We start from the raw sequence: 41,763 nt of genomic DNA, 5'->3' as shown, positions 1-41,763 counted from the left end.
GGATGGCGGCGCGCCGCCGCAGCCCCGCGTTGCGGCAGGACTCTTTGGGACCCGGCCCCGGAGAAGTACGTCTTTTCGGGTAAAATCAGGGGTTGCAGCGGGGTTGTCCCCGTCCCAGGTAGCAACGACCAATACTGTCACACCGAGTACACAACCCATGGCGATCGTTGTCAACAAACCCATCCCAGAATTCGAAGCGAACGCCACCGGCGGCATCAAGGTCACCAACACCTCGCACAACGGCGCGGTGCTGGTCCTGTACTTCTATCCGAAGGACAACACGCCCGGCTGCACCACCGAAGCCATGCAGTTTCGCGACAAGTACAAGGATTTCGTCAAGGCCGGCGCGCAGGTGTTCGGTGTGTCGCGCGACAACATGAAGTCCCATGACGAATTCAAGACGAAGCTCGAGCTGCCGTTCGAGCTGATCGCCGACACCGAAGAAAAGATGTGCCACATGTTCGGCGTGGTGAAGAACAAGATCATGTACGGCAAGAAGGTCAAGGGCATCGAGCGCAGCACCTTCCTGGTGGGCGCCGACGGCATCCTCAAGCAGGAATGGCGCGGCCTGAAGGTCCCGGGCCACGTCGACGACGTGCTCAAGGCCGTCAAGCTGCTCAAGAAGGCCGCCTAGGCCAGCGCAGCCGGGCTTGAGGTAACACAACAACAGCGCTGCGTCTGACATTGCCGGCCAGTTGGGCATGTGCATAATGAATCCATGTCGTTGACCCCGACGCAGTGCGTCATCACCGCCAGATCTCAAGAAGCCGCCCGGCCTGCCTGGCGGCTTTTTTGTTTTGCGACTATCTCATCCGGAGTCCCCACCCCCCATGCCCTTGCCCCCCGCCCCCACCAAGCGCGCCGCCCTGCTCCCGCCGGAAGCCTTTGACGCCCCGGCCCGGTCCTCGCACAAGGCGGCGCGAAAAACGGAGGCCACCCCCGCTGAAGCGGTGCTGATCGAACACCCGCAGGCGCAGGACGATTTCGAGGAACGCGCGGGCGGCGGCGACGTGATGGCCGGCGCCTACGACGCCGACATCGAGACCTACCTGGACGAGCCGCAACCGGCCAGGAAGAAGAAGGACGTAACCGTCCCGGTGCCGGTTCCCAAGAAGAAGAAGGCAAACGGCCCCTCCAAGATGTTCGTGCTGGACACCAATGTCCTGATGCACGACCCGATGAGCCTGTTCCGCTTCGACGAGCACGACATCTTCCTGCCCATGGTGGTGCTGGAGGAACTCGACGGCCACAAGAAGGGGACGACCGAAGTCGCCCGCAATGCGCGCCAGGCGAGCCGCTCGCTCGACCAGCTGGCGGGCGGCACGGGTGCGGATATCACCAGCGGGCTGCGGCTGGACGCCACCGGCCACAAGGAAGCCGGCGGCTGTCTGTTCTTCCAGACCATGCCGCTGTCGCCCTCGGGGCTGCCGATGGGGCTGCCGCCCGGCAAGGCCGACAACCAGATCCTGAGCGTGGTGCAGGCCCTGCAGGAAAAGCATGCGCCGCGGCAGGTGGTGCTGGTGTCCAAGGACATCAACATGCGCGTCAAGGCGCGCGCGCTGGGCCTGGTCACCGAGGACTACAAGAACGACAAGACGCTGGACGACCTGGACCTGATGTATTCGGGTTCGCTGGCCCTGCCCCCGGACTTCTGGACGCGGCACGGCAAGACGGTGGAGAGCTGGCAGTCGGGGCAGCACACCTTCTACCGGGTCAGCGGGCCGGTGGTGCCCAGCCTGTTCATCAACCAGTTCGTGTACTTCGAGGCGCCGGGCGAGCCCAGCCTGTATGCCCGCGTCATCGAGATCCGCGGCAAGACGGCGGTGCTGAAGACGCTCAAGGACTACGGCCACCTGAAGAACTGCATCTGGGGCGTGACCACGCGCAACCGCGAGCAGAACTTTGCGATGAACCTGCTGATGGATCCGGAGGTGGACTTCGTCACCCTCACCGGCACGGCCGGCACCGGCAAGACGCTGATGGCACTGGCTGCCGGGCTTACGCAGGTGCTGGACGATCGCCGCTACACCGAGATCATCATGACCCGCGCAACGGTGAGCATGGGCGAGGATATCGGTTTCCTGCCGGGCACCGAGGAAGAGAAGATGGGCCCGTGGATGGGGGCGCTGGACGATAACCTCGAGGTGCTCGGCAAGACCGACAACGCCGCTGGCGAATGGGGGCGCGCAGCCACCAACGAGTTGATCCGCAGCAAGATCAAGATCAAGAGCATGAACTTCATGCGCGGCCGCACCTTCCTGCAGAAGTACGTGATCATCGACGAGGCGCAGAACCTCACGCCCAAGCAGATGAAGTCGCTGATCACGCGCGCGGGCCCGGGCAGCAAGATCATCTGCATGGGCAACCTGGCGCAGATCGATACGCCTTACCTCACCGAGGGCTCGTCGGGCCTGACCTTCGCGGTCGACAAGTTCAAGGGCTGGCCGCACAGCGGGCACATCACGCTGGCGCGGGGCGAGCGTTCGCGGCTGGCGGACTTTGCCAGCGAAGTGCTTTGATCCGGGCCTCTGGTCCCCAACTGAAAGCGGCGCCTGGGCGCCGCTTTTTTCTTGCGGATGTCATTGCGGGCTTGACCCGCAATCCACAACGGCGCTGGCACAACCGCAGAGTGGATCCCGGGTCAAGCCCGGGATGATATCCCTGTGCCCCGGGATGACATGCCTGTGGAATGCGCGGAATCAGTGCCTTGCGCGCACCTGCCCCTGCGCACACGGCGGGCAATTGCTGATCCCCTTGCCCAGCGGTGTGAAGCGCAGCACCTTCGACAGCCCTGCGCGACCGCTCGCCGCGCGCGCGACCAGCGAGGTCGCACCGAAGGCGCCGGCGGTGCGCACGATCCAGTTCGGGTGCTTGCGGGTGAATTGCCACAGGGCGACGCCCAAGGCCAGCACCACCCAGTGCTCGCCCGGAAAGCCTTCGCGTGCTTCGTCGGCGGCCTTGACCTTTTCCAGCGGGGAGGGTTCGTCGAGTTCCGGCGGGATCTGGTCCGCCACCATGGGGACTTGCGCCTCGGCGAGGGTGGGCATCAGGTTCATGTCTTCCATGGTCTCGTCTCCGGATGGTTGGAACGAGGATCGCGCCGCCCCCCATGGCGGCGCGTAGGAAAGCGGCGTCAAAGCGGCACGTTAAAAATCGTCGCTGTTGTAGCCGGTCGCCAGGTTCTCGAACTTGGTGAGTTGCTTGACGAAGGCCAGCTTGCAGGTGCCGGTGGGGCCGTTGCGCTGCTTGCTGATGATGATCTCCGAGACGCCGGGCTCCTTGGAGTCCTTGTTGTAGTAGTCGTCGCGGTAGATGAACATGATGACGTCGGCGTCCTGCTCGATGGCGCCCGACTCGCGCAGGTCGGACATCATGGGTCGCTTGTCGGTGCGCTGCTCCACGCCGCGCGAGAGCTGCGACAGCGCGATCAACGGGCAACCGAGCTCCTTGGCCAGCATCTTCAGGCCGCGCGAGATTTCGCCCACGGCGGTGGCGCGGTTCTCGTCGCTCATGCTGGTCGACGTGCTCATGAGCTGCAGGTAGTCGACCACGATCAGGCCCAGCTTGCCGCCGCACTGGCGCGCCAGGCGCCGCGCATTGGCCCGCAGTTCGCTGACGGTGAGGCCCGGGGTCTCGTCGATGTGCAGCTGGATGTTGCGCAGCTTCTCGATGGCCTCGGTCAGACGCGGCCACTCGTCATCGGTGAGCTTGCCGGTGCGCAGGTGCCCCTGGTCGATGCGGCCGATGGAGCCGACGATCCGCACCGCCAGCTGCGACGCGCCCATTTCCATCGAGAACACCGCCACCGGCAGGCCCTCGTTCAGCGCCACGTGCTCGGCGATGTTGATGGCCAGCGAGGTCTTGCCCATCGACGGGCGCGCTGCCAGGATGATCAGGTCGCCGGCCTGCATCCCGGAGGTCATGCGGTCGAAGTCGTAGAAGCCGGTGGGCACGCCCGTGATGTCGTTCGGGTTGTCCGCCATCTCCTGGACGCGGTCCATCAGCTGGACGACCAGGCTCTTCATGTCCTGGAAGCCCTGCTTGTTGCGGGATCCCTCTTCGCCGATGTTGAAGATCTTCTGCTCGGCCTCGTCCAGGATCTTCTCGACCGCCTTGCCCTGCGTGTTGAAGGCCTGCGTGGCGATCTCGTCGCTGGCGGAGATCAGCTTGCGCAGGATGGCCCGCTCGCGCACGATCTCCGCGTAGCGGCGGATGTTGGCGGCGCTGGGCACGTACTGCGCCAGCGAATTCAGGTAGGGCAGCCCGCCCATCTCTGCGGCCTTGCCCTGCGACTGCAGGACCTCGAAGACCGTGATCACGTCGGCCGGCTTGCTGCCGTTGATGAGCGTGCCGATCGCGCCGTAGATCAGCTTGTGCTCGTAGCGGTAGAAGTCGCCATCGGTCAGCAGGTCGGCGACGCGATCCCAGGCGTTGTTGTCCAGCAGCAGGCCGCCCAGCACGCTGGACTCCGCCTCGATCGAATGCGGCGGAACGCGCAGCTGCGCCACTTGCCGATCACGGGGGAAGTCGCCGTCGACGGCGCTCAGGACTGCGGACATGAATCAAACTCTCCTCAAGCCCTCGATTGTCCCGCGCGGGCTGTAAGCATGTCCAGTAACAACACTGGGGGTTCTCTGTGGACAAGCCGCCGGAAGTTGTGGGGAACGCAATTCGGACAGCCGGACGCAGAACTCGCGGAAGTTCCGCAGAGGACGCAAAAGAACATCCTTTTGAATGTCTTCTTCTGCGTCTTCTGCGGAACTTTTGCGTCTTCTGCGGAACTTTTGCGTCTTCTGCGTCCGGCTGTCCGCATTGAAAAAGCCGCCCGAAGGCGGCTTTCGAGGCAGCACGAAAAGAGGCTTACGCCGTCTCGCCGTACACCGTCACCTTGACGTCGACCACCACGTCCGTGTGCAGTGCCACGGACACGGTGCTGTCGCCGACGGTCTTGATCGGGCCGTTGGGCATGCGCACCTGCGCCTTCACGATCGCGAAGCCCATCTTGGTCAGTTCTTCGGCGATGTCGCCGTTGGTGACCGAGCCGAACAGGCGGCCGTCGACGCCGGCCTTCTGGGTCAGCTTGACGGTCTGGCCGGCGAGCTTCTCGCCCTGGCCTTGCGCGCCCGTCAGCTTGCTGGCGGCCTGCTTTTCCAGTTCGACGCGCTTGGCTTCGAATTCGGCCTTGTTGGCGTCGGTGGCGCGGCGGGCATGGCCCTTCGGGATCAGGAAGTTGCGGGCGTAGCCGTCACGCACCTTCACGATCTCACCCAGGTTGCCCAGGTTGATGACTTTCTCGAGCAGGATGACTTGCATGGCTACTTCCTCAGATGCGGTGCTGGTCGGAGTACGGAATCATCGCGAGGAAGCGGGCACGCTTGATGGCGGTGTTCAGCTGGCGCTGGTAGATCGCGCGGGTGCCGGTCAGGCGGGCCGGGATGATCTTGCCGTTCTCGGAGATGAAATCGCGCAGGGTGTCGACGTCCTTGTAGTCGATCTCTTCGACGCCGGCGACCGTGAAGCGGCAGAAACGCTTGCGCTTGAACAGCAGCGACTGGGTGTTGCGCTTCGGACGCTTGTCCTTGTTGAACTTCTTGAACGTGGCCATGTGGGACCTTTCGGAAATGTTGGGGACAGAGCTGAAGGTCTGTCCCGCAAAATCAATGAACTAACTGTCTTGCTGAAATGACTGGACGTGCAGGACCGGGTGCTTGCCGTGGCGGAACGCCGCGAGAAAGCCCGTGAACCGCAGACTGCTGCCGATCGCCTGCCGGGCAAGCGTTTCGGCATCGGTCCCGAAGGCGACCGCGCGAATCTCCACCTTGATCTGCCTGCGCTGCCCTGCTTCCAGGGCTTCCGACTCGTGTTCGAGCGTCAGGTCGAGGGCGGGTATTCCCGCCGGGGTGTAGCGCAGGGGTTTGGCCTGCGCGATGCGCGCGCTCAGGATCGTCTGGTTCACACCCGGCGCATGCCGGCGATCAGGACTGGAACTCGGCCTGCTGCGCCTTGCGGGCTTCCTCGCGCTCCACGGTCTTCATCATGGAGGACGGGCCCGTGTCGGCCTTCTTCTTGACCACGGTCAGGTGGCGCAGCACGGCATCGTTGAAGCGGAACGCGTGTTCCAGTTCGCTCATCACGGCCTGGTCGGCCTCGATGTTGATGCACAGGAAGTGGGCCTTGGCGAGCTTGCTGATCTGGTAGGCCAGCTGGCGGCGGCCCCAGTCCTCGACCCGGTGCACCTTGCCGTTGCCGGCGGTGATCATGCCCTTGTAGCGCTCCAGCATGGCCGGAACCTGCTCGCTCTGATCCGGGTGGATCAGCAAGACGATTTCATAGTGACGCATTGAGACTCCTTGTGGGTCGAAAGCCGCCCCCGGGCGTCTGCGACCAGGAAAGGTCGCCAAATGGGGTGCGGCAAGGGAAGCCCACGATTATACCGTGCGCGACAACAGGCTGCCTGGCGCGGGCCAGGCAGCCTGTTCGGGGACGGTCACTCGGCCAGTTTCTGCCAGGTGGCGATCACGCTGTCGGGGTTGAGCGAGATCGAGGTGATGCCCTGCTCCACCAGCCACACCGCGAAGTCCGGGTGGTCGCTGGGGCCCTGGCCGCAGATGCCCACGTACTTGCCTTGCTTCACGCAGGCCTGGATGGCGCGCGAGAGCATGGCCTTGACGGCCGGATCGCGCTCGTCGAAGTCGGCTGCCAGCAGTTCCAGCCCGGAGTCGCGATCGAGGCCGAGCGTGAGCTGCGTGAGGTCGTTGGAACCGATCGAGAAGCCGTCGAAGTATTCGAGGAACTCGTCGGCCAGGATGGCGTTGCTCGGGATCTCGCACATCATGATGACCTTGAGATCGTTCTGGCCGCGCTTGAGGCCCTGTTCGGCCAGCAGCCCGGTCACGCGCTCGGCCTGCTTGAGCGTGCGCACGAAAGGCACCATCACCTGCACGTTGGTCAGGCCCATCTCGCTGCGCACGCGCACCAGCGCCTCGCACTCCATCACGAAGGCTTCCTTGAAGTCCGCGCTGATGTAGCGCGCCGCGCCCCGGAAGCCCAGCATCGGGTTCTCTTCCTCCGGTTCGTAGCGGCTGCCGCCAATGAGCTTGCGGTACTCGTTGGACTTGAAGTCCGACAGGCGCACGATCACCGGCTTGGGCCAGAAGGCCGCCGCGATGGTCGCCACGCCCTCGGCCACCTTGTCGACGTAGAACGCGCGCGGCGAGGCATGGCCGCGGGCCACCGACTCCACCGCCTTCTTCAGGTCGGCATCGATGTTCGGGTACTCGAGAATCGCCTTCGGGTGCACGCCGATGTTGTTGTTGATGATGAATTCGAGCCGCGCGAGGCCGACGCCTTCATTGGGCAGTTGCGCGAAGTCGAAGGCCAGCTGCGGGTTGCCCACGTTCATCGAGATCTTGGTCTTGATGGGAGGCATGGCGCCCCGCTGCACCTCGGTGACTTCGGTCTCCAGCAGGCCGTCGTAGATGTAGCCCGTGTCGCCCTCGGCACAGCTCACGGTGACCAGCGTGCCGTCCTTCAGGATCTCGGTCGCGTCGCCGCAGCCGACCACCGCCGGGATGCCCAGCTCGCGCGCGATGATCGCCGCGTGGCAGGTGCGTCCGCCGCGGTTGGTGACGATGGCGCTGGCGCGCTTCATCACCGGTTCCCAGTTGGGGTCGGTCATGTCGGTGACCAGCACGTCGCCGGCCTGCACGCGGTCCATTTCGGCGGTGCTGTACACGAGGCGAACCGGGCCCGTTCCAACCTTCTGGCCGATGGCCCGGCCTTCGGCCAGCACGGCGCCCTTGCCCTTCAACTTGTAGCGCAGCTCGGACTTGCCCTCGCTCTGGCTCTTCACCGTCTCGGGCCGCGCCTGCAGGATGTACAGCAGGCCGTCGGTGCCGTCCTTGCCCCACTCGATGTCCATCGGCCGGCCGTAGTGCTGCTCGATGACCAGGGCATAGCGCGCCAGGGCCTGCACCTCGTCGTCGGTGAGCGAATAGCGGTTGCGCTGCTCGAGCGGCACGTCGACGGTCTTGACCAGCTTGGCGCCCTGCTTGCGGTCTTCCTCGCCGGCGAACACCATCTGGATCAGCTTGGAACCGAGGTTGCGCCGGATCACCGCCTTGTGGCCCGCGTTGAGCATCGGCTTGTGCACGTAGAACTCGTCGGGGTTGACGGCGCCCTGCACCACCGTCTCGCCCAGGCCGTAGCTCGAGGTGATGAACACCACGTCCTTGAAGCCCGACTCGGTGTCGATGGTGAACATGACGCCCGCCGCGCCGAGGTCGGAGCGCACCATCCGCTGCACGCCGGCCGAGAGCGCCACGTGCTCGTGCGCAAAGCCCTTGTGCACGCGATAGCTGATGGCACGGTCGTTGTACAGGGAGGCGAACACCTCCTTCATCTTGTGCAGCACCGTCTCGATGCCCACGACGTTGAGGAAGGTCTCCTGCTGGCCGGCGAAGGACGCGTCGGGCAGGTCTTCCGCGGTGGCGGAGGAGCGCACCGCGAAGCTGGCGTTGCGGTTGGCACCGGCCAGCTTCTCGTAGTGGACGCGGATCTCGTGTTCCAGCGCCGGCGGGAAGGGCTGCGCCTCGATCCAGCCGCGGATCTCCGCCCCGGCCGCGGCCAGAGCCCGCACGTCTTCGGTGTCTAGGGTGTCCAGGCGCTGGCGGATCCGCTCGGCCAGGCCGTCGTGCTTGAGGAATTCACGGAAGGCATGGGCCGTGGTGGCGAAGCCCCCAGGAACCCGCACGCCATCGGGCAACTGCGAGATCATTTCGCCGAGGCTGGCGTTCTTGCCGCCGACCACCTCGACGTCGGACATTCTCAGGTTTTCAAACGGAACGACCAGGGAGGTCGCTTCGAAGCGTGCAGACATGGAAAGACTCCGGAAGTTGAAACTGGGTCTGCGCGCATGGCGCTGCACCCCTGCCCCGCCGCTGGGCTTTGCTGTTGTTCGAATGGGCGACGGCGGGTCATGGGCGCGGGAATTCGGATAATGCCGGGATTGTAGGCGGGCTGTCCCCGCTGCCGACCCTGCCGCGCGCACCAGGAAAGTTTCATGGCGACCCTGCACACACGTACCGTGTTCTTTGTCTCGGACGGCACCGGCATCACCGCCGAGACCTTCGGCAATGCCATCCTGGCGCAGTTCGAATTCAAGCCGCGCCACGTGCGGCTACCCTTCGTGGACACCGTCGACAAGGCCCACCAGGTGGTGCGGCAGGTGAACCACACGGCCGAACTCGAAGGTCGCCGGCCAGTGGTGTTCACCACGCTCGTCAACGTCGAAGTGCTGCAGGTGATCGAGGAAGGCTGCAAGGCGATGGTGCTGGACATGTTCGGCACCTTCGTGCGGCCGCTGGAAATCGAGCTCGGCATGAAATCGAGCCACCGGGTCGGCCGCTTCTCGGATGTGAGCAAGAGCCAGGCCTACCACGACCGCATCGAAGCCATCAACTTCAGCCTGGCCCACGACGACGGCCAGTCGAACGCCGACCTGGAGCACGCCGACGTGATCCTGATCGGCGTCAGTCGCAGCGGCAAGACGCCGACCTCCCTGTATCTCGCGATGCAGTACGGCCTGAAGGCGGCCAACTATCCGCTGATCCCGGAAGACTTCGATCGGCGCCAACTGCCACCGGCCCTGCGCGCCTACCGCAAGAAGATCTTCGGCCTGACCATCCAGCCCGAACGCCTGAGCGAGATCCGCAACGAGCGGCGGCCCAACTCGCGCTATGCGTCGCTGGAGAGCTGCCGGCACGAGGTGGCGGAGGCCGAGGCGATGATGCGCCGCGAGGGAATCCGGTGGCTTTCGACGACCACCAAGTCGATCGAGGAAATCGCCACGACCATCCTGCAGGAGGTCCGGCCCGAACGGCTGGAGTACTAGCAGCCCGGGCTCCCAGGGCTCGTCTTCACGGCGGCCGGCGGGCACAGGGCGCCATAGCCGACAGCTAAGAAGCCGATGGCTGCTTTCAATGGGACAGGCGGGCGGGCGGCCTTATCATTCATAGGCGCGATTCATCAAAGTGCGCTCAGCTATAGAGGAAAACAATGTCCCTGATCAACACCGAAATCCCCGCCTTCTCCGCCACCGCGTATCACAACGGCAAGTTCGTGCCGGTGACCGAGCAGAACTTCAAGGGCAAGTGGTCCGTCGTGGTTTTCTATCCGGCCGACTTCACCTTCGTCTGCCCCACCGAACTGGGCGACCTGGCCGACAACTACGCCCAGTTCCAGAAGCTTGGCGCCGAGGTGTATGGCGTGTCCACCGACACCCACTTCACCCACAAGGCCTGGCACGACACCTCCGACACGATCAAGAAGGTCACCTACCCGCTCGTGGGCGATCCGAGCCACCAGCTGGCGCGCTTCTTCCAGGTGTTGATCACCGAGGGGGACGACACCGGCCTCGCGCTGCGCGGCACCTTCATCATCGATCCGGAAGGCCGCATCAAGACCATCGAGGTCCACGACAACGGCATCGGCCGCGACGCCAGCGAAACGGTGCGCCGCCTGAAGGCTGCCCAGTACGTCGCCAGCCACCCGGGCGAAGTGTGCCCCGCCAAGTGGGAAGAAGGCGCCGAGACGCTGAAGCCGTCGCTGGACCTGGTCGGGAAAATCTAAAGCCCGCCATGGCGACTGCCGGCCGCTGCCGGCAAGGCCTGCCACAAGGCCCGGGCGCGTATTGCCCCGGGCCTTTGTTTTTCCAGAATTCGAATCGGAAGGAAGCCCCATGCTCGACGCCAACATGAAAGCCCAGCTTGCCGCCTACCTGGAGCGCATGACGCAGCCGGTGGAGATCGTCGCCTCGGTCGACGACACCAAGGCTTCGGCGGACATGCAGGCGCTGCTGAAGGACATCACGGACAGCTCCCCGCGCGTGACCGTCACGCAGACGCGCGACGGGCCCTACCGCACCCCCTCGTTCCAGATCATCCGCCCCGGCGAGAACCACGGCCCGCGTTTTGCCGGCCTGCCCATGGGCCATGAGTTCACCTCGCTGGTACTCGCCCTGCTGCAGGTGGGCGGCTATCCGCCCAAGGTGGAACAGTCGCTGCTGGAGCAGATCCGCGGACTCGATGGCGACTTCGAATTCGAGGTGTACGTTTCGCTCACCTGCCACAACTGCCCGGACGTGGTGCAGGCCGTCAACCTGATGGCGGTGCAGAACCCGCGCATCAAGGCGACGATGATCGAAGGCGGCTTGTTCAAGGAAGAAATCGAGGAGCGCCAGATCATGGGGGTGCCGACGGTCTTCCTGAATGGCACCTTCTTCGGCTCGGGCCGCATGAGCCTGGAGGAGATCGTCTCCAAGATCGACACGGCGGCCGTGGATCGCGAGGCGAAGAAGATCTCCGCGAAGGAGCCGTTCGATGTGCTGATCGTCGGCGGCGGTCCGGCGGGCGCAGCAGCTGCGGTGTACGCGGCGCGCAAGGGCATCCGCACCGGCGTGGCGAGCGAGCGCTTCGGCGGCCAGGTGCTGGACACGCTGGGCATCGAGAACTTCGTGTCGATCAAGGAGACCGAGGGACCCAAGTTCGCGCTGGCACTGGAAGAACACGTGCGCCACTACGACGTGGACATCATGAACCTGCAGCGCGCCAAGGCGCTGAAGGGCGGGGACCTGATCGAACTGCAGCTCGAAAGCGGCGCGACGCTGAAGGCCAAGACCGTGGTGCTCACCACCGGCGCGCGCTGGCGCAACATCAACGTGCCGGGCGAGCACGAGCTGAAGAACAAGGGCGTGGCGTATTGCCCCCACTGCGACGGCCCGCTGTACAAGGGCAAGCGTGTTGCGGTGATCGGCGGCGGCAACTCCGGCGTGGAGGCGGCGATCGACCTGGCCGGCATCGTGGCGCACGTGACGCTGATCGAATACGACAGCAAGCTGCGCGCCGACGAAGTGCTGCAGAAGAAGCTGCGTTCGCTCACCAACGTCGCCGTGATCCTCAATGCGCAGACCACCGCCATCACCGGCAGCGACAAGGTGGACGGACTGACCTGGAAGGACCGCGCGAGCGGCGCGGAAAAGCGCGTGGACCTCGAAGGCGTGTTCGTGCAGATCGGCCTGGTGCCCAATACCGAATGGCTCAAGGGCACGATCGAGCTGTCGCGGCACGGCGAGATCGTGGTCGATGCGCGCGGCCAGACCTCGCTGCCCGGTGTGTTCGCGGCCGGCGATTGCACCACGGTGCCCTTCAAGCAGATCATCATCGCCGCGGGCGATGGCGCGAAGGCGGCGCTGGGTGCTTTCGACCACCTGATCCGCCACTGAGAACCTTCTGAACAAAAGGGGCGCCAGCCCCTTTTTCTTGCGCCACAATCCTGCGGCACAAACCGAACGCGAGTACATCATGCAAGGCGATCCGCAAGTCATCCAGCATCTGCAGGCGCAACTGAAGAACGAGCTGACGGCGACCAACCAGTACTTCCTGCACTACCGCATCCTGAAGCACTGGGGCTTCACGAAGCTGGCGAAGAAGGAGTACGAGGAGTCGATCGGCGAGATGAAGCACGCCGACCGCCTGATGGAACGCATCCTGTTCCTCGACGCCTTGCCGAACCTGCAGGACCTCGGCAAGCTGCTGATCGGCGAAGACGTGCCGGAGATCCTGAACTGCGACCTGCAAAGCGAGCGCGGCGCGCAGGCCACCATCAAGGATGGCATCGCGCAGTGCGAGTCCGTGCGCGATTACGCCTCGCGTGAAATCCTGGCGGACATCCTGGTCGACACCGAGGAGCACATCGACTACCTCGAGACCCAGCTGGACCTGCTGAACAAGGTCGGACTGCAGAACTACCTGCAGTCCGCGATGGGCGAGGCTTCCTAACCCCAGCCGAGCGCCACCGCGATGCGGTAGGTCGCGAACGATGACAGATAGGCCAGCGCGAACAGGTAGCCGGCCATCACCAGCACCCAGGTCCAGCCGCCCGTCTCGCGCTTCACCGTGGCCAGCGTGGCCATGCACTGCGGCGCGAACACGTACCAGGCGAGCAGCGACAAGGCCGTGGCCAGGCTCCACGCGTGCGCGATGATGGGCGCGAGGGCCTGCGCCGTCCCGTCGCCCGTCGCCGACAAGGCATAGACCGTTCCGAGCGCGCTCACCGCCACCTCGCGCGCGGCCAGCCCCGGCACCAGCGCAATGCTGATCTGCCAGTTGAAACCGATCGGCGCCAGCAACAGCGACAAGCCATGTCCCAGCATGCCGGCGACGCTGTACTCGATCGCGGGCCGGGTGGCCCCCGGGGGCGGCGCCGGGAAGCTGGCCAGGAACCACAGGGCGACCGTCAGCGCCAGGATGATCGTGCCCACGCGCCGCAGGAAAATCTCGGCCCGTTGCCACAGGCCGAGCGCCACGCTGCGCAGGTGCGGCCAGTGGTAGGTGGGCAGTTCCATCATCAGCGGCCGCACGATGCCGCGTGCCGTCGTGCGCTTGAGGATCCAGGCCACCAACAGCGATCCGACGATGCCCGCCACATAAAGCGAGAACAGCACGAGCCCTTGCAGTTCGAAGCCGGCACCAATCCTGCGGTGCGGAATGAAGGCGCCGATCAGCAGCGCATACACCGGCAGGCGCGCGGAGCAGGTCATCATCGGCGCGATCATGATCGTCACCAAGCGATCGCGCGGATTGGCGATGGTGCGCGTAGCCATGATGCCGGGGATGGCGCAGGCAAAGCTGGAAAGCAGCGGGATGAACGATCGCCCCGAGAGGCCGACGCCGCCCATGATGCGATCGAGCAGGAAGGCCGCGCGTGGCAGGTAGCCAGACTCCTCCAGGACCAGGATGAAGAAGAACAGGATCAGCACCTGCGGCAGGAACACGATCACCCCACCGGCACCGGCGATCAGTCCGTCGGTGATGAAGCTGCGCAGGTAACCCGGCGGCAGCCAGTTGCCCACCTGTCCCGCGAGCCACGTGGTGGCGCCTTCGATCAAGGCCTTCGGCGCCTCGGCCCAGTCGAACACCGCCTGGAAGATGAGGAACAGCAGCACCGCCAGCAGGATCGGTCCGAGCACCGGATGCAGCACCACGCGATCGATGCGGTCGCTGAGCAAATGCGGGGCGACGTCGTCGAGGCCGAGGCGTTCGAGGATGCTGCGGACGCGATCGTGGTCGGGGATCTCGTCGCCGGACAGCGTGGGCACCGGCATCAGCGTGGTGGTCGGCTGCCAGATTTCAGGGCGCTCCAGCAATTCGCGCAGGGCCGCGTCGCCGTCGCCCTGCACGGCCACCGTGCTCACCACCGGCACGCCGAGTTCGGAGGCGAGCGCATCCGGATCCAGTTCGATGCCGCGGCTGGCCGCGAGGTCCGCCATGTTCAGGGCGACGACGCAGGGCAGGCCCATGCGCCGCACGCCCAGCACCAGGCGCAGGCTGCGTCGCAGGTTGGTGGCATCGACGACGCAGACCACGAGGTCGGGGCGCTTCTCGCCGATGGCGGTGCCGAGCAGCACGTCGCAGGTGATGCGTTCGTCGGGGGAGCGTGGATGCAGGCTGTAGGTGCCGGGCAGGTCCAGCACGCGCACCGTCTTGCCGGACGAAAGACGCAGCCGGCCTTCCTTGCGCTCGATGGTGACGCCGGCGTAGTTGGCAACCTTCTGGTTGCTGCCGGTCAGCCGGTTGAAAAGCGCCGTCTTGCCGGCGTTGGGATTGCCCACCAGGGCCGCCAGGCGACCTGACGGGTGCAGGTGGACGACGGCTTCCTTCATGCGCTGCGGGCCAGCCCCTCGACCTGCACGCAAGCGGCTTCGGCACCGCGCAGTGCGAAGGTGGATTGCCCGATGCGCACCACCAGCGGGTCGCCGCCGGGAATGCCGCGCGTCATGATCATCACCCGCTCGCCCGGGCAGAAGCCGATCTCTTCGAGCTGGCGCGCTCGTTCGGGTGCGTGCGGGTCGGCGAGCACCTGGCGCACGGTATAGACCTGTCCCTTGGCGGCTTCATGCAGCGTCTGCGCGCGGCCCGGATTGCCGGCATTCGGCGCAATCGAGATCGCTGGGCTGGACAAGGTCTGGGTGGTCATGAGCGTGGGTCCCCCGGTGGCAAGAGCCTCATTCTAACAAGAATGCCAGCGATTCGCATTTAGATTGAATCGGACTCTTCCGTACTCAGGGCAGGATGGTGCCGGCAAAGGCCGAGCAGGCGCAAGAGCGGGTGACCCGGGTATGACAAGGTCATTGCAAATACGACGGATTCGCATTTATACTCGCCACCAGTTCAACGCACTGCTATCCGCCAAGCCATGATCGTCTGTGTCTGCCGCCGCGTCTCCGACCGTGAAATCGCCCGCCATGCCCGCGCCGGCATGAGCTTCGACGAGGTCCAGATGGAGCTGGGCGTGGCCACCCAATGCGGTCAGTGCGAAGGCTGCGCCCGCGAAGTGCATGCGCAGTGCTGTGGCAGCCACCCTGTGGCAGCCCTGCATCACGAAGGCATGCCCGTGCGGCTCGCCCCCGCGATCACGGAGAACCGCGCATGGCCGGACTCGCGCTCGGCGGCGGCCTGATCCTTGCCCTGCTTGCTGCCTGGTGGGCCTGCAAGGTTCACTAGCGGCCTCACCGGCCCGACAATGTCCGCTTCGCTGACTGTCCGCGATTCGATGTCGCCCTCCCCGCGCAATGCGCTGATCGCCGCGGGCGTCGTGCTGCTGCACCTCGCCGCCCTCTGGGCCCTGCAAAGCGGGCTGCTGCAGCGCGTGGTCGAGGTGGTGGTGCCGGTCGAGGTGCTGGGCGCCATCACCACGCCGCCGCCACCGGTGCCAGCGCCGCCGGCCCCGCCGCCGCCCAAGCCCGTCGAGCGACCGATTGCCCGCCCGGTCGAGCGCAACCCGCTGCCGGCGCCGGCGCCGGCGCCCGCCCCACGCCCGGTAGCACGCCCCGATCCCGCGCCTGCCGCCCCAAGCGCGCCAACAGCGGTGAGCGAGCCGCAGCCGGCGCCGCCTCCCATCAGCGCACCGGTGGCCGCGACGCCCATGCCTGCTCCCGCGCCCGCTCCGACTCCCGCGCCCAAGGTAGAGCAGCCGATCACCAACGCCGATTACCTGCAGAACCCGCCTCCGGACTACCCGCGCGCGAGCCAGCGCCTGCACGAGGAAGGCACCACTGTGGTCCGCGTCCTGATCGGGCCCGACGGCCGGGCGCAGGAAGTGCACACCGCGCGTTCCAGCGGCTTCGTTCGCCTCGACAAGGCGGCCGAGCAGACGGCGCTCGCCTGGCGCTACGTGCCGGGCAAGCGCGGCGGCGTGCCCGAGGCCATGTGGGTGGACGTGCCGATCAAGTGGGCACTCAAGAAAGAAGAAACGACGCCATGAACAACAATGATTTCGGACTTTCCCATCTGTGGGCCCAGGGCGACATCGTCACCCGTGCCGTCGCCATCCTGCTGCTGGTGATGTCGCTCGCTTCCTGGATGGTGATCATCATCAAGGCCCTGGACCTGCGCCGATATGCCTCGCAGGCGCGGCGCATCGAGAGTTTCTGGCATGCCGCCGACTTCGCCGACGGCCTCGGCAAGCTGAGCACCGACCCGGCCAATCCCTTTCGCACGCTGGCCCTGGAAGGGCGGGAAGCGGCAGCGCACCGCAACGCGCAGCCGCAGTTGCACGATTCGCTGGGCGCCAGCGAATGGCTCACGCGGGCCCTGCGCAACTCGATCGACGATTCCACCGCCCGCATGCAGGCGGGGCTGGCCGTGCTGGCCTCGGTCGGATCGACCGCGCCCTTCGTGGGTCTGTTCGGAACGGTGTGGGGCATCTATCACGCCCTGCTCTCCATCAGCGCCGCCGGCCAGGCGACCATCGACAAGGTGGCCGGCCCGATCGGCGAAGCGCTCGTCATGACGGCCCTCGGCCTGGCCGTGGCCATCCCCGCCGTACTGGGTTACAACGCGCTGGTGCGCGGCAACAAGAGCGTGTTGAACCGCCTCAACCGCTTTGCCCATGACCTGCATGCCTACTTCCTCACTGGCGCGCGCGTATCGAGCGGCACCGACCCCAAGGTGGTGCCGATGAAGAAGGGCTCCTGAAATGGCCTTCGGCACCCAGGACGACACCGACGAGGTGATGAACGAAATCAACATGACGCCCCTGGTGGACGTCATGCTGGTGCTGCTGATCGTGTTCATCATCACGGTGCCCGTGATGCAGAACGCGGTGAAGGTCGACCTGCCGCGCGCCACCAGCACCCCGCAGGACGCCAAGCCCGAGACGATCCGCCTCTCGGTCGATGCGCAGGGCCAGTATTTCTGGAATGAGCAGCCGATCGCGGACGCCGAGCTGGTGCCGCGCCTGCAGCAGGCCGCGCTGCGCAACCCGCAGCCCGAACTGCATTTGCGCGGCGACCGGAACGCGCGCTACGAACGGGTGGCGCAGGCGCTGGCGGCGGCGCAGCGCAGCGGCGTGCGCAAGATCGGCTTCGTCACCGAGCCGAACACGCCATGAGCGCCCGCGCCAACGACGCCCCCGCGCCTGGCGCCCCGCGCCTGCAGCAAGGCGCGCAGACGCAGGACAGCGCTGCGCCGCCGCTGGCCAGCGAGGCGCTGCTGCGCGGCCGCCGGCAGGTGGAGATCGCGCACAACGGCGAGGTTTACCGCCTGCAGGCCACGCGCCTGGGCAAGCTGATCCTCACGAAGTGACGCGCAGGGTCACCCCCGCGGCACGCCGCAAGCCAGGCGGTTTACAGTGCCAGCGCCGCGATGCCGGCGCGGGCGATCTGCACGTCCTCGGTCGATTTCACGCCGCTCACGCCCACGGCGCCGATGCACTGGCCGTCCTTCAGAATAGGCACGCCGCCTTCCAGCAGGCCGTGGACGCCGGGCACGCTCAGGAACGAGACGCGGCCAGCATTGATCATCTCCTCGTACACGCGGCTTTCGCGCCGGCCCATGGCGGCGGTGTTGGCCTTGGCCGGCGCGATCTGGGCCGAGATGGGCGCGGCGCCATCGAGGCGCTGCAGCCAGAGCAGGTGGCCACCGTCGTCGACGATGGCGATGCTCACCGCCCATTGGTTGGCCAGGGCTTCCGCTTCGGCGGCGGCGGCAATGGCCTTGACATCGGCAAGTTCGAGGGCAGCTTTGGTCTTCATGGAACGCGTTTCAGGAGAATCTGGGGAGGCCACGAGCATAGCCGCTGCGCAAATCGCTTCCGGCGCCCCCCTGGAACCCACCTAGAATGTGCCCATCTAATGCTGTGACTGCACAGGAGAGCGAGCAATGAGAGACCCCATCCAGACCATTCCTTCCTATGGCTATGGCAGCGCGCTGTCCACGGAGCAGCGCAACAAGGTGATGCGCAACACCTATTGGCTGCTGGCCCTGAGCCTGGTGCCCACGGTGCTGGGCGCGTGGCTTGGCGTGGCCACCGGCATCACCAGCCGCCTGCAAGGCGGGCTGGGCCTGATCGTCTTCATGGGCGGCGCCTTCGGCTTCATGTACGCGATCCAGAAGACCAAGGACTCCGCCGCGGGCGTGGGCGTGCTGCTGGCATTCACCTTCTTCATGGGCCTGATGCTTTCGCGATTGATCGCGATGGTGCTTGGCTTCAAGAACGGCACCGGCCTGGTGATGACGGCCTTCGGCGGGACCGCCGGCGTGTTCTTCGTGATGGCCACGCTGGCCACGGTGATCAAGCGCGATCTGTCGGGCATGAGCAAGTGGCTGTTTGCCGGCGCGCTGGTGATCGTGGTGGGCGGCATCGTCAACGTCTTCGTCGGCTCCACCATGGGCTTCCTGGTGATCAGCACCCTGGCGATCGGCGTCTTCAGCCTGTACATGCTGTACGACCTCAAGCAGATCATCGACGGCGGCGAGACCAACTACATCAACGCCACGCTGATGCTGTACCTGGACCTGTTCAACGTGTTCCAGAGTTTGCTGGCGCTGCTGGGGTTGACGGCGGGCGAGGAATAAGCGCTCCCCCCGGACAAACAAAGGCCCTGCGGGGCCTTTTGCTTTTGGCGGCCGCTTCGAGGCTCCAAGCTTGCGTTGTCCGCGCTGCGCCAGCACGCCGCGATGCTATCGTCGCCGCGTCTGGCGCTTGACGCCATTCGCAGTCGGAACGACTGCCTGCAACCAGATCACCTCGGAAGTCGTTCGCGGTTTCCGGGGGCTCTCCTTTCCAGCCGGGTCACATCGTCCTGTGTGCGCTTTCCCGCGAGAGCGCAGACGGGGCGATGTGCCCGGTTCCAGACAGGAGAGTCCCATGCATGCAAGCAAGGCCAACAGCCGGAAGGGCCCTGCCCTGCTGGCGAAAGCGGGAGTCACCTTGGCCGAGGCCAAGTGGTTCTACCGCCATCAACGAAGCGGCGCGAGCGCAAGCGACCCGGCCCGCCTGGAGGCTATCCGGCGCAAGGTGTCGTCTTTCCTGGCGCAGTAAGCACAGCGGCCGGGCTGCGGCATGGCTGGCCAGGCAAGGCGGCGCGCCGCAGGATGACCGATGAAACGAACGAGTGCAGGCCTCGCGACCTGCACTCGCTTCCGGCGGCATCGCTCCAGAAGCGGGCCTCAGCTCCTGCGGTTTCCCAGATCGAAGATGGACGTAATCGGGCGCTGCGCCTTGCGAGAGCGTACGGCCGGCCGCTCCGCTGCGTCGGCCTCGAGGCTGCAGACGTTCTCGACCCAGTAAGGGTCGGCCCAGCCCGCCTCTTCCTCTTCCGCGACCAGTTCCCGGTGCACGAGCGCGAGGTCACGATGGCGCGAGAGCCGCTCGCGCGCCGCCCACGCGCGGCGCAGCCACAGCATGCCCGTCCAGGTCAGGCTCACCAGGCTGTTCCTGCCCACCACGTCGTCATCGGGCTCAGGCGCATCGGCGTCTTCCCCGGGAAAATTGACGATGTGGACCAGCAACATGCGCTCCATCGCGCGCAGTGCCTGCCGAAGGTGCTTCTTGCGTTTGGGCAGGCTGGCCAGTCCCGTGATCTTGCGGCTCAATTCCTCGAACCAGTACCGCAAGTGGCGCGACTTCGACATCACGCTGCTCGACCGGTATGCCGCCATCGTCACCAGCAAGCTCGCGGGCCTCGATGCCACCATGCAGCAGACGATCGATCGGCTGCAGAAGCTGCTGGAGCAAAGCGGGCAGCAGGGCGACCTGACGCTGTGGCCCACGAAGTACGTGACGGACGTTCCCATCATCGCCGCCCAGGCGCGAGCGTATCTCGCAGTGCTGCAGAAGATGGATCGCGTGTACACCCTCACGGGCACCGCCAACCTGCTGGGCGTGATCGACTCGACCCAGCGTGCCCAGGCCGAATTGCAGGCGAAGCGCGCTGTGCGCGCCTTCCGCTCCATCCTGCAGACGGAGGTGACGCGCCTCTACCGCGAGGCCGAACGCATCATGGGCCAGCAGCGCCAGCTCGGAAAAGCAGACCCTGCGATCGCCGAGGTCGTGCAACAGCAGCAGCAGGACATCGCAGAATTCGAGCAGGGTAGGCAGCGCGAGGCGCAGGAGGATGCATCTTCCGAACTTGCGAGCACGGCGGGCTCCGACGCTTGCGCCGTGCTGGCGGCCTGAGGGCTGTGCTTCCTCGCCGGCCGCCGGGCGTGCTCAAACCTGCGGCCGGTTCTCCGCCTTGAGGTACGGCCGCCCGAACAAGCGCGCCATCCCGAGCGAGTGCCAGGTCTGGATCGCCGCGGCGGCTGGCGACTGGGCGGCCCAGGTGTTGGTGAGCGCCAGGTACACGGTGGGGGCGTCCAGTGCCTCGTTCAGCAGATACAGCACGGGCATGTACTCCTCGACGCAGAAGATCACGGCAGCGCGGTCGCCCTGCCCCATGGCCAGCATGTTGTTCGCCGTCCAGTCGGCCACGAAGCTGCCGTCGTTGCGCCATGGCTTCCACAAGGACACAGGTGCCGGCTGGCGGGCGATCGCCGTGGCGGTGCGGCCGTCCGGATAGAAGGCGACCGCCGCGTTGAACAGGCGCTTGCCGGGCGCTGGGATGTCCATGCCCACGATGTGCGTGCGCCCCGAGCGACGCGCGTCGCGCAGCAGCTCGAGCTCCAACACGGGGTACATCGCGGGCTCGTACCGACCGATGATGCTCTCGGGCCAGGCCAAGCTGGCACCCTGCTGCTCGTGTGCCATCGCGCCCATGCGCTGCATCCGCATGAGGGCGTCGTCCTGCCCGCGCAGGCGCCCCCACTGCGTACGTTGCGGCTGGATGCCATGTGCAGCCGTGCCGGTTGGCGGCGGTTCGCCCAGCAGCACGCCGGCCGCGCAAAGCAGCGCGAGCAGGCCGACGAAAGCGGTGCTCCGTAACACGGGTGTCGCAATGGCCGTGGCTGCACACAGGGCGAGGCTCGGCAGCGCCAGCGCGAATGCAACGCCGCCCCAGCCCGCTCCGGGCAACAGATAGCCCGCACCAATCACGGGATGCCCGGGCACTGCGATGCCGGCGGCGAGGGCAAGGAGCCAGGCTGCGGTGATCGCGAGGCAGCGCACTGCGATGCGCCGGGATGCGGTCCAACCGAAGGCCCACACACAGCCGCTCAGGAGGCCGTACGCCAGCACCGCCGCCGCCCCGATCACCACCTGGTCGTCGAACCACGCCGCGATGAAGGAGGCGCTGAACCTCAGGACGGCGATCGCATACCCCGCGGCAAAACAGAAGGCCTGCAGGCGACTGCGGCTGAATGCAAGCACCACCGGCAGGACCAGGGCGAGCACAGGCACCCTGCCCTCGCCCCAGGCGGCAACCCCGAGCAGGACGCCCGCCGCACATCCAGCCAAGGCACGCCGCCAGGGCGAGGAGGCCGGTGGCGCGCGGTTCACGGCTGCGCGCGCTTGCCGTCCTCCTTGCGCGCGACCGTGTCGACGCGGCCCTCGACCTGCGCACCCAGGTAGGACCGGATCGCGCCCGCCTTGATGTTGGCGCGTGCGCGCAGGCTCTGCGTCAGGAAGGCTTCTCCCGCCACCTCGAGCTCGCTCGGCTCGTTCGCGCAGCGCGGAGCGATGGTGCCGAACAGGTAGGCTTCGCCGTCGCCGCTGATCCTGCCGGCGATCACGCCCTCGGGCATCAGCACCAGCGGGCCGCCGACGATATCGATCTCACCCTCGATGCGGCCCTCCACCATCAGACCGCCCTGCCAATGAAAGACGCCGGACTGCCGGCACCCGGCTGCCACGCGGTTGACGATGTTCATCGCCTGCGGATCGATCACGATCGTCTCGATGTCGATTTCCTCAGTCAAGGCTGTACTCCCTGCCGGATGTGAAGACCTTCCCCAGGCCGCCGTCGATGGCGCGGATCGTGTCGCCCCCGGGAAGTGGGTCGCCGACGTGGAACTGCTGCGGCAGGCGCGTGCGGGGATCGGTGAACACGGCGAACCTGCTGTCCGGCGTGATCGCAATGAGTCCGCCTCCCGGCGCGGCGGGCGGCTTGGCCCCGTCCTTGCTGGCGGTAGCTCGCGCGAGGGCCGCGGACTGCGTGACGGCAATGAGCGGCCGCGCGGGGGGCGGTGCATCCGCGAGGACGCCGCTTTCCGCGCGCGTGCCTGGCTCGTCGAGGACTACCGCGCGAGGCGCTGAGTCGTCCTGCGCCGGCTGGTTTTGCATTGGCGTTTGCGCCTTCGCCCCGGAGGGGGCGCGTTCCCTGCTGCGCGGCGGGGGCGAGCCACGCGGAGGCGGCGCTGATCGCGTGGCGACAGGCGCCGGCGCTGCAATGATTGCCGGCGGCAAGAACGGCAGCGGCGGGGTGGCCGCATCCGCCTCGGTGGGCAGCACGGCCACTGGTTCGATGGGCATGTCGGCGCTTGCAGCACGCGGCGCGGCGACATAGGCAATCGCCACCATGCGCACCACGGGTGCACTGAATGTGGCGGGGTGAATCGGCAGTCCCACCGACTGCCGTGGCCTGGACTGCAGAAGAGTGCCGGCAAGTACCACGCCCACGAGGAGCGTAGCGACGGCGGCGGCCAAGAGAACTTGCCATTGCCAGGGCCACCGCGCCGCACCCTGAAGCGCCGTCCTCCAAGCTGCGGCATCCGTCCCCGGGACGGCCGTGGACGAAGCAGCGCGCCCTAGTACTACCCGCCGCCCCAGCACGAGCGCTCTCGAGTCGCCCACCACCAGCGGCGTGATGGGAAGGTCCCTGAGACCGTCGTCCTCCATGAAAGGCGAGTGCGGCAATGCTGATGCGTGCGCCATGCGTGTTCTTCCTCCAGCAAGCCTAGCCGGGAGCTGCCCGTATGACGCGCAGTCAACGAAGTGCTCAGGACCTGTTGGCGTGCGGCCGATGAACGGTCAGGAAGCTGGCTTGCGTCAAAGGCGAGGAGCAAGGAAGTGCCGCAACACGCTATCGCGGCGTCGGTTGCCAACCGCTGGGGCCTGGATTCAGGACGCCTTGCGATTCTTCGCAGGTGCGGCCTGGTGGAGGACCTCCTCGAGTTGCTCCCCGATCTGCGGGTGGTACTCGGCAACGTACTTCTGCCCCTCGGTGGCGCGTTTGCGCCAGCCGGCCCCTCGCGACATCAGGTCCTCCGCGGCCGCCTTGAGGGCATTGGGTGAGCGCAGCAGCCCGTATTCGACGAGGGCCGAGACCTGGCCTGCGTCCTTCTGGATCTTGGTGCGGAAGGCCTCTTCACGCTCACCCATGATCACGAGCTTGTGCAAGGCGTAGCGCATGGGCGAGGGGATGTTCACGAGTACCACCTGCTCGTTGGAGAGCAGTGCGGTCTGCGTGGTGTGCTCCAGCGAGAACTCCATGAACTTCAGCGGCTGCAGGCGCACGTTGAGCGGCTCGTACAGGTAGGCGTCGTCCTTGCGGCCTGCCGTGGTGAGGAGGTCGACGCGGATGTCCTTCCTGGCCGTGATGTACGTGGCACCCGGGCCAGAGGCAAGCGACTGCTGCGGCAGCAGGCCCATCTCGAGGGAGGTGATGGCGTCGTGCATGTCGGCCTTGGCGTTTTCCGCCAGCGCCAGGGAGACGTTCTTGCCTGCGTGTGCCACGTCCACGTCGTTGGTGCGCCAGCCACTCTTCCACCGCACACCGAGCATGTTGCCCATCGCGATGAAGGCGTGCGTTCCGATCAGGACCCCGCCAGCGCGGAAGAACCCATGCTCGGCCATCCGGTTGATCACCTCGAAGTGCTGGGGGATCACCGTAGCGCAACCGAGGGCGACGCAGGCGGCGGCGAGCGACGCCTGGTCGGCAGCCAGCGGTGGCGTCCCGTCGCGATGCATCTGCACGAGCTTTCGCACGCGCTCGTCATCAGGCCCGAGGTAGACCTGCCGGTTGACGCCCTGCAGGTCGCGAACCTGCCAGTACCAATACTCCCGGCCCTTGATGACCTTCTTGTTGAAGGAGCCTGGAAGATCCCGGACCGATCGGTCGAATGCGGCAGCCTGGACCTGCTCGAACAGCTCGGCGAAGTTCGTCTGCGCGGAGGCGGACAGGTTGGCGAAGAGGTGGCTTGGCCCGGGCACGGAAAGTTATACTGCGACTGATTACGGCTGCAGTATATCGCGAGTTATACTGCAAATCCAGTCGTTTGCAGTATAGAGGCGCCAGCGGGTGCCGGTGCGGCGCGTTGGGTTGCTCACCGTGCCGCAAAGCCGGTCCGTGATTCATTGAGTGCACCAGTTCACGGAGCCGCAGTGGGACTTGGGCCTTGACAGCATAAGGTCACGCGTGTGCCGCGGCCGGCTGGCGGCATCGCTGCGGGGCATGGGGGGCGGATTGTGGGGCACATCCACGTCGAATCAGGTGAGGTGAGCGCCGGAGCGCCCCCACCCCAGCCCGCCCCCGGAGGGGGAGGGAGCAAGACCCAATGAAAAGCGCCGCGGGTGCGGCGCTTCTTTCACTGGCGAGCAAGCCTCAGTGATGCTGCGGCGGCGTCACTTCCCAGTGCTGCATCACGCGCTCGTGGCCGTCCACGCTCTCCAGCCGCACGCGGAAGCCCCACAGGCGGGCGACGTGCTTCACTACTTCCTCGGCGCCGTTATCCAGCGGTCTGTCCGCGTTGCGGACGTGGCGCAGCGTGAGCGAGCGGTCGCCGCGGGCATTGACGTTCCACACCTGGATGTTCGGCTCGCGCCAGCTCAGGTCGTGCTGCCGCGAGAGCGACTCGCGCAGGCGCCGATAGCCGTTGTCGTCGTGGATGGCGGCGACCTCGAGTTCGGATTGCGCGGCGTCATCGAGCACGGCAAACAGGCGCAGGTCTCGCATCAGCTTGGGCGACAGGTACTGGCCGATGAAGCTTTCGTCCTTGAAGTGCCGCATCGCGTAATCGAGCGTCTTGATCCAGTCGCTGCCCGCGATGTCGGGGAACCACTTGCGGTCTTCGTCCGTCGGCTTCTCGCAGATGCGGCGCAGGTCCGTGAACATCGAAAAGCCCAGCGCGTAGGGATTGATGCCGCTGTAGGCCGGGTGCGTGATCGGCGGCTGGAACACCACGTTGGTGTGCGAGCTCAGGATCTCCATCATGTAGCCGTCGGAGAGCTGGCCCTCGTCGTACATGGCGTTCAGCAGCGTGTAGTGCCAGAACGTGGCCCAGCCCTCGTTCATCACCTGCGTCTGCCGCTGCGGATAGAAGTACTGCGCCACCTTGCGCACGATGCGCACGATCTCGCGTTGCCACGGCTCCAGCAGCGGCGCGTTCTTCTCGATGAAGTACAGGATGTTTTCCTGCGGCTCCTCGGGGAAGCGCCGCGTCTTCTTCTCGGCGGCCTTGCCCGCCTTGGTGGGCAGCGTGCGCCACAGGTCGTTCACCTGCTGCTGCAGGTAGGCCTCGCGGTCCTTGCGGCGGTTTTCTTCCTCCATCATGGAGATCTTCTGCGGCCGGCGATAACGGTCGACGCCGTAATTCATCAGCGCATGGCAGGCGTCCAGCACCTGCTCCACGGCCTCGATGCCATGGCGCTCCTCGCATTCGGAGACGAAGCTCTTGGCGTACACCAGGTAGTCGATGATCGAGCTGGCGTCCGTCCACATGCGGAACAGGTAATTGCCCTTGAAGAAGGAGTTGTGGCCGAAGCAGGCATGCGCTATCACCAGCGCCTGCATCGGCATCGTGTTCTCCTCCATGAGGTAGGCGATGCACGGATCGGAGTTGATCACGATCTCGTAGGCCAGGCCCATGTGGCCGCGGCGGTAGCTCTTCTCGCTCTGGATGAAGTGCTTGCCGTAGGACCAGTGGCGGTAGTTCACCGGCATGCCGACGGAGGCATACGCATCGAGCATCTGCTCCGCGGTGATCAGTTCCAGTTGCGTCGGATAGGTGTCCAGGCCGAAGCGTTCGGCGGTGCGCCGGATCGCCTGGAAGTAGGTTTCGATCAGCTCGAAGTTCCAGTCGGACGGACTGGGCAGGCGCTTGCGCGGCTCCTGCTTCGCATCGGCGGGGGTCAACAATGCTTCCATCATGCGGCCTGCGGAGTTTTCTTGAACAGGTCCCGGAACACCGGGAAGATCTGCGAGGGCGTGACGATCTTCTGCATCGCGAAGTGCTGGTTGGCGTCACGCACGCGCGTGTATTCCTCCCAGAGGTTCTGGTCCTCGTCGGCCACCTGCACGTAGGCGTAGTAGCGCACCAGCGGCAGGATCTTGTGGTCCAGCAACTCGCGGCACTTGGAGGAGTCCTGCTGCCAGTTGTCGCCGTCCGAGGCCTGCGCCCCGTAGATGTTCCACTCGCTGCCCATGTAGCGGGCGCGGATGATCTCGTTCATCAGCGTCAAGGCCGAAGAGACCACGGTGCCGCCGCTTTCGGTGGCATGGAAGAACTCGTCTTCGGTCACTTCCGCGGCCTGCGTGTGGTGGCGGATGAACACCACCTCGGTCTTTTCGTAGTGACGCGATAAAAACAGGTACAGCAGGATGAAGAAGCGCTTGGCCAGGTCCTTGCGCGATTCGTCCATCGAGCCGGAGACGTCCATCAGGCAGAACATCACCGCCTTGCTGGTGGGCATCGGCTCCTTGACGCGATTGCGATAGCGCAGGTCGAACGGGTCGAGGAAGGGAACGCGCTTCATGCGCTGGCGCAATTCGGCGACTTCCTTGCGCAGCAACTCCAGGTCGGACGGTGATGCACTGCCGTCCTTTTCCTTCTCTTCGAGCTGCTCCACGGCACGGCGCAGTTCGATGCGCGAGTCGCCGCCCATGGCAATGCGCCGCGCCAGGCCCGTGCGCATGGAGCGCACGATGTGCAGGCTGGTGGGATTGCCTTGAGAGACATAGCCGGCGCGACGGTACTTCCATTCGGGCACGTCGGCCAGCAGCTGCGTGCGGATCATTCGGGGCAGCGCCAGGTCGTCGAAGAAGTAGTTCATGAACTCTTCGCGGCTGATGCGGAAGACGAAGTCGTCCTCGCCCTGCCCGTCCTGCGAAGCGCCCGGCCCGCCCGAGCCGCCACCGCCCCCACCCTGCGGCCGCTGGATGCGGTCGCCGCGGATGTATTCCTGGTTGCCCGGGTGCACCAGTTCGCGGCTGCCGCCGGGCGCGTGCCCGAAGGTCGGCTCGGACACGTCCCGCTTGGGCAGGGTGATGTCCGCGCCTTCCTCGATGTCGCGGATGCCGCGGTCGCCGACCGCCTTGCGCACCGCCTCCTTGATCTGCTCGCGATAACGGCGCAGAAAGCGCTCGCGATTGCCGATCGACTTGTTCTTGCCCGAGAGGCGGCGGTCTATGACCTGGTGGAGCATGGACCGCTCGCCACCACTTCTGTTGCTCACTGGGCGGTCCTTCCTCTGTTCAAGTGCTGGCCCGGCGCTATCAGGAGCTCTTGCGCACGCGCAGGTACCACTCGCAAAGCAGGCGGACCTGCCGGCGCGTGTAGCCCTTTTCGACCATGCGGTTCACGAAGTCCTCGTGCTTCTTGGCCTCGTCGGCCGAAGCCTTGGCATTGAAGCTGATCACCGGCAGCAGTTCCTCGGTGTTCGAGAACATCTTCTTCTCGATCACCGTGCGCAGCTTCTCGTAGCTCGTCCACACCGGATTCTTGCCCGCGTTGTTGGCCCGCGCCCGCAACACGAAGTTGACGATCTCGTTGCGGAAGTCCTTCGGATTGCTCAGGCCCGCCGGCTTCTCGATCTTTTCCAGTTCGGCGTTCAGCGCCGAGCGGTCGAAGATCTCGCCGGTATCGGTGTCGCGGAACTCCTGGTCCTGGATCCAGAAGTCGGCGTACGTGACATAGCGGTCGAAGATGTTCTGGCCGTATTCCGAATAGGACTCGAGGTACGCCGTCTGGATTTCCTTGCCGATGAATTCCGCGTAGCGGGCGGCCAGGTGTTCCTTGATGTAGGAGAGGTACTTCTGCTCGGTCTCGGCCGGGAACTGCTCGCGCTCGATCTGCTGCTCGAGCACGTACATCAGGTGCACGGGGTTGGCCGCCACTTCGTCGGAGCCGAAGTTGAAGACCTTGGAGATGATCTTGAAGGCGAAGCGCGTCGAGATGCCGTTCATGCCCTCGTCGACGCCGGCGTAGTCGCGGTACTCCTGGTAGCTCTTGGCCTTGGGGTCCGTGTCCTTGAGGTTCTCTCCGTCGTAGATCAGCATCTTGGAGAAGATGCTGGAATTCTCCGGATCCTTCAGGCGGGTAAGCACGGAGAACTGCGCCATCATCTTCAGCGTGCCGGGCGCGCACACGGCGTCCTGCAGCGAGGAGTTCTGGATCAGCTTCTCGTAGATCTTGACTTCTTCGGTGACGCGCAGGCAGTAAGGCACCTTGACCACGTAGATGCGATCGAGGAAAGCCTCGTTGTTCTTGTTGTTCTTGAAAGCCTTCCACTCGCTCTCGTTGGAGTGGGCCATCACGATGCCGTCGAAAGGAATCGCGCCGAAGCCTTCCGTGCCCTTGAAGTTGGCTTCCTGCGTCGCCGTGAGCAATGGGTGCAGCACCTTGATCGGCGCCTTGAACATTTCGACGAATTCGAGCAGACCCTGGTTGGCCAGGCACAGGCCACCGGAATAGCTGTAGGCATCGGGGTCGTCCTGCGCGAAGCTTTCGAGCTTGCGGATGTCGACCTTGCCGACCAGCGAGCTGATGTCCTGGTTGTTCTCGTCGCCCGGCTCGGTCTTGGCGATGCCGATCTGCTTGAGGATCGACGGATAGCGCTTGACGACCCGAAACTTGCGGATGTCGCCGCCGAATTCTTCCAGGCGCTTGACGGCCCACGGCGACATGATGCGCTGAGTGTAGCGCCGCGGAATGCCGAATTGCTGTTCGAGCAGCGGGCCGTCTTCGTCGTTGCTGAACAAACCCAGCGGCGATTCGTTGACCGGCGAGTTCTTCAATGCATAGAAGGGCACCTGCTCCATCAACTGCTTGAGCCTTTCGGCGATGGACGACTTGCCGCCGCCCACCGGGCCCAGCAGATACAGGATCTGCTTCTTTTCTTCCAGGCCCTGCGCGGCATGGCGGAAGTGCGAGACGACCTGTTCGATCGGCTCTTCGAGTCCGTAGAAATCCTTGAATGCGGGGTAGCTGCGAATCACCTTGTTGCCGAAGATCCGCGACAGACGCTGGTCGTGCCGCGTGTCGACCATTTCCGGCTCGCCGATGGCGGCCAGCATGCGCTCGGCGGCCGTCGCATACGTCAGCGGCTCCCGTTTGCAGAGGTCGAGGTATTCCTCGATCGACAACTCTTCCTCTCGCTTGGTTTCATAACGCGTGAGGAAATTGCGGACGACGTCCATGAAGCCTCCTTCGTTTGCGCACTGTCAGCCCCTGTCAGTGCGCTGTCACTGTACTCCGACGACGGCGTTCTGCCTGAACGGTCAATGTAGGCCAAACGCCGACTTCACTGTAGGTGAACGGTAGATAAAAACAAGAGGCGCGAGTTGCTAGGGGAATACGAGATTCGCGTGTAAACGACACCGGCGCGAGGGGGTCAGCGCGTGCGCGTGACCTTCTTCAGGTGCGGGGGGCTGTCAGGGTCGTTGCCTCGTTCGCGTGCAAGCGCTTCGACCATCGGATAGAAGCTCTGGATCGCACACACGGGATCGAGCTCGGCGACCGCGCTTTGCACCAGCGGCAGGTTCGCATCGGGCGTGCCGGCGGGCGCCGCAAGCAAGACGTGCGCACCACGTTCGCGCATGGTGCGTGCGAGCTCCAGCAGGCCTTGCTGCGCCGGCCCCCGCGGCGCGAAAATCAGGAGCGGATAGCCCTCCCCGATCAGCCGCATCGGCCCGTGCTGGATCTCGGCGCCCGAGAAGGCCTCGGCCTGGATGCCGCAGGTCTCCTTGAACTTCAGCGCCGCTTCCATCGCCACCGGCAAGCCGAGGCCGCGGCCGATCACGAAAAGGCGGTCCGCCTCCTGTAGGACGGCAAGTGCAGCTGACCAATCGGCGCGCACCGCTTGCTCCATCGCCTGCGGCAACTCTTGCAAGGCAGCGAACAAGGCTGCATCATCCTGCCAGGCTTGCGTGAAGCGCGCACCCGCGACCAGTTGCGCGATGAAACTCTTGGTCGCGGCCACGCTCTTTTCCGGCCCGCAATGCAGCGGGAACAACCACTCCGCGGCTTGCGCCAGCGGCGATTCAGGGTCGTTGACAAAAGCACAGGTCAGCGCGCCGCAGTTGCGAAAGTATTGCGTCGGGCCGACCAGGTCCGGGCTCTGGCCCGATTGCGAAAAGCCAAGCGATGCCAGGCCGGTGCAGCGGATCTTCGACTGGTACAGGGTGATCAGCGACATCGGCATCGAGGTCACCAGCCGGCCGAGCCGCGCCATCACCAGGTAGGCCGCGTAGTGCGCCGCGTGGTCGGAGCTGCCGCGGGCGATCGTCAGCAGCGAGGCCGGGGGCTGAGCGCGCAGGCGCTCGCCAAAGGCTTGCCAGCGATCGCCGTCCGCGGCCAGCTGGCGGGCGACGGCGGCCGGCGCCTCGCGCGCCTCATCGAGCATGCGCGACATCGGAGACTCCTCCCTGGATGTAGACGTCCTGCACCTGCAGGTCGCGATCGAGCACGGCCACGTCGGCCCACGCGCCCACGGTCAAGCGGCCGCGGTCCGCCAGGCCGAGGAAATCGGCTGCATTCGTGGCGACACGGCGCGCCGCATCCAGCAAAGGCACGCCGATCGCATCGACAAGATTGCGCAGCGCGCGGTCCATGGTGAGCGTGGAGCCGGCCAGCGTGCCGTCGGCCAGCCGCACACCGCCCAGGCACTTGGTGACGGGCTGGCGACCCAGCTTGTATTCGCCATCCGGCATGCCGGTGGCGGCGGTCGAATCGGTGACGCAATAAAGGCAGGGGATGCTGCGCAGCGCGGCGCGGATCGCGCCCGGATGCACGTGCAGCAAATCGGGAATGATCTCGGCGAACTCCGCGTGCGCCAGCGCCGCGCCCACCATGCCGGGCATGCGGTGGTGCAGCGGCGTCATCGCGTTGAACAGGTGCGTGAAGCCGCGCGCGCCGCGTGCCAGCGCCGCCACGCCGTCCTCGTAGGTGCCCAGCGTGTGGCCGATCTGCACGCGAAAGCCGGCGGCCACGAGCTGCGCAATCGCATCGAGGTTGCCGGGCACTTCGGGGGCCAACGTCAGCAGGCGGATCGGCGCCAGCGCATGCAACTCCTGCAATTCGGGCAAGGACACGGGTCGCACGAAATCGGGTTGCGCACCGAGCTTGCCGCGATTGATGTAAGGGCCTTCGAGGTGCATGCCCAGCACGCGCGCAGCGCCGGGCTGCGGACGTTCGCACAAGGCACTCACCGCGGCGAACGCTTCACGCAGGTCCTCGATCGGCGCGGTCATCGTGGTGGCCAGCAGCGCGGTGGTGCCGTGCTCGGCGTGCTTGCGCGCCACCTGCAGCGCGGCGTCGCCGCCTTCCATGATGTCGCGGCCGGCGCCGCCATGCACGTGCAGGTCGATGAAGCCGGGCAACAGCAGCGGCGCGCCGGGTTCGCGGGCGCGTTGCGGAGCTAGCGGCGTGCCTTCGATGCCGGCAATGCGGCCGTCGTCGGCGATGCGCAGCACGCCCTGCAGAAGCCCCTCGGGCGTGACGATGCGGCCGGTCAGCGTACGGCTCACACGGCCTCTTGCGCGGCGGGCTGCGCGAGCCGGCGCGCCAGCATCAGGGCGCCCTCCGCCGCACCGGCTTGCGCGGGGATGATGCGGCTGCGCACGAACGGGCGCATGCGGGCGGCCAACCGCTCGCCGATGCTGCCGCTGATGGCCAGCGGCAGGCGACCACGCGGGTCGATGGCCAGGGCCAGTTCCTCGAGCGCATCGACGGCTTGCTGCAGCAGTCCGGCGGCGGCGGGATCGCGGTCCTCGCATTCGAAGACGGCGCGCGCGAGCTGCGCGAACTCGAATTGACCGGCGTTGCCGCACCATTCCTGCAGGGTCTCGCGGTCGTCGCCGCAATGCATCCACACGCGCCGCGCCAGCGCGCTGGCGTTGACCCGGCCGTCGAAGGCAGCCAGGCCATGCCGCACCGCCAGCAGGCCGAGCCAGCCACCGCTGCCTTCGTCATCCACGCGAAATCCCCATCCGCCCACTGTAGCGCGACTGCCGTCGGCGCGGAGCGCTTCGGCGATGCTGCCGGTGCCGGCGATGAGGATGGCGCCCGGCCGCCCGCCGTGCGCGCCCATGAGCATGGTGAAGGAATCGGTCTCGGCCTCGAGCTGCGCGAAGCCCGGGTCGCCGCAGAGGAAGGCGTCACGCCACGGCCCGTGGCTGACTCCGGAAATACCGGCCGCAACAACACATCGGTTCCACGATGGCGCCGCAATGCCGGCCGCCGCGAAGCCGTCGCGGATCGCGGCAAGCACGTTGTCCCAGGCTTGCGCGACGCCCTGTTGCAGCGCAGACGGACCTGCCTGGCCGGTGGCCACCATGTCGCCGCGGCTGCGGTGGATGAGCGCGCGGGTCCCGCTGCCGCCACCGTCCACGCCGATGAGGTAGTCCACCATCAGATAGGTCCCCTCCCTCCGCTGGCATCAGGCTGCGTCATCCCTGGTTTGAACAAAGGTGCGCCGGGGAGTTGCAGCGCGTGGAGTGCGATTGCGCCCCGTCAGCCTGTCGGAGGCTTCCGACTTCGTGGACTCGGATTCACGCAAGGCCCAGCAGGCGCACTGCGTTGCCCTTCAGGATGCCCGGCATCACCTCCGGCTTGAAGCCGGCCTCCTCGAAATCCTTCATCCAGCGCTCCGGCGTGATCAGCGGATAGTCGCTGCCGAACAGGATGCGGTCCTTCAGCAGCGTGTTGGCGTACTGCACCAGCTGCTTGGGGAAGTACTTCGGGCTCCAGCCCGAGAGGTCGATCCACACGTTGGGTTTGTGCGTCGCGACCGAGAGCGCCTCGTCCTGCCACGGGAAGCTGGGATGCGCCATCACGATCTGCATGTCGGGGAAGTCGATCGCCACGTCGTCCAGGTGCATCGGGTTGCTGTACTCCAGCCGCAGGCCACCGCCGCAACGCATGCCGGAACCGATGCCGCTATGGCCGGTATGGAAGATCGCCGGCAGCTTGTGCGCGTTGATCACCTCGTAGATCGGCCAGGCCATCTTGTCGTACGGGTGGTAGCCCTGCACCGTGGGATGGAACTTGAAACCCTTGACGCCTTCCTTCTCGATCAGGCGCTCGGCCTCGCGCGCGCCCATCTTCCCCTTGTGCGGATCGATGCTGGCGAAGGCGCACATCATGTCGCTGTTCTCGCGCGCCGCCTGGGCGATCTCCTCGTTCGGGATGCGGCGGCGACCGAGCTTGGACTCGCTGTCCACCGTGAACATCACGAGCCCGATCCTGCGCTCGCGGTAATACGCGATGGTCTCGGCAATGGTCGGCCGGCGGCTGGAGCGGAAGTACTTGTCGGCGGCGCGGTCGTACTCCTCGCCGTAGTTGTCGAAGGGATTCCAGCAGCTCACTTCGGCATGCGTGTGGACGTCGATCGCGATCAGGTTGGCGTGGTCCATGGCGGGGCTTGTCTCCTGGCTTGCGCGTGGTACCTAGGGTAAGTCCTAGGGCGGCTTTGGTTGATATCGTTATTGTTTATAACAATAATTCTCCCACTCCGCAAACCTCCATGACCACCCACCCAGACCTCCAGTTGGACATCGACGGCGACCTCGCCGTCGTGCGCCTGAACCGCCCTGCCAAGCGCAACGCGTTGTCCGACGGCCTGGTGCTCGCCGTGCGCGACGCCTTCCAGACCCTGCCTGCCACGGTGCGTGCCGCCGTGCTCGCTGGCGCGGGCGACCACTTCTGCGCGGGGCTCGACCTGTCGGAGTTGAAGGAGCGGGACGCCGGCGCGGGCCTGCATCATTCGCGCATGTGGCACGCGGCGCTGGAACAAGTGCAGTACGGCCCGGTGCCGGTGATTGCGGCGCTGCACGGCGCGGTGGTCGGCGGCGGTCTCGAACTCGCCGCGGCCTGCCACATCCGCGTGGCCGACGACACCACCTTCTACGCGCTGCCCGAGGGCGCGCGCGGCATCTTCGTGGGCGGCGGTGGCGCGGTGCGCATCCCGCGCCTGATCGGCGCCGCGCGCATGGCGGACATGATGATGACCGGCCGCGTCTACCAGGCCGAAGAAGGCGAGCGCGCCGGCTTCGCGCAGTACCTGGTGCCGGCCGGCACGGCGTTCGACAGGGCGGTGGAAATCGCGCGCCGCGTGGCGCAGAACGCGCCGCTGACCAACTACGCGCTGATGCACGCCTTGCCCCGCATCGCCGAACAACCCGCCGACCAGGGGTTCCTCACCGAAGCGTTGATGGCGGCGATCGCGCAGAGCGCACCCGAGGCGAAGCAGCGCGTGCGCGACTTCCTCGAAGGCCGCGCCGCCAAGATCGGCAAGAGCTGAGACGAGGCACACCATGACGGCCCCACAGCCCGCCCGCTATCGCAGCCTGGAGTTTGGTGTCACCCGCGCGCTGGTGCGCGAGGGCGAGGGCGGCATCGCCTACCTGCGCGCCGACCAGCAACTGCAGCCGCACGCGGCGCGCATGACGGATCGCCTCGTGCACTGGGCGGAGACGGCGCCCGATCGCGTGTTCATCGCGCGCCGCCGCAAGCTGGCCGACGGCGGCACCGGCGACTGGATCACGGTCACCTATCGGCAGGCGGTGGAGAACGCGCGCCGCGTCGGCCAGGCGCTGCTCGATCGCGGCCTGGGGCCGGACCGGCCGGTGGCGATCCTGTGCGAGAACGGGCTGGAGCACGCACTGATCGCGCTGGCCTGCCTCTATGTGGGCGTGCCTTATTCGCCCGTGTCCTGCGCCTATTCGACCATCAGCAAGGACTACGACAAGCTGCGCCACGTGCTGCAGACGCTGACGCCGGGCCTCGTCTACGCCACCGACTCGCGCTATGCCCAGGCGATCGCGGCCACCGTGCCGGCGGACACCGAGGTGGTCGTGGGCGAACTGCACCCGGCGCAGCCAGACGATGTGCAGGCCTTCGGCCGCGCGGTGACGCCGCTCACCTCGCTGCTGGCCACCACGCCGACCGAGGCGGTGGAGCGCGCCATGCAGGCGACCGGCCCGGACACCATCACCAAATTTCTCTTCACCTCGGGTTCCACCAAGCTGCCCAAGGCCGTGATCAACACGCACGGCATGTGGTGCGCCAACCAGCAGCAGATGCGGCAGTCGATGCCGGTGCTGGCGCAGGAGCCGCCGGTGCTGGTCGACTGGCTGCCCTGGAACCACACCTTCGGCGGCAACCACAACGTCGGCCTCGTGATCTACAACGGCGGCACCCTCTACGTGGACGATGGCAAGCCGACCCCGGCGCTGATGGCCGAGACGCTGCGCAACCTGCGCGAGATCGCGCCGACGGTGTACTTCAACGTGCCGACCGGCTTCGAGGCCATCGCGCATGCCATGAAGGCCGACCCCATCCTGCGCCGCAACCTGCTCTCGCGACTGCGCATGTTCTTCTACTCGGGCGCCGCGCTGGCGCAGCCGGTGTGGGACCTGCTGCACGAGGTGCAGGAGGCGGAGATCGGCGAGCGCATCGTGATGGGCACGGGCCTGGGCATGACCGAGTCGTCGCCGTTCGCGATCTTCATCACCAGCCCCGACGTGAAGTCCGGCTACCTGGGCCTGCCCTGCGCCGGCATGGAGCTGAAGCTGGTGCCCGTCGACGGCAAGACCGAGGTGCGCTACAAGGGCCCGAACATCACGCCCGGCTACTGGCGCAATCCGCAAGCGACCCAGGAGTGCTTCGACGAGGAAGGCTTCCTGTCCACCGGCGACGCCGTGCTGTGGATCGATGCAGCCAATCCGAATCTCGGCCTGAAATTCGACGGCCGCATTGCCGAAGACTTCAAGCTTGCCACCGGCACCTTCGTCAGCGTCGGCCCGCTGCGCGCGAAGCTCATCGCCGCCGGCGCACCCTACGTGCAGGACGCGGTGATCACCGGCATCAACCGCAACGAGGTCGGCGCCCTGCTGTTCCCCACGCCCAAGATCCGCCAGCTCGCGCCGCACCTGGGCGCCGACGTGCCGCTGAAGGAAGTGCTGGAAAGCGCCGCCGTGGAGGACCACTTCGAGGACCTGCTGGACGCGCTGGCGAAGCAGGCCACGGGCAGCGCCAACCGCGTGGCACGGCTGTACCTGCTGTACGAGCCGCCGTCGATCGACAAGGGCGAAGTCACGGACAAGGGCTCGATCAACCAACGCGCCGTGCTCAAGCACCGCGACGCGCTGGTGCAGGCGTTTCACGACGACCTGCTGCCCTTCACGCTCAAGCCGACCAAGGAGAACGCATGAATATCCAGGGACAGGCCGCGCTGGTCACGGGCGGCGCGTCCGGACTGGGCGAGGCCACCGCGCGCGAACTCGCGCGCCTGGGGGCCAAGGTCGCCGTCCTCGACCTCAATCTCGCACAGGCCGAGAAGGTCGCCGCCGACATCGACGAGCAATATGGAAACGGCTGCGCCGTGGCCTGCCAGTGCGACATCACCAATGCCCAGAGCATGGCCGCGGCCATCGCCAAGGCCGCCGACCAGCACGGGCCCGCCCGCATCCTGATGAACATCGCCGGCATCGGCTCGGCCAAGCGCGTCGTGCAGAAGGACGGCAGCGCCGCGCCGCTGGAAGACTTCGCGCGCGTCGTCAACATCAACCTGGTCGGCACGTACAACGCAAGCCGCCTGTTTGCCGCGGCCTGCGCCAGGCTCGATCCGCTGGAAGACGGCGAGCGCGGCGTCATGATGTTCACCGCCTCGGTGGCCGCCTTCGATGGCCAGGTGGGCCAGCAGGCCTACAGCGCGTCCAAGGGCGGGCTGGTCGGGATGACGCTGCCGATGGCGCGCGACCTGGCCCAGCACGGCATCCGCGTGTGCACGGTGGCTCCCGGCCTGTTCGCCACACCGCTGATGCAGCAATTGCCCGAGGCCGTGCAGGAGTCGCTGGCCAGGTCCATTCCTTTCCCGCAGCGCCTGGGCAAGCCCGAGGAATTCGCGCAGCTCGCTGCCCACATCGTCACCAACTCGCACCTCAATGGCGAAGTGATTCGCCTGGACGGCGCGCTGCGCATGGCGCCGCGCTGAGCTCAATAGTGTTGGGGACAGTGCAGCGCGGCCAGTGGCCGCTTCTGGCCAGTCCCGCAAGGAAATAGTGTTGGGGACAGTGCAGCGCGGCCAGTGGCCGCTTCTGGCCAGTCCCGCAAGGTCATTGGTTTAACCCCGGAGACAACAAAGATGAAAATCGTACGTTCCCTGATCGCCGCCGCGGTGGCCCTGTCGGCCGCCGGCGTGGCGCTTGCCGACATCAACGTCGGCGTGGTGATCTCGCTCACCGGCCCCGGCTCGGGCCTGGGCATCCCCACTCAGAACCAGCTGAAGCTGTTCCCCAAGGAAATCGCCGGCGAGAAGGTCAACCTGATCGTGCTGGACGACGCCTCCGATCCGGGCAAGGGCGTGAGCAACACGCGCCGCCTGATCACCGAGGACCACGTCGACGTGATCTTCGGCTCGGTGCTGACCCCTGTGGCCGGCGCGATGGCACCGGTGGCGGCGGAGAACAAGACGCTGCAGATCGCTGCTTCGCCGGTGGGCGTGCCCCCGGGCCAGGACCACTGGCTGTTCCGCCTGCCGCAGGGCAACGAGGTCATGGCGCATGCCATGTTCCAGCACATGAAGAAGCAGGGCGTCAAGACCATCGGCTTCCTGGGCTACACCGACGCCTACGGCGAGCTGTGGCTCAAGGCGGCAACGGCCCAAGCCGAGAAAGACGGGATGAAGATTGTCGGGGTCGAGCGCTTCGCCCGCACTGATACCAGCGTCACCGCCCAGGCCCTGAAGCTCACCTCCGCCAATCCGGACGCCATGCTGGTGGTCGCTTCCGGCTCCGGCGCGGCCATGCCGGAAAAGGCCATCGTCGAACGCGGGTACAAGGGCAAGATCTACCAGACCCACGCAGCGGCCACGCCGGACCTGATGCGCATCGGCGGCAAGGACGTCGAAGGCACGTATGTGGTTTCGGGTCCCGCATTCGTGGGCGACACCCTGCCGGAGAACCACCCCTCCAAGAAGGTCGCCACGGACTTCGTCACCCGGTACGACAAGGCCTACGGCGCCGGTTCGCGCAGCCAGTTCGCGGGGCATGCCTACGACTTCGCGATCGTCATGGAGAAGATCGTTCCGGTGGCGCTGAAGAAGGCCAAGCCGGGCACGCCCGAGTTCCGCAGCGCCCTGCGCGACGCGATGGAGACCATGGGTCGCACCATCTTCGCCCACGGCGTGATGAACTGGAGCAAGGACGACCACTGGGGCTATACCAACGACACCGGCGTGATGCTGGAAGTGAAGGACGGCAAGTTCGTGGTCGCGAAGTAGTCTCCTGACTACCCCCTCCCCCGGAAGGGGAGGGAGAAAGAACAGATCTTCCATGGACCTCTCCATCGCCGGCATCCTCGCGCTCGACGGCCTGACCAATGGCGCGGTCTATGCGCTGCTGGCCCTGGCCACCGTGCTCGTGTTCGCGGTCACCCGCGTGATCTTCATTCCGCAAGGCGAGTTCGTCGCCTTCGGTGCGCTCACGCTGGCGCTGTTCCAGGCCGGCAAGGTGCCGGGCACGGTGTGGTTCCTGCTGGTGCTGGCCGTGCTTGCGGCCATTGGCGACCTGATCCACGGCGTGCGGCATCACCTGGCGCCCCGGCGCGTTGCGTTGCAGATGCTGCGCACGGTGGCGTGGCCCGTGATCGCCTCGGCCATCGCCATCTGGGCCGCACCACGCGGACTGCCGCTACCGCTGCAGGCGCTGCTGACGCTGGCGCTGGTCACGCCCTTCGGCTCGCTGATCTACCGGCTCGCCTACGAGTCGCTGGCCGATGCGTCCGTGCTGGTGCTGCTGATCGTCTCCGTCGGCGTGCACTTCGCCCTCGTCGGACTGGGACTGTTGTTCTTCGGGGCCGAGGGCTTTCGCAACCCGAGCTTCTGGGACAGCCGCTTTTCCGCCGGGCCGCTCGCGCTGACCGGCCAGACCGTGATCATCTTCGTCGCCTCGATCGCCCTGATCGTTCTGCTGTACCTGTTCTTCGAGCGCACGCTGACCGGCAAGGCCTTGCGCGCCACCGCGGTGAACCGCGCGGGCGCTCGCCTCATGGGTATTTCCTCCAGCGGCGCGGGCCGCCTCGCCTTCATGATGGCGGCGCTGATCGGCGCGCTGTCGGGACTGCTGATCGGCCCGACCACCACGGTCTTCTACGACAGCGGCTTCCTGATCGGGTTGAAGGGCTTCGTCGCCGCGGTGTTCGCGGGCCTTTCGAGCTATCCGCTGGCACTGGTCGGCGCCTTGGGTGTCGGCCTGCTGGAAAGCTTCGGCTCCTACTGGGCCAGCGCCTTCAAGGAGGTGATCGTGTTCTCCGCGATCCTGCCGGTGCTGCTGTGGCGCTCACTCGCGGATCCGCACGCGGAGGAACATTGATGGCACCCGTTCCCACCGCGACGACGCCGGTCGAGACCACCATCACCGAGGTGCGTCCTGCGCCCACGGCATCTTCGCTGCGCCGCTTCGCCTTCCCGCTGTTCGCGCTCGTGATGCTGGTGCTGCCGGCCCTGCCCGTGCCGGACTTCTGGATTTCGCAGAGCAACTACATCGGCCTCTATGCACTGGTCGCCCTCGGCCTCGTGCTGCTGACCGGCGTGGCGGGACTGATCTCCTTCGGCCAGGCGGCCTTCGTCGGCGTCGGTGCCTACACGGCCGCCTACATGACGGTGACGCTGGCCGCCTCGCCCTGGCTGGCACTGGTGGTCGGCATCGCGCTGGCGGTGATCGCGGCGCTGGTGCTGGGCGCAATCACGCTGCGCATGTCCGGCCACTACCTGCCGCTGGCCACCATCGCGTGGGGGCTGGCGCTGTACTACACCATGGGCAACATGGAGTTCCTGGGCAAGTACGACGGCATCCTGGGCGTGCCCACGCTCACCCTCTTCGGCCAGGACCTCGGCACCGGCCGTGGCCTGCACGTGGTGATCTGGGCCTTTGCGCTGCTGGCCGCCTGGGCCTGCAGCAACCTGCTCGACTCGCGACCGGGCCGGGCGATCCGGGCGCTGAAGAGCGGGGCCACCATGGCCGAGGCCATGGGCATCTCCACCTTCCGCTACAAGCTGGTGGCCTTCGTGCTGGCCGCGGTGTTGGCGGCCATCTCGGGCTGGCTGTTCGCCTTCTTCCAGCGCACCGTGAATCCCTCGCCTTTTGCGATCAGCAAGGGCATCGAATACCTGTTCATGGTGGTGCTGGGCGGCGTCTCGCATGTGTGGGGTGCCTTCCTGGGCGCTGGCGTGGTGAAGCTCACCGAAGACCAGTTGCAGGTGCTGCTGCCGCGATGGATCGGCACCAGCGGCAACTTCGAAGGGATCGTGTTCGGCATCGTGCTGATCGCCGTGCTGAAGTACGCGCCCGAGGGCCTGTGGACTTTCGTGCAGCGACGCCTGCCGCGCAGCGACCGCCGGCGCGACTGGGAGGGCGCGGCGCCGCTGCCGGCGCGCGAAAAACCGGCGCGCGGCGAGCCGCTGCTGCAGGTGGAAGCCGTGCGCAAGCAGTTCGGCGGTCTGGTCGCGGTGAACGACGTGAGCTTCTCGATTGCCGCCGGCGACATCGTCGGCCTGATCGGGCCCAACGGCGCTGGCAAGTCGACGACCTTCAACCTGATCACCGGCGTGCTCTCGCTCACCAGCGGCCAGGTGCGCTGGCGCGGCGAGTCGATCGGCGGCCTGCCCTCGCGGCAGATTGCCCGGCGCGGCATTTCGCGCACCTTCCAGCACGTGAAGATGATTCCCGAGATGACCGTGCTGGAGAACGTCGCCCTCGGTGGCTACCTGCGCGGATCCAGCGGCATCGCCCGTGCCATGCTGCGTGCCGATCGCGCCGAAGAAAAGCGCCTGTTCGCCGAGGCCGAGCGCCAGCTCGCGCGTATCGGCATGGCCGACCGCATGCACGAACTCGGGGGCAACCTGGCGCTCGGTCCGCAACGCCTGATGGAAATTGCGCGCGCGCTGTGCACCGACCCCGCGCTGCTGCTGCTGGACGAGCCCGCCGCCGGCCTGCGCCACAAGGAGAAGCAGGCGCTGGCCGCCGTGCTGCGCCAGCTGAAGGGCGAAGGCATGAGCCTGCTGCTGGTCGAACACGACATGGAATTCGTGATGGGCCTGACCGACCGCATCGTGGTGATGGAGTTCGGCACGCGCCTGATGGAAGGCACGCCGGCGCAAGTGCAGGCCAGCCCGCAAGTGCGCGCGGCTTACCTCGGGACGGAACACTAGGGAAGGTCTGAACAACTCGAAATCGCGAGTCGCACGTCCTGGCGCGATTCGCGGAAACTCGATGAATTCATGATCTTGTGAGACGTCCCGCGCCATTTTGAGCGCCTTTCGGCGCCTTTATGC

At 66.4% G+C, this 41,763-nt stretch carries 42 protein-coding genes; 20 read left to right on the top strand and 22 right to left on the bottom strand.

Going from position 1 to position 41,763, the window contains the following annotated elements:
- Nucleotides 1-157: 157 nt before the first annotated feature.
- Complete coding sequence (locus JWP60_RS19945) at nucleotides 158-634, top strand: peroxiredoxin (RefSeq protein ID WP_299795239.1); 477 nt, start codon at nucleotides 158-160, stop codon at nucleotides 632-634.
- A gap of 196 nt (nucleotides 635-830) precedes the next feature.
- On the top strand, nucleotides 831-2,519 hold the full coding sequence (locus JWP60_RS19940) for a PhoH family protein (protein ID WP_299795237.1): 1,689 nt from the start codon (nucleotides 831-833) through the stop codon (nucleotides 2,517-2,519).
- Nucleotides 2,520-2,699: 180 nt separating this feature from the next.
- Here the strand turns inward: JWP60_RS19940 and JWP60_RS19935 are convergent, their stop codons facing one another.
- The 7 genes from JWP60_RS19935 to ppsA all read right to left on the bottom strand — a co-directional run bounded on the left by JWP60_RS19935 (nucleotide 2,700) and on the right by ppsA (nucleotide 8,878).
- A complete protein-coding gene (locus JWP60_RS19935) occupies nucleotides 2,700-3,065 on the bottom strand; it encodes a hypothetical protein (RefSeq protein ID WP_299795235.1) in 366 nt (121 codons plus the stop codon).
- Between the two features lie 81 nt (nucleotides 3,066-3,146).
- Nucleotides 3,147-4,559, bottom strand: a complete 1,413-nt coding sequence (gene dnaB / locus JWP60_RS19930; protein ID WP_299795233.1) for a replicative DNA helicase — start codon at nucleotides 4,557-4,559, stop codon at nucleotides 3,147-3,149.
- Between the two features lie 301 nt (nucleotides 4,560-4,860).
- Entirely contained in the window at nucleotides 4,861-5,313 is a 453-nt protein-coding gene (gene rplI, locus JWP60_RS19925; protein WP_299795231.1) for a 50S ribosomal protein L9, read from the bottom strand.
- 10 nt (nucleotides 5,314-5,323) lie between these two features.
- Complete coding sequence (gene rpsR / locus JWP60_RS19920) at nucleotides 5,324-5,605, bottom strand: 30S ribosomal protein S18 (RefSeq protein ID WP_193677739.1); 282 nt, start codon at nucleotides 5,603-5,605, stop codon at nucleotides 5,324-5,326.
- A gap of 60 nt (nucleotides 5,606-5,665) precedes the next feature.
- Nucleotides 5,666-5,956, bottom strand: coding sequence for a primosomal replication protein N (gene priB / locus JWP60_RS19915; protein ID WP_299795224.1), 291 nt, complete (start codon nucleotides 5,954-5,956; stop codon nucleotides 5,666-5,668).
- A gap of 19 nt (nucleotides 5,957-5,975) precedes the next feature.
- Nucleotides 5,976-6,341 (bottom strand): 30S ribosomal protein S6, encoded by a 366-nt coding sequence (gene rpsF / locus JWP60_RS19910; RefSeq protein ID WP_299795222.1) that lies wholly within the window; start codon nucleotides 6,339-6,341, stop codon nucleotides 5,976-5,978.
- Between the two features lie 146 nt (nucleotides 6,342-6,487).
- Nucleotides 6,488-8,878, bottom strand: coding sequence for a phosphoenolpyruvate synthase (ppsA, locus tag JWP60_RS19905; RefSeq protein ID WP_299795220.1), 2,391 nt, complete (start codon nucleotides 8,876-8,878; stop codon nucleotides 6,488-6,490).
- 192 nt (nucleotides 8,879-9,070) lie between these two features.
- Between ppsA and JWP60_RS19900 the strand changes: the two genes are divergently transcribed.
- From JWP60_RS19900 to bfr, 4 genes are all read left to right on the top strand, one after another.
- Nucleotides 9,071-9,892, top strand: coding sequence for a pyruvate, water dikinase regulatory protein (locus tag JWP60_RS19900; RefSeq protein WP_299795247.1), 822 nt, complete (start codon nucleotides 9,071-9,073; stop codon nucleotides 9,890-9,892).
- A 164-nt stretch (nucleotides 9,893-10,056) separates the two neighbouring features.
- Nucleotides 10,057-10,629: an alkyl hydroperoxide reductase subunit C gene (gene ahpC, locus JWP60_RS19895; RefSeq protein WP_299795218.1), complete on the top strand. Its 573-nt coding sequence runs from the start codon at nucleotides 10,057-10,059 to the stop codon at nucleotides 10,627-10,629.
- 109 nt (nucleotides 10,630-10,738) lie between these two features.
- Entirely contained in the window at nucleotides 10,739-12,280 is a 1,542-nt protein-coding gene (gene ahpF, locus JWP60_RS19890) for an alkyl hydroperoxide reductase subunit F (RefSeq protein WP_299795216.1), read from the top strand.
- 79 nt (nucleotides 12,281-12,359) lie between these two features.
- Nucleotides 12,360-12,836 carry a bacterioferritin gene (gene bfr / locus JWP60_RS19885; protein ID WP_299795214.1) on the top strand — a complete coding sequence of 159 codons (477 nt, stop codon included), beginning with the start codon at nucleotides 12,360-12,362 and terminating at the stop codon, nucleotides 12,834-12,836.
- Here bfr and JWP60_RS19880 read toward each other — a convergent pair.
- Complete coding sequence (locus tag JWP60_RS19880) at nucleotides 12,833-14,719, bottom strand: ferrous iron transporter B (RefSeq protein WP_299795212.1); 1,887 nt, start codon at nucleotides 14,717-14,719, stop codon at nucleotides 12,833-12,835. The genes bfr and JWP60_RS19880 overlap by 4 nt on opposite strands.
- Nucleotides 14,716-15,033 carry a FeoA family protein gene (locus JWP60_RS19875; protein WP_299795210.1) on the bottom strand — a complete coding sequence of 106 codons (318 nt, stop codon included), beginning with the start codon at nucleotides 15,031-15,033 and terminating at the stop codon, nucleotides 14,716-14,718. The genes JWP60_RS19880 and JWP60_RS19875 overlap by 4 nt, the downstream gene beginning before the upstream one ends.
- A gap of 219 nt (nucleotides 15,034-15,252) precedes the next feature.
- Between JWP60_RS19875 and JWP60_RS19870 the strand changes: the two genes are divergently transcribed.
- From JWP60_RS19870 to JWP60_RS19850, 5 genes are all read left to right on the top strand, one after another.
- Entirely contained in the window at nucleotides 15,253-15,516 is a 264-nt protein-coding gene (locus tag JWP60_RS19870; protein ID WP_299795208.1) for a (2Fe-2S)-binding protein, read from the top strand.
- 93 nt (nucleotides 15,517-15,609) lie between these two features.
- Nucleotides 15,610-16,320, top strand: coding sequence for an energy transducer TonB (locus JWP60_RS19865; RefSeq protein WP_299795206.1), 711 nt, complete (start codon nucleotides 15,610-15,612; stop codon nucleotides 16,318-16,320).
- Nucleotides 16,317-17,033, top strand: a complete 717-nt coding sequence (locus JWP60_RS19860) for a MotA/TolQ/ExbB proton channel family protein (RefSeq protein ID WP_299795204.1) — start codon at nucleotides 16,317-16,319, stop codon at nucleotides 17,031-17,033. Before JWP60_RS19865 ends, JWP60_RS19860 begins: the two co-directional genes overlap by 4 nt.
- Before the next feature lies 1 nt (nucleotide 17,034).
- The gene (locus JWP60_RS19855) at nucleotides 17,035-17,448 is read left to right on the top strand and encodes a biopolymer transporter ExbD (protein WP_299795202.1); all 414 of its coding nucleotides are present in this window, start codon (nucleotides 17,035-17,037) and stop codon (nucleotides 17,446-17,448) included.
- Nucleotides 17,445-17,642: a hemin uptake protein HemP gene (locus JWP60_RS19850; RefSeq protein ID WP_299795200.1), complete on the top strand. Its 198-nt coding sequence runs from the start codon at nucleotides 17,445-17,447 to the stop codon at nucleotides 17,640-17,642. The genes JWP60_RS19855 and JWP60_RS19850 overlap by 4 nt, the downstream gene beginning before the upstream one ends.
- Before the next feature lie 41 nt (nucleotides 17,643-17,683).
- Here the strand turns inward: JWP60_RS19850 and JWP60_RS19845 are convergent, their stop codons facing one another.
- Nucleotides 17,684-18,091 (bottom strand): heme-binding protein, encoded by a 408-nt coding sequence (locus JWP60_RS19845; protein WP_299795199.1) that lies wholly within the window; start codon nucleotides 18,089-18,091, stop codon nucleotides 17,684-17,686.
- Between the two features lie 127 nt (nucleotides 18,092-18,218).
- Between JWP60_RS19845 and JWP60_RS19840 the strand changes: the two genes are divergently transcribed.
- Both JWP60_RS19840 and JWP60_RS19835 read left to right on the top strand, forming a co-directional pair.
- The gene (locus JWP60_RS19840; RefSeq protein ID WP_299795198.1) at nucleotides 18,219-18,914 is read left to right on the top strand and encodes a Bax inhibitor-1 family protein; all 696 of its coding nucleotides are present in this window, start codon (nucleotides 18,219-18,221) and stop codon (nucleotides 18,912-18,914) included.
- A 292-nt stretch (nucleotides 18,915-19,206) separates the two neighbouring features.
- Nucleotides 19,207-19,380, top strand: coding sequence for a hypothetical protein (locus JWP60_RS19835; protein ID WP_299795197.1), 174 nt, complete (start codon nucleotides 19,207-19,209; stop codon nucleotides 19,378-19,380).
- 128 nt (nucleotides 19,381-19,508) lie between these two features.
- Here the strand turns inward: JWP60_RS19835 and JWP60_RS19830 are convergent, their stop codons facing one another.
- Complete coding sequence (locus JWP60_RS19830; RefSeq protein WP_299795196.1) at nucleotides 19,509-19,934, bottom strand: hypothetical protein; 426 nt, start codon at nucleotides 19,932-19,934, stop codon at nucleotides 19,509-19,511.
- On the opposite strand from JWP60_RS19830, the gene JWP60_RS19825 reads away from it, so the two are divergent.
- Nucleotides 19,924-20,517 (top strand): hypothetical protein, encoded by a 594-nt coding sequence (locus tag JWP60_RS19825; protein ID WP_299795195.1) that lies wholly within the window; start codon nucleotides 19,924-19,926, stop codon nucleotides 20,515-20,517. The two genes, JWP60_RS19830 and JWP60_RS19825, sit on opposite strands and share 11 nt — an antisense overlap.
- 33 nt (nucleotides 20,518-20,550) lie before the next feature.
- Here JWP60_RS19825 and JWP60_RS19820 read toward each other — a convergent pair whose 3' ends face one another.
- The 11 genes from JWP60_RS19820 to JWP60_RS19770 all read right to left on the bottom strand — a co-directional run bounded on the left by JWP60_RS19820 (nucleotide 20,551) and on the right by JWP60_RS19770 (nucleotide 33,844).
- On the bottom strand, nucleotides 20,551-21,669 hold the full coding sequence (locus JWP60_RS19820) for a hypothetical protein (RefSeq protein WP_299795193.1): 1,119 nt from the start codon (nucleotides 21,667-21,669) through the stop codon (nucleotides 20,551-20,553).
- Between the two features lie 101 nt (nucleotides 21,670-21,770).
- Nucleotides 21,771-22,193 carry a polymer-forming cytoskeletal protein gene (locus JWP60_RS19815; protein WP_299795191.1) on the bottom strand — a complete coding sequence of 141 codons (423 nt, stop codon included), beginning with the start codon at nucleotides 22,191-22,193 and terminating at the stop codon, nucleotides 21,771-21,773.
- A complete protein-coding gene (locus JWP60_RS19810; protein ID WP_299795189.1) occupies nucleotides 22,186-22,920 on the bottom strand; it encodes a hypothetical protein in 735 nt (244 codons plus the stop codon). The genes JWP60_RS19815 and JWP60_RS19810 overlap by 8 nt, the downstream gene beginning before the upstream one ends.
- 414 nt (nucleotides 22,921-23,334) lie before the next feature.
- Complete coding sequence (locus tag JWP60_RS19805; RefSeq protein WP_299795187.1) at nucleotides 23,335-24,426, bottom strand: nucleotidyltransferase domain-containing protein; 1,092 nt, start codon at nucleotides 24,424-24,426, stop codon at nucleotides 23,335-23,337.
- Nucleotides 24,427-24,817: 391 nt separating this feature from the next.
- Nucleotides 24,818-26,362 (bottom strand): SpoVR family protein, encoded by a 1,545-nt coding sequence (locus JWP60_RS19800; RefSeq protein WP_299795185.1) that lies wholly within the window; start codon nucleotides 26,360-26,362, stop codon nucleotides 24,818-24,820.
- Entirely contained in the window at nucleotides 26,359-27,636 is a 1,278-nt protein-coding gene (locus JWP60_RS19795; RefSeq protein ID WP_299795245.1) for a YeaH/YhbH family protein, read from the bottom strand. Before JWP60_RS19795 ends, JWP60_RS19800 begins: the two co-directional genes overlap by 4 nt.
- A gap of 70 nt (nucleotides 27,637-27,706) precedes the next feature.
- Nucleotides 27,707-29,629: a PrkA family serine protein kinase gene (locus JWP60_RS19790; RefSeq protein ID WP_299795183.1), complete on the bottom strand. Its 1,923-nt coding sequence runs from the start codon at nucleotides 29,627-29,629 to the stop codon at nucleotides 27,707-27,709.
- 194 nt (nucleotides 29,630-29,823) lie between these two features.
- A complete protein-coding gene (locus JWP60_RS19785) occupies nucleotides 29,824-30,834 on the bottom strand; it encodes an SIS domain-containing protein (protein WP_299795243.1) in 1,011 nt (336 codons plus the stop codon).
- Complete coding sequence (gene nagA / locus JWP60_RS19780) at nucleotides 30,824-31,957, bottom strand: N-acetylglucosamine-6-phosphate deacetylase (RefSeq protein ID WP_299795181.1); 1,134 nt, start codon at nucleotides 31,955-31,957, stop codon at nucleotides 30,824-30,826. The genes JWP60_RS19785 and nagA overlap by 11 nt, the downstream gene beginning before the upstream one ends.
- Nucleotides 31,954-32,841 carry a BadF/BadG/BcrA/BcrD ATPase family protein gene (locus JWP60_RS19775; protein WP_299795179.1) on the bottom strand — a complete coding sequence of 296 codons (888 nt, stop codon included), beginning with the start codon at nucleotides 32,839-32,841 and terminating at the stop codon, nucleotides 31,954-31,956. The genes nagA and JWP60_RS19775 overlap by 4 nt, the downstream gene beginning before the upstream one ends.
- A gap of 139 nt (nucleotides 32,842-32,980) precedes the next feature.
- Nucleotides 32,981-33,844: an amidohydrolase family protein gene (locus tag JWP60_RS19770; protein ID WP_299795177.1), complete on the bottom strand. Its 864-nt coding sequence runs from the start codon at nucleotides 33,842-33,844 to the stop codon at nucleotides 32,981-32,983.
- 110 nt (nucleotides 33,845-33,954) lie between these two features.
- Between JWP60_RS19770 and JWP60_RS19765 the strand changes: the two genes are divergently transcribed.
- The 6 genes from JWP60_RS19765 to JWP60_RS19740 all read left to right on the top strand — a co-directional run bounded on the left by JWP60_RS19765 (nucleotide 33,955) and on the right by JWP60_RS19740 (nucleotide 41,640).
- On the top strand, nucleotides 33,955-34,731 hold the full coding sequence (locus JWP60_RS19765; protein ID WP_299795175.1) for a crotonase/enoyl-CoA hydratase family protein: 777 nt from the start codon (nucleotides 33,955-33,957) through the stop codon (nucleotides 34,729-34,731).
- A 13-nt stretch (nucleotides 34,732-34,744) separates the two neighbouring features.
- Nucleotides 34,745-36,643, top strand: a complete 1,899-nt coding sequence (locus JWP60_RS19760) for a feruloyl-CoA synthase (RefSeq protein ID WP_299795173.1) — start codon at nucleotides 34,745-34,747, stop codon at nucleotides 36,641-36,643.
- Nucleotides 36,640-37,425 (top strand): SDR family NAD(P)-dependent oxidoreductase, encoded by a 786-nt coding sequence (locus tag JWP60_RS19755; protein ID WP_299795171.1) that lies wholly within the window; start codon nucleotides 36,640-36,642, stop codon nucleotides 37,423-37,425. The genes JWP60_RS19760 and JWP60_RS19755 overlap by 4 nt, the downstream gene beginning before the upstream one ends.
- A 150-nt stretch (nucleotides 37,426-37,575) precedes the next feature.
- Nucleotides 37,576-38,712 (top strand): ABC transporter substrate-binding protein, encoded by a 1,137-nt coding sequence (locus JWP60_RS19750; RefSeq protein WP_299795169.1) that lies wholly within the window; start codon nucleotides 37,576-37,578, stop codon nucleotides 38,710-38,712.
- A 52-nt stretch (nucleotides 38,713-38,764) separates the two neighbouring features.
- A complete protein-coding gene (locus tag JWP60_RS19745) occupies nucleotides 38,765-39,802 on the top strand; it encodes a branched-chain amino acid ABC transporter permease (RefSeq protein WP_299795167.1) in 1,038 nt (345 codons plus the stop codon).
- Nucleotides 39,803-39,915: 113 nt separating this feature from the next.
- Complete coding sequence (locus tag JWP60_RS19740; RefSeq protein WP_299795241.1) at nucleotides 39,916-41,640, top strand: branched-chain amino acid ABC transporter ATP-binding protein/permease; 1,725 nt, start codon at nucleotides 39,916-39,918, stop codon at nucleotides 41,638-41,640.
- Nucleotides 41,641-41,763: the final 123 nt, after the last annotated feature.

The sequence above is a fragment of the Ramlibacter sp. genome (assembly GCF_028291745.1).
GTDB lineage: Bacteria > Pseudomonadota > Gammaproteobacteria > Burkholderiales > Burkholderiaceae_C > Ramlibacter.
The sequence above is the reverse complement of the archived record's forward strand: the minus strand, read 5'-3'. Positions and strand labels throughout refer to the sequence as shown.

What these genes read in the sequence shown, in the direction of transcription:
- JWP60_RS19945 (WP_299795239.1), top strand. Translation starts at nt 158, where the DNA reads ATGGCGATCGTTGTCAACAAACCCATCCCAGAATTCGAAGCGAACGCC.
- JWP60_RS19940 (WP_299795237.1), top strand. Translation starts at nt 831, where the DNA reads ATGCCCTTGCCCCCCGCCCCCACCAAGCGCGCCGCCCTGCTCCCGCCG.
- JWP60_RS19935 (WP_299795235.1), bottom strand. Translation starts at nt 3,065, where the DNA reads ATGGAAGACATGAACCTGATGCCCACCCTCGCCGAGGCGCAAGTCCCC.
- dnaB (WP_299795233.1), bottom strand. Translation starts at nt 4,559, where the DNA reads ATGTCCGCAGTCCTGAGCGCCGTCGACGGCGACTTCCCCCGTGATCGG.
- rplI (WP_299795231.1), bottom strand. Translation starts at nt 5,313, where the DNA reads ATGCAAGTCATCCTGCTCGAGAAAGTCATCAACCTGGGCAACCTGGGT.
- rpsR (WP_193677739.1), bottom strand. Translation starts at nt 5,605, where the DNA reads ATGGCCACGTTCAAGAAGTTCAACAAGGACAAGCGTCCGAAGCGCAAC.
- rpsF (WP_299795222.1), bottom strand. Translation starts at nt 6,341, where the DNA reads ATGCGTCACTATGAAATCGTCTTGCTGATCCACCCGGATCAGAGCGAG.
- ppsA (WP_299795220.1), bottom strand. Translation starts at nt 8,878, where the DNA reads ATGTCTGCACGCTTCGAAGCGACCTCCCTGGTCGTTCCGTTTGAAAAC.
- ahpC (WP_299795218.1), top strand. Translation starts at nt 10,057, where the DNA reads ATGTCCCTGATCAACACCGAAATCCCCGCCTTCTCCGCCACCGCGTAT.
- ahpF (WP_299795216.1), top strand. Translation starts at nt 10,739, where the DNA reads ATGCTCGACGCCAACATGAAAGCCCAGCTTGCCGCCTACCTGGAGCGC.
- bfr (WP_299795214.1), top strand. Translation starts at nt 12,360, where the DNA reads ATGCAAGGCGATCCGCAAGTCATCCAGCATCTGCAGGCGCAACTGAAG.
- JWP60_RS19880 (WP_299795212.1), bottom strand. Translation starts at nt 14,719, where the DNA reads ATGAAGGAAGCCGTCGTCCACCTGCACCCGTCAGGTCGCCTGGCGGCC.
- JWP60_RS19875 (WP_299795210.1), bottom strand. Translation starts at nt 15,033, where the DNA reads ATGACCACCCAGACCTTGTCCAGCCCAGCGATCTCGATTGCGCCGAAT.
- JWP60_RS19870 (WP_299795208.1), top strand. Translation starts at nt 15,253, where the DNA reads ATGATCGTCTGTGTCTGCCGCCGCGTCTCCGACCGTGAAATCGCCCGC.
- JWP60_RS19865 (WP_299795206.1), top strand. Translation starts at nt 15,610, where the DNA reads ATGTCGCCCTCCCCGCGCAATGCGCTGATCGCCGCGGGCGTCGTGCTG.
- JWP60_RS19860 (WP_299795204.1), top strand. Translation starts at nt 16,317, where the DNA reads ATGAACAACAATGATTTCGGACTTTCCCATCTGTGGGCCCAGGGCGAC.
- JWP60_RS19855 (WP_299795202.1), top strand. Translation starts at nt 17,035, where the DNA reads ATGGCCTTCGGCACCCAGGACGACACCGACGAGGTGATGAACGAAATC.
- JWP60_RS19850 (WP_299795200.1), top strand. Translation starts at nt 17,445, where the DNA reads ATGAGCGCCCGCGCCAACGACGCCCCCGCGCCTGGCGCCCCGCGCCTG.
- JWP60_RS19845 (WP_299795199.1), bottom strand. Translation starts at nt 18,091, where the DNA reads ATGAAGACCAAAGCTGCCCTCGAACTTGCCGATGTCAAGGCCATTGCC.
- JWP60_RS19840 (WP_299795198.1), top strand. Translation starts at nt 18,219, where the DNA reads ATGAGAGACCCCATCCAGACCATTCCTTCCTATGGCTATGGCAGCGCG.
- JWP60_RS19835 (WP_299795197.1), top strand. Translation starts at nt 19,207, where the DNA reads ATGCATGCAAGCAAGGCCAACAGCCGGAAGGGCCCTGCCCTGCTGGCG.
- JWP60_RS19800 (WP_299795185.1), bottom strand. Translation starts at nt 26,362, where the DNA reads ATGATGGAAGCATTGTTGACCCCCGCCGATGCGAAGCAGGAGCCGCGC.
- JWP60_RS19795 (WP_299795245.1), bottom strand. Translation starts at nt 27,636, where the DNA reads ATGCTCCACCAGGTCATAGACCGCCGCCTCTCGGGCAAGAACAAGTCG.
- JWP60_RS19790 (WP_299795183.1), bottom strand. Translation starts at nt 29,629, where the DNA reads ATGGACGTCGTCCGCAATTTCCTCACGCGTTATGAAACCAAGCGAGAG.
- JWP60_RS19785 (WP_299795243.1), bottom strand. Translation starts at nt 30,834, where the DNA reads ATGCTCGATGAGGCGCGCGAGGCGCCGGCCGCCGTCGCCCGCCAGCTG.
- JWP60_RS19775 (WP_299795179.1), bottom strand. Translation starts at nt 32,841, where the DNA reads ATGGTGGACTACCTCATCGGCGTGGACGGTGGCGGCAGCGGGACCCGC.
- JWP60_RS19770 (WP_299795177.1), bottom strand. Translation starts at nt 33,844, where the DNA reads ATGGACCACGCCAACCTGATCGCGATCGACGTCCACACGCATGCCGAA.
- JWP60_RS19765 (WP_299795175.1), top strand. Translation starts at nt 33,955, where the DNA reads ATGACCACCCACCCAGACCTCCAGTTGGACATCGACGGCGACCTCGCC.
- JWP60_RS19760 (WP_299795173.1), top strand. Translation starts at nt 34,745, where the DNA reads ATGACGGCCCCACAGCCCGCCCGCTATCGCAGCCTGGAGTTTGGTGTC.
- JWP60_RS19755 (WP_299795171.1), top strand. Translation starts at nt 36,640, where the DNA reads ATGAATATCCAGGGACAGGCCGCGCTGGTCACGGGCGGCGCGTCCGGA.
- JWP60_RS19750 (WP_299795169.1), top strand. Translation starts at nt 37,576, where the DNA reads ATGAAAATCGTACGTTCCCTGATCGCCGCCGCGGTGGCCCTGTCGGCC.
- JWP60_RS19745 (WP_299795167.1), top strand. Translation starts at nt 38,765, where the DNA reads ATGGACCTCTCCATCGCCGGCATCCTCGCGCTCGACGGCCTGACCAAT.
- JWP60_RS19740 (WP_299795241.1), top strand. Translation starts at nt 39,916, where the DNA reads ATGCTGGTGCTGCCGGCCCTGCCCGTGCCGGACTTCTGGATTTCGCAG.